The following is a 57,671-nucleotide window of genomic DNA, read 5'->3' on the forward strand; positions in this document are numbered from 1 at the left end:
CCCGCACCAGCCCACCGCAGCCCTCCGCCCAGCCCGCCCGGCGGCGCCCGCAGCCGCCCGCCCCGCCCCCCCCCCCCGCCCCCCCCCCCCCCCCCCCGCCGGCGCCCCCCCCCCCCCCCCCCCCCCCCCCCCCCCCCCCCCCACCCCGTGTGACGCGTGGCTCGCACGGATCCGGACACCATGTGATGGCCGCGGGTGACGCCTCCCCGGCGCGAAGCGGCCCGAGAGGGAGTACGCAAAGGTGGTAGCACCTAAAAAGGGAAAGAATGCGAGCGCTCCGAGTAGGCCCGGGCGCTCGCTGGCCCTGATTCTGATCGCCATCGTGGCGCTCACCGGAGGCATGTTCGCCTCCGGACACACGACTCCGCGTCTCGGTATCGACCTGGCCGGCGGCACCAGTATCACTCTCCGGGCGGTCCCGGAAGCGGGCCAGGAGTCCGCGATCAACAAGACCAACATGGACACCGCGGTCGACATCATGGAGCGCCGTGTCAATGGTCTGGGTGTCTCCGAGGCCGAGGTCCAGACCCAGGGCGACCGGAACATCATCGTCAACATCCCCAAGGGGACGAATTCCGAGGAAGCCCGCCAGCAGGTCGGCACCACCGCCAAGCTGTACTTCCGCCCGGTCGTAGCCACCGAGCTCTCCGGTGCGAACGCGACGGGCAGCCCGTCGCCGAGCGCCACCGGCGACCCCTCGGACAAGGCGAGCGACAAGGCCACCGACAAGGCCACCGACGGGCAGGACAAGGCGACCGACAAGGACGGCGCGAGCTCCACGCCCTCCGACTCCGCCTCGGCGAGCGCCACCGGCCAGGGCCGCGCCGCGTCCGACGCCCTCAAGGCCGACCCCAGCCCGTCCGCCAAGACCTCCGACGGCGCCTCCCCGTCCCCGAGCGGCAGCCCCTCCGGCGACGAAGCCAACGCCAAGCTCCAGCAGCAGTACGCGGCGCTGGACTGCACGAAGGCGGCCGACCGCGCCAAGGCCGGCGAGGGCTCCAAGCCGGGCGACTCGATCGTGGCCTGCGGCCAGAACTCGCAGGGCCAGTGGCAGAAGTACGTCCTCGGCCCCGCGTCGGTCGACGGCACCGACATCGACAAGTCCGAGGCCGTCCTCAACACCCAGACCGGCGCCGGCTGGACCGTGACGATGAAGTTCACGGACGACGGCGGCAAGAAGTTCGCGGACATCACCGGCAAGCTGGCGAAGAACCAGTCCCCGCAGAACCAGTTCGCCATCGTCCTGGACAACGAGGTCGTCTCCGACCCGTACGTCAGCCAGGCGCTCACCGGCGGCAGCGCGGAGATCTCCGGCAACTTCGACCAGGAAGAGGCCCAGGGCCTCGCCAACATGCTCTCCTACGGTGCGCTGCCGCTGACCTTCAAGGAGGACAGCGTCACCACCGTCACCGCCGCGCTCGGCGGTGAGCAGCTCAAGGCCGGTCTGATCGCGGGTGCCATCGGCCTCGTCCTGGTCGTCCTCTACCTGCTGGTCTACTACCGCGGCCTGTCGTTCATCGCCGTCACCTCGCTGCTGGTCTCCGCGGGCCTGACGTACGTGATCATGTCGCTGCTCGGCCCGACCATCGGCTTCGCGCTGAACCTGCCGGCCGTCTGCGGAGCCATCGTCGCCATCGGCATCACGGCGGACTCGTTCATCGTCTACTTCGAACGGGTCCGTGACGAGATCAGGGAGGGCCGCACGCTGCGTCCCGCCGTCGAGCGGGCCTGGCCGCGCGCCCGGCGCACCATCCTGGTCTCCGACTTCGTGTCGTTCCTCGCCGCCGCGGTGCTCTTCATCGTCACCGTCGGCAAGGTGCAGGGCTTCGCGTTCACGCTGGGTCTGACCACCCTCCTCGACGTGGTGGTGGTGTTCCTCTTCACCAAGCCGCTGCTCACGCTGATGGCCCGCCGCAAGTTCTTCGCCAGTGGCCACAAGTGGTCCGGCCTCGACCCGAAGAGCCTGGGCGCCAAGCCGCCGCTGCGCCGCACCCGCCGTACGTCCCGTCCCGCCGGCCCCGTCGACCCGAAGGAGGCGTGAGATGGGAAAGCTCGGCAACCTCGGCGCCCGACTGCACCACGGCGAGGTCGGCTACGACTTCGTCAAGAACCGCAAGCTCTGGTACGGCATCTCGATCCTCATCACCATCACGGCCATCGTCGGCCTGGCGGTGCGGGGCCTGCACATGGGCATCGAGTTCCAGGGCGGCGCGGTCTTCACCACCCCGAAGAACATGAGCGCCTCGGTCTCCCAGGCGGAGACCTACGCGGAGGACGCCTCCGGGCACGACGCGATCGTCCAGAAGCTCGGCGACGGCAGCCTCCGCATCCAGATCGCGGGCACCGACACCGGGGCGTCGGACCAGATCAAGCAGCAGCTCGCCAAGGACCTGGACACCCCCGCCGAGAAGATCAACGCCGATCTGGTCGGCCCCAGCTGGGGTGACCAGATCGCCAACAAGGCCTGGCAGGGCCTGGGGATCTTCATGGTCCTGGTGGTGATCTACCTGGCGATCGCGTTCGAGTGGCGGATGGCACTCGCCGCGTTCGTCGCGCTGATCCACGACATCACCATCACCGTCGGCATCTACGCCCTCGTCGGCTTCGAGGTCACACCGGGCACGGTGATCGGTCTGCTGACCATTCTCGGCTACTCGCTCTACGACACCGTCGTCGTCTTCGACAGTCTCAAGGAGCAGACGAGGGACATCACCAAACAGACCCGCTGGACCTACGGCGAGATCGCCAACCGCTCGATCAACAGCACCCTGGTCCGCTCCATCAACACCACGGTGGTCGCGCTGCTGCCGGTGGGCGGTCTGCTGTTCATCGGCGGCGGTGTCCTCGGCGCCGGCATGCTCAACGACATCTCGCTGTCGCTGTTCGTCGGTCTCGCCGCGGGCGCCTACTCGTCGATCTTCATCGCCACGCCGCTCGTCGCCGACCTCAAGGAGGCCGAGCCGCAGATGAAGGCCCTCAAGAAGCGCGTCCTGGCCAAGCGCGCCCAGGCCGCCGCCAAGGGCGAGCCCGCGCAGTCCGCCGACGACGGGGAGTCCTACGAGGACGAGGAACCCGACGACGCGGCCGCCGCGGTCGTCGGCCCCCGCAGCCGGCCCGCCTCTCGCGGCCGGGGCCGCGGCCGTCCTTCGGGGAAGCGCCGATGACCGGCACGACCGACATCACGGAGCTGCTGCTCAGCCGCATCCGGGACGTGGCCGACTACCCGGAGCCGGGCGTGGTGTTCAAGGACATCACCCCGCTCCTGGCCGACCCCGCGGCCTTCACGGTCCTGACCGACGCGCTCGCCGAGGTCGCCGGGCAGACCGGCGCCACCAAGGTCGTCGGCCTGGAGGCCCGCGGCTTCATCCTGGGCGCCCCGGTGGCCCTGCGGGCGGGCCTCGGCTTCATCCCCGTACGCAAGGCGGGCAAGCTCCCCGGAGCCACCCTCGGCCAGGCGTACGACCTGGAGTACGGCTCCGCCGAGATCGAGGTGCACGCCGAGGACCTGGACGCGGGCGACCGCGTGCTGGTCGTCGACGACGTCCTCGCCACCGGCGGCACCGCCGAGGCGTCCCTGGAGCTGATCCGCCGGGCCGGCGCCCAGGTCGCCGGCCTCGCCGTCCTCATGGAGCTGGGCTTCCTCGGCGGCCGGGCCCGCCTGGAGCCGGCCCTGGCGGGGGCGCCGCTTAAGGCGCTGCTCACCGTCTGACCGCGCACACCGCGCACCTGGGGCGGGCCCGGAGGAATCCGGCGCCCGCCCCAGGCGTTTCCCGGGTTGACGGCCCTCACATTGGCCTGAAGGCGATCCCCGGGGGCAGGATCGCTACCATGGGATCTCCGGAGCCTGACCGGGGGACCCGGATCGCGCACGAGGAGTCCTCTTGCCAGACGAGGCCCAGCCACTGACCGCCGCAAAGCCCGAGTCCGCCTCGGCGTCCGCGGCGAAGCCCGCGCCCAGCGCGCCCCAGGCGAAGAACGACACGCGTGGGCCGATCAGGCACGCCTCGTCCGGGCCGGTCGACAAGCCCGCCGAGCGGCAGCCGCACCCGAAGCCGCTGCCGCCGGAGCGCCCGCAGAACGCGCCGGTGGTCCGCGCCCCCGCGGGCCAGACCGCCCGCTCCGGTTCCTCCAACCGCGTCCGCGCCCGCCTGGCCCGGCTCGGCGTCCAGCGCGCCAACCCGTACAACCCGGTCCTGGAGCCCCTGCTGCGCATAGTGCGCGGCAACGACCCCAAGATCGAGACGGCCACCCTGCGCCAGATCGAGCGCGCCTACCAGGTCGCCGAACGCTGGCACCGGGGGCAGAAGCGCAAGAGCGGCGACCCGTACATCACGCACCCGCTCGCCGTCACCACCATCCTCGCCGAGCTGGGCATGGACCCGGCCACGCTGATGGCCGGCCTGCTGCACGACACCGTCGAGGACACCGAGTACGGCCTGGAGGACCTGCGCCGTGACTTCGGCGACGTGGTCACCCTGCTCGTCGACGGCGTCACCAAGCTGGACAAGGTCAAGTTCGGCGAGGCCGCGCAGGCCGAGACCGTGCGCAAGATGGTCGTCGCCATGGCCAAGGACCCGCGCGTCCTGGTCATCAAGCTCGCCGACCGCCTGCACAACATGCGCACCATGCGCTACCTCAAGCGCGAGAAGCAGGAGAAGAAGGCGCGCGAGACCCTGGAGATCTACGCGCCGCTCGCCCACCGGCTGGGCATGAACACCATCAAGTGGGAGCTGGAGGACCTCGCCTTCGCGATCCTCTACCCCAAGATGTACGACGAGATCGTCCGCCTGGTCGCCGAGCGCGCCCCCAAGCGCGACGAGTACCTCGCCGTCGTCACCGACGAGGTCCAGCAGGACCTGCGCGCGGCCCGCATCAAGGCGACCGTCACCGGCCGCCCCAAGCACTACTACAGCGTCTACCAGAAGATGATCGTCCGCGGCCGTGACTTCGCGGAGATCTACGACCTGGTGGGCATCCGCGTCCTGGTGGACACCGTCCGCGACTGCTACGCGGCGCTGGGCACGGTCCACGCCCGCTGGAACCCGGTTCCGGGGCGGTTCAAGGACTACATCGCGATGCCCAAGTTCAACATGTACCAGTCGCTGCACACGACGGTCATCGGCCCCGGCGGCAAGCCCGTCGAGCTGCAGATCCGCACCTTCGACATGCACCGCCGCGCGGAGTACGGCATCGCCGCGCACTGGAAGTACAAGCAGGAGGCCGTCGCCGGCGCCTCCAAGGTGCGCAGCGACGCGCCCAAGTCGTCCGGCAAGGGCAAGGACGACCACCTCAACGACATGGCGTGGCTGCGCCAGCTCCTCGACTGGCAGAAGGAGACCGAGGACCCGGGCGAGTTCCTGGAGTCCCTGCGCTTCGACCTCTCCCGCAACGAGGTCTTCGTCTTCACCCCCAAGGGCGACGTCATAGCGCTCCCGGCGAGCGCCACCCCCGTGGACTTCGCCTACGCCGTCCACACCGAGGTCGGTCACCGCACCATAGGGGCACGGGTCAACGGCCGGCTCGTCCCGCTGGAGTCCACCCTGGACAACGGCGACCTGGTGGAGGTCTTCACCTCCAAGGCGGCCGGCGCGGGCCCCTCCCGGGACTGGCTCGGCTTCGTGAAGTCGCCGCGTGCCCGCAACAAGATCCGCGCCTGGTTCTCCAAGGAGCGCCGCGACGAGGCGATCGAGCAGGGCAAGGACGCCATCGTCCGCGCCATGCGCAAGCAGAACCTGCCGATCCAGCGGATCCTGACCGGCGACTCCCTGGTCACCCTCGCCCACGAGATGCGCTACTCGGACATCTCCGCGCTGTACGCGGCGATCGGCGAGGGCCATGTCTCCGCGCAGAACATCGTGCAGAAGCTCGTCCAGGCGCTCGGGGGCGAGGAAGCCGCGACCGAGGAGATCGACGAGTCGATCCCGCCGGCCCACGGTCGCGGCCGCAAGCGCCGGACCAGCGCCGACCCGGGCGTCGTCGTCAAGGGCGTCGAGGACGTGTGGGTCAAGCTGGCCCGCTGCTGTACGCCCGTACCCGGCGACCCCATCATCGGCTTCGTCACCCGGGGCAGCGGCGTCTCGGTCCACCGCAGTGACTGTGTGAACGTGGACTCGCTCTCCCGCGAGCCCGAGCGCATCCTCGAGGTCGAGTGGGCGCCCACCCAGTCCTCCGTCTTCCTGGTCGCCATCCAGGTCGAGGCCCTGGACCGCTCCCGGCTGCTGTCGGACGTCACACGCGTGCTGTCCGACCAGCACGTCAACATCCTCTCCGCGGCGGTCCAGACCTCCCGCGACCGGGTGGCCACCTCCCGCTTCACCTTCGAGATGGGCGACCCGAAGCACCTCGGGCACGTCCTGAAGGCCGTACGCGGCGTGGAGGGCGTCTACGACGTGTACAGGGTGACGTCGGCGCGCAGGCCGTCCTAGCGGCCCGTACAGGCCCGTACGACACAGACGAGAGGGGCTCCCGTACGCACCGTACGGGAGCCCCTCTCGTCTGCGCGGGTGTGTCAGCCGCCGAACTCGTGCAGGCCCTTCAGCGCCTGGTCCAGCAGCGCCTGCCGGCCCTCCAGCTCACGCTCCAGCTTGTCGGCCTTGGCGTTGTTGCCCTGGGCACGCGCCTGGTCGATCTGGGAGCGCAGCTTGTCGACGGCGGCCTGCAGCTGTCCGGTCAGCCCCTCGGCACGCGCGCGTGCCTCCGGGTTGGTCCGGCGCCACTCGGTCTCCTCGGCGTCCTGGAGCGCCCGCTCGACCGCGTGCATCCGCCCCTCGACCTTCGGGCGGGCGTCGCGCGGGACGTGGCCGATGGCCTCCCAGCGCTCGTTGACCGAGCGGAAGGCGGCCCGGGCCGCCTTCAGGTCCTTGACCGGGACGAGCTTCTCGGCCTCCTCGACCAGCTCCTCCTTGAGCTTCAGGTTCTCCGCCTGCTCGGCGTCCCGCTCGGCGAAGACCGAGCCGCGGGCGGCGAAGAAGACGTCCTGGGCGCCGCGGAAGCGGTTCCACAGGTCGTCCTCGTGCTCGCGCTGCGCACGGCCGGCGGCCTTCCACTCGGACATGAGGTCGCGGTAGCGCGCGGCCGTCGGCCCCCAGTCCGTGGAGTTCGACAGCGCCTCGGCCTCGGAGACCAGCCGTTCCTTGGTCTGCCGGGCCTCCTCGCGCTGCGCGTCGAGCTGGGCGAAGTGCTGCTTGCGGCGCTTGGAGAACGCCGAGCGCGCGTGCGAGAAGCGGTGCCACAGCTCGTCGTCGGACTTGCGGTCCAGGCGCGGCAGGCCCTTCCAGGTGTCCACCAGGGCGCGCAGCCGTTCACCGGCCACCCGCCACTGGTCGGAGCGCGCCAGTTCCTCCGCCTCGGCGACCAGCGCCTCCTTGGCGCCGCGCGCCTCGTCGGACTGCTTCGCCCGCTGGGCCTTGCGCTCCTCGCGCCGTGTCTCCACGAGGCCGACGAGCTTGTCCAGCCGGGCCCGCAGCGCGTCCAGGTCGCCGACCGCGTGGTGCGCGTCCACCTGCTCGCGCAGGTGGTCGACGGCGGTCTGGGCGTCCTTCGCCGACAGGTCGGTGGTCTTCACCCGCTTTTCGAGGAGGCCGATCTCGACAACCAGGCCTTCGTACTTGCGTTCGAAATAGGCCAGCGCCTCCTCGGGGGAGCCCGCCTGCCAGGATCCGACGACCTGCTCGCCGTCGGCCGTACGCACGTACACGGTGCCCGTCTCGTCGACGCGGCCCCACGGGTCGCTGCTCACAGCGCCTCCTCCACATGATGCCGACGGAGGGATTCGCTTCCCCCGGGCATCGTCCACAGTTTCGTCACGGCCAAGATAGGCGACCGGCGGGTGGCCTGTCCGCATCCCGCGCGACCGAACTTTCGCTGATGAGGGTCAGGATTTCGAGACGGTGGCCTTGTCGATCACGACCGTCGCGTTGGGCGCTCCGTCACCCGCGCCGGTGCTCTCGCCGGCCGCCGCGATCTTCTTGAGCACGGTCATGCCGTCCTCGGAGATCGTGCCGAACGGCGTGTAGCTGGGCGGCAGCGGACTGTCCTGGTACACGAGGAAGAACTGGCTGCCGCCGGAGTTCGGCTGCCCGGTGTTCGCCATCGCGATCGTGCCCGCCGGGTACGTGTTCTTCTTGAGGCTCTTGTCCTTCAGGTTCTCGTCCGGGATGTTGTAGCCCGGACCACCGTTGCCCTGGCCCGTCGGGTCGCCGCACTGGAGCACGAAGATCCCGTTGGTGGTGAGGCGGTGGCACGGGGTGTGGTCGAAGAACCCCTTCCCCGCGAGGAAGTTGAACGAGTTGACGGTGTGCGGCGCCGCCGACGTCTTCAGGTCGATCCCTATGTCACCGCAGGTCGTCGACAGCTTCATCGCGTACTTCGCCGACTTGTCGATGGTCATCGCAGGTTCCTTCTTCCAGGTCTGCGTCTTGACCTTGCCCTCGGCGGGCTTGTCGCACGGGTCCTCGGCCTTCTTGCTCGCCGAAGGGCTCGGCGTCACCTCCGCGTTGGCGTTCGTCTTGTCGTCGTCGTCCTTGAGGACCACTCCGGTCGTGTACAGCGCGACGCTGCCGATCAGAATCACGCCGAGCACCGACGCGATCGCCGCGTTGCGGGTGCGCGCCTTGCGCCGCGCGGAGGTACGTCGCTGCTGCTGCCGCAAGAACTTCTCCCGGGCGAGCTGACGCCGCCGCTGCTCCTGGCTGACCACCGGTTTCTCTCCTCATGCGTCTTCGTGTGCCGACCGGTACGCGTGGGTGCGATGAGCCGACCGTGGGCGTGTAGCCCCGTACCGTATATGGGTTCGCTGAGGAAACGGCACCGCCGGTAGGCTCTGACCATGGGCGCGGCCCGTTCGCAAGCCCACCCGTACCGACACAAACGAAGGACGATCGTGCTCATTGCCGGGTTCCCCGCCGGGGCCTGGGGGACGAACTGTTATCTCGTCGCCCCCGCCGCCGGTGAGGAGTGCGTGATCATCGACCCGGGCCATCAGGCGGCCCCCGGAGTCGAGGAAGCGATCAGGAAGCATCGGCTCAAGCCCGTCGCCGTCGTCCTCACCCACGGCCACATCGACCACGTCGCCTCGGTCGTCCCGGTGTGCGGCGCGCACGACGTGCCCGCCTGGATCCACCCCGAGGACCGGTACATGATGAGCGACCCCGAGAAGGGCATCGGCCGCACCATCGGCATGCCGCTCATGGGCGAGCTGACGGTCGGGGAGCCGGACGACGTCAAGGAGCTGACCGACGGCGCCGAGCTGGAGCTGGCGGGCCTGGAGCTGACCGTCGCGCACGCACCGGGCCATACGAAGGGGTCGGTGACCTTCGGCCTGCCCGAGTCGGCGGACATCCCGCCGGTCCTGTTCTCGGGCGACCTGCTGTTCTCCGGCTCCATCGGACGCACCGACCTCCCCGGTGGCTCCATGGACGACATGCTCGAGTCCCTGGCCCGCGTGGTCCTGCCGCTCGACGACGCCACCGTGGTGCTGCCCGGTCACAACGAATACACGACCATCGGCCAGGAGCGCGCCACCAACCCGTATCTGCGGCAGGTGGCGGCCGGCCAGGGCGCCTTCGACGCGCCCCGACGAGGAATGTGACGAGATACCTCCCGTGAGCACCTTCAAGGCCCCCAAGGGCACGTACGACCTGCTGCCCCCCGACTCCGCCAAGTTCCTGGCGGTCCGCGAGGCGATCGCGGCCCCGCTGCGCAACTCCGGCTACGGCTACATCGAGACGCCCGGCTTCGAGAACGTCGAGCTGTTCGCGCGCGGGGTCGGCGAGTCCACCGACATCGTGACCAAGGAGATGTACGTCTTCGAGACCAAGGGCGGCGACCGGCTCGCCCTGCGCCCGGAGACGACCGCCCCCGTGCTGCGCGCGGTCCTGGAGGCCAACCTGCACAAGGCGGGCAACCTCCCGGTCAAGGTCTGGTACTCGGGCTCGCAGTACCGCTACGAGCGCCCCCAGAAGGGCCGTTACCGTCACTTCTCCCAGGTCGGCGCCGAGGCGATCGGTGCCGAGGACCCGGCCCTGGACGCCGAGCTGATCATCCTGGCCGACCAGTCGTACCGCGCGCTGGGCCTGCGGAACTTCCGCATCCTGCTCAACAGCCTGGGCGACCAGGAGTGCCGCCCCGTCTACCGGGCCGCGCTCCAGGACTTCCTGCGCGGCCTCGACCTGGACGAGGACACCCTGCGCCGGGCCGAGATCAACCCGCTGCGCGTGCTGGACGACAAGCGCCCCGACGTCCAGAAGCAGCTCACCGACGCCCCGCTGCTGCGCGACTACCTGTGCGACGCCTGCAAGGCGTACCACGAGGAGGTGCGCGACCTGATCACGGCGGCGGGCGTCGTCTTCGAGGACGACCCGAAGCTGGTGCGCGGCCTGGACTACTACACGCGCACCACGTTCGAGTTCGTCCACGACGGGCTCGGCTCCCAGTCCGCGGTGGGCGGCGGCGGACGGTACGACGGACTCTCCGAGATGATCGGCGGCCCGTCCCTGCCGTCCGTGGGCTGGGCCCTCGGCGTCGACCGCACCGTCCTCGCCCTGGAGGCGGAGGGCATCGAACTGGACATTCCGTCCGCCACCTCCGTCTACGCGGTGCCGCTGGGCGAGGAGGCCCGCCGGATCCTCTTCGCCAAGGTCACCGAGCTGCGCAAGAACGGCGTAGCCGCCGACTTCTCCTACGGCGGCAAGGGCCTCAAGGCCGCGATGAAGGCGGCCAACCGCTCGGGCGCCCGCTACGCCCTGGTCCTGGGCGAGCGCGACCTGGCCGACGGCGTCGTCCAGCTCAAGGACATGGAGTCCGGCGAGCAGACCGCGATCGGCGTCAACGAGATCGTGGCCGAGCTGGAGTCCAGGCTCGGCTAGCGCGCCGGTACGTCCGGTCACCCCAGGGGCGCGCGTGTTCGTCCGCGCGTGCCCCCGGGGAACGGGTGTTGGCCGGAACGAGCCGCTCCGGGGTGATCGCCGGACCGTTCATATGTTCATCGAACGGTGGCCATACAGGGTGGTGCGGCACAATGGCCCTGCCCGAAGCAGGTCCGACTCACCAGTGACGGAATCGGCGTGATGAGCAAGACGACAGTGAAGGACGTCTCCACCGTGGCGGAGCCCGCGCCGGAACCCGCATCCGGAACACCGCGCACCGAGGGCGGCAGCCGCGCCTTCGCGCTGCTGCTGGTGATCACCGGCGCGGCCGGACTGCTCGCCGCGTGGGTCATCACGCTCGACAAGTTCAAGCTGCTCGAGGCCAAGGTCGCCGGGACGACCTTCACCCCCGGGTGCAGTCTCAACCCCGTCGTCTCCTGCGGCAGCGTCATGGAGAGCGACCAGGCGGCCGTCTTCGGCTTCCCCAACCCGATGCTCGGCCTGGTGACCTACGGCATCGTCGTCGCCGTCGGCGTCAGCCTGCTCGCCCGCGCCCGCTTCCCGCGCTGGTACTGGCTCACCTTCAACGCCGGCACGCTCTTCGGAGTGGGCTTCTGCACCTGGCTGCAGTTCCAGTCCCTGTACCGGATCAACGCGCTGTGCCTGTGGTGCTGCCTCGCCTGGGTCGCCACGATCCTGATGTTCTGGTACGTGACGTCGTTCAACGTCCGCAAGGGCTTCCTGCCCGCGCCGGCCTGGCTGCGCGGCTTCTTCGGCGAGTTCACCTGGGTCCTGCCCGTGCTGCACGTAGGCATCATCGGCATGATGATCCTTACGCGCTGGTGGGACTTCTGGACCAGCTGACCTGCCCCGGCGCAATGTCAGTGCCGTGATTTAGGGTTCAGAGCGTGGAGCCCGACCTGTTCACCGCCGCAGCAGAAGAACGCCAGGAGAAGGACCCGACCGGCAGCCCCCTCGCCGTGCGGATGCGTCCGCGCACCCTCGACGAGGTCGTCGGCCAGCAGCACCTGCTCAAGCCCGGATCCCCCTTGCGCCGCCTGGTCGGCGAGGGCGGCTCCGGCCCCGCCGGTCCCTCCTCCGTCATCCTCTGGGGCCCGCCGGGCACCGGCAAGACCACCCTGGCGTACGTCGTCTCCAAGGCCACCAACAAGCGCTTCGTGGAGCTGTCCGCGATCACCGCGGGCGTCAAGGAGGTCCGCGCGGTCATCGACGGCGCCCGCCGCGCGGTCGGCGGGTACGGCAAGGAGACCGTCCTCTTCCTCGACGAGATCCACCGCTTCAGCAAGGCCCAGCAGGACTCCCTGCTCCCGGCCGTCGAGAACCGCTGGGTCACCCTGATCGCCGCCACCACCGAGAACCCGTACTTCTCGGTGATCTCCCCGCTGCTCTCCCGCTCCCTGCTGCTCACCCTGGAACCCCTCACCGACGACGACGTGCGGGGCCTGATCCGCCGAGCCCTGACCGACGAGCGCGGTCTCAAGGAGGCGGTGGGGCTGCCCGAGGACACCGAGCAGCACCTCCTGCGCATCGCGGGCGGCGACGCCCGCCGCGCCCTGACCGCCCTGGAGGCCGCCGCCGGGGCCGCGCTCGACAAGGGCGAGTCCGAGGTCTCCCTGACCACCCTGGAGGAGACGGTCGACCGGGCCGCGGTGAAGTACGACCGCGACGGCGACCAGCACTACGACGTCGCCAGCGCCCTGATCAAGTCCATCCGCGGCTCCGACGTGGACGCCGCGCTGCACTACCTGGCCCGGATGATCGAGGCCGGCGAGGACCCCCGCTTCATCGCCCGCCGCCTGATGATCTCCGCCAGCGAGGACATCGGCCTGGCCGACCCGAACGCACTGCCGGTCGCCGTCGCCGCCGCCCAGGCCGTCGCCATGATCGGCTTCCCGGAGGCCGCCCTCACCCTCAGCCACGCCACCATCGCCCTGGCCCTCGCCCCCAAGTCCAACGCCGCGACCACCGCCATCGGCGCCGCCCTGGACGACGTACGCAAGGGGCACGCCGGACCGGTCCCCGCGCATCTGCGGGACAGCCACTACAAGGGCGCGGGCAAGCTCGGCCACGGGCAGGGGTACGTGTACCCGCACGACCTGCCGGAGGGCATCGCCGCCCAGCAGTACGCCCCGGACGAACTGAAGGACCGGACGTACTACGAGCCCACCCGGCACGGCGCCGAGGCCCGCTACGCGGACGCCGTGGAGTGGACCCGCGGACACCTCGGTCGCAAGCGGTCCTGAGCAGCCTGTAGAATCACCCGAAGCGCTGAGTCCCGTGCCGTCAGAACGGGACAACCAGCCGGAACCCCTCGGGGTTCCAGGAGCGTCGCGCACCGTCGATAGGTGTCGCGGGCAGCCCACCACCACCCGGAGTCCCGGGAGCGGCCGGTGGGCCACTCGCGTGCTGCACGTATGTGCCCAGACCAGGGAGCGGCTGCCCGGCAGGTCCCGCGAGGGACCGGACGGGTTTCCCCGGCTGCGGATTGCGACCTCCCTCAACCCTGACAAGCCGGAAAACCAGGAAAGAGACACAGACAGTGGCGAACCAGTCCCGCCCCAAGGTCAAGAAGTCGCGTGCCCTCGGCATCGCGCTGACCCCGAAGGCCGTCAAGTACTTCGAGGCCCGCCCCTACCCGCCGGGCGAGCACGGCCGCGGCCGCAAGCAGAACTCGGACTACAAGGTCCGTCTGCTGGAGAAGCAGCGTCTGCGCGCGCAGTACGACCTCAGCGAGCGCCAGCTCGTCCGCGCCTACGAGCGTGCCTCCAAGACCAACATGAAGACCGGCGAGGCCCTGGTCATCGAGCTCGAGCGCCGTCTCGACGCGCTGGTCCTGCGTTCGGGCATCGCCCGCACGATCTACCAGGCTCGCCAGATGGTCGTCCACGGCCACATCCAGGTCAACGGCCAGAAGGTCGACAAGCCGTCCTTCCGCGTCCGCCCGGACGACGTCGTGCAGGTCCGCGACCGCTCCAAGGAGAAGACGCTCTTCACCATCGCCCGCGAGGGTGGCTTCGCCCCCGACGGCGAGACCCCGCGCTACCTCCAGGTGAACCTCAAGGCCCTGGCGTTCCGCCTGGACCGTGAGCCGAACCGCAAGGAGATCCCGGTGATCTGCGACGAGCAGCTCGTCGTCGAGTACTACGCCCGCTGATCCCAGCCCCGGCGCAGTACCACCAGCGGTACCTCGGCCCGCCGTCTCCCCACCCCTACGGGTGGGCGGGGCGGCGGGCTTCGCCGTCCGCACCCGGCGCGGCCCGAGGCCCCGCCCCGCGCGGTGCCGGCAGCGAGGCCGGCACCCCGGGCCTGCGCAGCGCCCGCGACACCGCCTCCGGGCGGCCGAGCCGCGCCCCGTGCCCGACGCACTCCTCGTACCGCTCGTCGCCCAACTGCTCCCGGGCGGCCGTCTCGCACAGCTCGTGCGGCGCGTTGTAGTGGGCCGAGCCGAACAACCGCAGCCCCACCGACGGCCACATCCGGCCCGCGGCGCCCTGGAGCACCGCGGCCTCCGCCGGGTCGCCCTCCGCCACCGTGACCAGCGCCAGCAGCTCCACCGCCAGCACCGAGCCCAGCTGGTCCCGGAATCCGTGGGCGCCGCTCAGACAGTCCGCCAGCAGCTCGCGGGCGCGCACCGGGTCGCCCTCGCTCCAGGCCGCGTACGCCAGCACGTACAGGGCGTAGCCCCGGGCCCAGCGCTCGCCGTGGTCCTCGCACACCCGGCGCACGTCCTCGCACAGCCGCACCGCGTCCTCCAGGTCGCCCTGGAACGCCCGGGTCATCGCCAGCTCCACCTGGCCCATCAGGACGTTGCTGTTGAGTTCGCCGATCTCCTGGTAGCGCTCCAGCGCCGAGCGCAGCAGCCGCTCCGCGCGCGGCATGTCGTCGGTCACCAGCGCCAGACAGCCGGTGCGGTGCTCCGCGTACGCCACCGCCGTGGGGTTCGCCGACCGCTCCGCCTCCTCGCGGCACTCCTGGAGCGCCGCCAGCGCGGGCACCGTGTCGCCCTGGAGGATCGCCACGTACGCGAGCACCCACAGCGCCTTCAGCCGGGACTGCTCGCCCGCCGTGGGCTCCGCGTCGAGCCGCACCGCCTGCTCCAGCCAGCGCCGGCCCTCCGACAGCCGCCCGCAGCCCACCCAGTGGAACCACAGCGCACCGGCCAGGTACTGGCCCAGGTGCGCCGCGTCCGGCTCGGTCAGGCAGTGCTCCAGGGCGCTGCGCAGATTCGGCAGCTCCGCGTCCACCCGCGCCGCGACCTCGCCCTGGCGCGGCGAGAACCACTCCAGCTCGCACCAGGTCGCCAGGCCCACGTACCAGTCCCGGTGCCGCCGCCGCAGCCGGGCCGCGTCGCCCATCGCCTCCAGCCAGCCGCTGCCGTACGCCCGGACCGTGTCGAGCATCCGGTAGCGCACCCCCGCCGGGGTCTCCTCGCGGGCCAGCACGGACTGCGCGAGCAGCGCCGAGAGCACGTCGAGGACGTCCCCGGCGGGCAGCCCGTCGCCGCTGCACACGTACTCGGCGGCCTCCAGGTCGAACGCCCCGGTGAACACCGACAGCCGCGCCCACAGCAGGCGTTCCTGAGGCGTGCACAGCTCATGGCTCCAGCCGATCGCCGTGCGCAGCGTCCGGTGCCGGGGGAGGGCGCTGCGGTCGCCGCCGGTCAGCAGCCGGAAGCGGTCGTCCAGCCGTTGCAGCACCTGCCCCGGCGACAGGGCGCCGAGCCGCCCCGCCGCCAGCTCGATCGCCAGCGGGATCCCGTCCAGGCGCCGGCACAGCTCACGCATCTCGCCCCGGTCCCCGTGGTCGCCGCCCGCCGGCCGGCGCGGCACGTTCCGCTGCCGGACCCGGACCGTCAGCAGTTCCAGGGCCTCCTCAGCGCCCAGCGGCGCCAGCGGAACCAGCAGCTCCCCGGCGACGCCCAGCGGCCGGCGCCCCACCGCCAGCACCCGCAGCCCCGGGGCGCGGCCCAGCAGGTCGGTCACCAGCGCGGCACAGGCGTCGACCACGTGCTCGACCCCGTCCAGGAGCAGCAGCAGGTCCCGCTCGGCGAGGTACGTGAACAGGGTCTCGCGCGGCAGCCTTGTCGTGTGGTCGGTGAGGCCGAGCGCCTCCACGACCGCGTAGTCGACGAACTCCGCGTCCCGCACCGGTGCCAGCTCGACCCGCCACACCCCGTCCCGCGGTGTGCGCCCGGCGCCCGCCCGCGCGGCGAGCCGTGACTTGCCGACCCCGCCGGCGCCGGTGACGGTCACCAGCCGCCCGGCGTCCAGCGCCCGGCCCAGCTGCGCGAGTTCCCTCCCTCGCCCCACGAAACTGTCGAGTTCCAGCGGGAGATTGCCGTGCGGGACGCCGTCGCGCCGATGGTCTCGCATAAGACACGGAGCGTACTGAACCGTATTCACTCCGTACAATCGCTTCGCGCAACTCGACCGGATCGCGCCGCGCGCGGACGGAATCCGGTACGGAGCGCCGCGTGCGGCGCGATAGGCTCGGTGCACGACTTTCCCGATGTTCAGGCACGTCTTTCAGGGAGCGGGTGCACACAGTGTCCGGTGGCGAGGTGGCCGGGATCCTGGTGGCGGTCTTCTGGGCGATCCTGGTCTCCTTCCTCGCCGTCGCGCTGGCGAGGCTGGCCCAGACGCTCAGGGCGACCACCAAGCTGGTGGCGGACGTGACCGACCAGGCCGTCCCGCTGCTGTCCGACGCCTCGTCGGCGGTGCGCTCCGCGCAGACCCAGATCGACCGGGTCGACGCGATCGCCTCCGACGTCCAGGAGGTCACGTCGAACGCCTCCGCGCTGTCCACCACCGTGGCCTCCACCTTCGGCGGCCCGCTGGTCAAGGTCGCGGCGTTCGGATACGGCGTGCGCCGGGCACTCGGCGGTCGCAAGGACGACCTGCCCGCCGGGCCGGCCAGGGAGCGGCGCACCGTGATCGTGGGCCGTACGATTCCGGCCGCGCGGCGGACGAAGCGGAAGAAGGACTGATCCAGCGATGTTCCGCCGTACCTTCTGGTTCGGCACCGGCATGGCCGCCGGTGTCTGGGCCACCACCAAGGTCAACCGGAAGCTCAAGCAGCTGACCCCCGACAGCCTCGCCGCGACCGCGGCCAACAAGGCGCTCGACGCGGGCACCCGGCTCAAGGACCGCGCGGTCGGCTTCGCCCTCGACGTCCGCGACAACATGGCCCAGCGGGAGGCCGAACTGGACGACGCGCTCGGGCTGAACGCCCCCGTCGACCGCGAACTCCCCGCACCCCGGCGCCGCAACGCCATCGAGAACAACCCGACGTACGTCGACAGGACGACGTACTCGTACAACCGGAATGAGGACCACTGATGGAGTCGGCCGAGATTCGTCGCCGCTGGTTGAGCTTCTTCGAGGAGCGCGGTCACACCGTGGTCCCTTCGGCGTCGCTCATCGCGGACGACCCGACTCTGCTGCTGGTCCCGGCCGGCATGGTGCCGTTCAAGCCCTACTTCCTCGGTGAGGTCAAGCCGCCCTTCGACCGCGCCACGAGCGTGCAGAAGTGCGTGCGCACGCCCGACATCGAAGAGGTCGGCAAGACCACCCGGCACGGCACGTTCTTCCAGATGTGCGGCAACTTCTCCTTCGGCGACTACTTCAAGGAAGGCGCCATCAAGTACGCCTGGGAGCTGCTCACCAGCCCCCAGGACAAGGGCGGTTACGGCCTCGACCCCGAGCGCCTGTGGATCACCGTCTACAAGGACGACGACGAGGCCGAGCGCATCTGGCACGACGTCGTGGGCGTGCCGGCCGAGCGCATCCAGCGCCTCGGCAAGAAGGACAACTACTGGTCCATGGGCGTCCCCGGCCCCTGCGGCCCCTGCTCCGAGATCAACTACGACCGCGGTCCCGAGTTCGGCGTCGAGGGCGGCCCCGCCGTCAACGACGAGCGGTACGTGGAGATCTGGAACCTCGTCTTCATGCAGTACGAGCGGGGCGAGGGGATCGGCAAGGAGGAGTTCGAGATCCTCGGCGAGCTGCCGAGCAAGAACATCGACACGGGCCTCGGCCTGGAGCGCCTCGCCATGATTCTGCAGGGCGTGCAGAACATGTACGAGATCGACACCTCCATGGCGGTCATCAACAAGGCCACCGAACTGACGGGCGTGGCCTACGGCGACGCCCACGACTCGGACGTCTCCCTGCGCGTGGTCACCGACCACATGCGCACGTCCGTGATGCTCATCGGTGACGGCGTCACTCCCGGCAACGAGGGCCGCGGCTACGTGCTGCGCCGCATCATGCGCCGCGCCATCCGCAACATGCGGCTGCTCGGCGCCACCGGCCCGGTCGTCAGGGATCTGATCGACGTCGTGATCGCCATGATGGGGCAGCAGTACCCCGAGCTGATCACCGACCGGGAGCGGATCGAGAAGGTCGCGCTCGCCGAGGAGAACGCCTTCCTCAAGACGCTGAAGGCCGGCACCAACATCCTCGACACCGCCGTGAGCGACACCAAGGCCGGCGGTGGCACGGTGCTCGCCGGCGACAAGGCCTTCCTGCTCCACGACACCTGGGGCTTCCCGATCGACCTCACCCTGGAGATGGCCGCCGAGCAGGGCCTCTCCGTGGACGAGGACGGCTTCCGCCGCCTGATGAAGGAGCAGCGGGAGCGCGCCAAGGCCGACGCCCAGGCCAAGAAGACCGGGCACGCCGGCGCCGGCGCCTACCGGGCCATCGCCGACCAGGCCGGAGCCACCGACTTCGTCGGCTACAGCCACACCGAGAGCGAGTCCACGATCGTCGGCATCCTCGTCGACGGCGCCTCCTCCCCGGCCGCCACCGAGGGCGACGAGGTCGAGGTCGTGCTGGACCGCACCCCGTTCTACGCCGAGGGCGGCGGCCAGATCGGCGACACCGGCCGGATCCGGGTCGACACCGGCGCCGTCATCGAGGTCCGGGACTGCCAGAAGCCGGTCCCGGGCGTGTACGTCCACAAGGGCGTCGTCCAGGTCGGCGAGGTCACCGTCGGTGCCAAGGCCCACGCCTCCATCGACGACCGGCGCCGTCACGCCATCGCCCGCGCGCACTCGGCCACCCACCTGACCCACCAGGCCCTGCGCGACGCCCTCGGCCCGACGGCCGCCCAGGCCGGTTCCGAGAACCAGCCCGGCCGCTTCCGCTTCGACTTCGGCTCGCCCTCCGCCGTGCCGACGGCGGTGATGACCGACGTCGAGCAGAAGATCAACGAGGTGCTCTCGCGCGATCTCGACGTGCAGGCCGAGGTCATGGGGATCGACGAGGCCAAGAAGCAGGGCGCCATCGCCGAGTTCGGCGAGAAGTACGGCGAGCGGGTGCGGGTCGTCACCATCGGCGACTTCTCCAAGGAGCTGTGCGGCGGCACCCACGTGCACAACACCGCCCAGCTCGGCCTGGTCAAGCTGCTCGGCGAGTCGTCCATCGGCTCGGGCGTGCGCCGCATCGAGGCCCTGGTCGGCGTGGACGCCTACAACTTCCTCGCCCGTGAGCACACGGTCGTCGCCCAGCTCCAGGAGCTGATCAAGGGCCGTCCGGAGGAACTGCCGGAGAAGGTCTCCGCGATGCTCGGCAAGCTCAAGGACGCCGAGAAGGAGATCGAGAAGTTCCGCGCGGAGAAGGTCCTCCAGGCCGCCGCCGGACTCGCCGAGTCCGCCAAGGACGTACGCGGCGTGGCCCTGGTGACCGGGCAGGTCCCGGACGGCACCACCGCCGACGACCTGCGCAAGCTGGTCCTCGACGTGCGCGGTCGCATCCAGGGCGGCCGGGCCGCGGTCGTGGCCCTGTTCACGACCGTCAACGGCAAGCCGCTGACGGTCATCGCCACCAACGACGCCGCCCGCGAGCGCGGCCTCAAGGCGGGCGACCTGGTGCGCACCGCCGCCAAGACCCTCGGCGGCGGCGGTGGCGGCAAGCCGGACGTCGCCCAGGGCGGCGGCCAGAACCCGGCCGCCATCGGCGACGCAGTGGACGCCGTGGAGCGCCTCGTGGCGGACACCGCCAAGTGAACGGTCCGGAGCACCCTCAGCCGGGGGACCAGGCGGAGGGCCCGGCCATGCGCCGCGGCCGCCGCCTGGCCGTCGACGTCGGGGACGCCCGGATCGGGGTCGCCTCCTGCGACCCCGACGGGATCCTCGCCACACCGGTGGAGACCGTCCCCGGACGCGATGTGCCCGCCGCGCACCGCAGGCTCAGACTGCTGGTGGAGGAGTACGAGCCGATCGAGGTCGTCGTCGGGCTCCCGCGCTCCCTCAAGGGGGGCGAGGGCCCGGCCGCGGCCAAGGTGCGGCGCTTCACGCAGGAACTGGCCCGGGGCATCGCGCCGGTGCCGGTCAGGCTCGTCGACGAGCGCATGACCACGGTGACCGCGAGTCAGGGGCTGCGCGCCTCGGGCGTGAAGTCCAAGAAGGGCCGGTCGGTCATCGACCAGGCCGCCGCCGTGATCATCCTCCAGCAGGCGCTGGAATCCGAACGGGTGTCAGGCAGGCCACCCGGCGAGGGCGTCGAAGTGGTCATCTGATCGCGGTACGGTAACGTTCCGCGCGATGCGGAGGCATTCGAACAGCCACCGCACAGCAAGAGGCGGAACGGAAGCAGGCCCTCCATCACAGGCCCCGCCCCCCGTCCCCTCGCGGCTCTAGGGGATCGATGACTGACTATGGCCGGGGCCCAGGCTCCGAACCGTGGCATCCGGAGGACCCGTTGTACGGGGACGGCGGATGGGGAGGACAGCAGGCCCACGCGGGCGGGCAGTCCCCCTACGGCGGCCAGCCACAGTATCCGGAGCAGCAGCAGGCCCAGCAGCAGTACGGCGACTGGAGCAACGGCGGCCAGTCCGCGTACGGCAACCAGCCGCAGTACGACGAGTACGGGCGGCAGCACCCCGAGCCGCAGTACGACCAGTACGGTCAGCCGCGGTACGACCAGCGGCAGTACGACCAGCAGCAGTACGAGCAGCAGTACGCGCCCCAGGGGCACCCGCAGCAGGGATACGACAACGGCAACTGGGACACCGGCGCGCATCCCCACGCGCAGTACCCGGCCGACCCGTCGGATCCCTACGGCCGGCCTCCCGCCGGCTACCCGGCCGAACAGCCCGACTTCTACGGCACGCCGGAGGCGTACCCGCCGCCGGAGCCGCCCGGCCGCCGGCGCACCGACCCCGAGCCGCAGCGCACCGACTGGGACCCCGGACCCGACGAGGGCGAACACGCGTTCTTCGCCGGCCGGGAGGCCGACGGCGACGACGACCCGGCGGACGACGGCCGCGGCGACCGCAGGAGCCGTGGCGGCAAGCCGAAGAAACGTCGCAGCGGATGTGCCTGCCTGGTGGTCTGTCTGGTGCTGGGCGGCGGTGTGGCGGGCGTCGGGTATTTCGGCTACCAGTTCTACCAGGACCGTTTCGGCGCCGCCCCGAACTTCGCGGGCGACGGCAACGGCGAGGAAGTCACCGTCACCATCCCCAAGGGCGCGGGCGGCTCCACGATCGGCCAGGAGCTGAAGAAGCAGGGCGTGGTGAAGAGCGTCGACGCCTTCATCGCCGCCCAGCAGAGCAATCCCCGGGGCAAGAGCATCCAGGACGGCGTGTACACGCTGCAGAAGGAGATGTCCGCCGAGAGCGCGGTCGAACTCCTGCTCAGCCCCGGCAGCCGCAGCAACCTGATCATCGCCGAGGGCAGGCGCAACGTCGACGTCTACAAGACGATCGACAAGCGTCTCGGGGTGAAGGAAGGCACCACCGCCAAGGTCGCCAAGACCGAGGCGGACAGCCTGGGCCTGCCCGACTGGGCGCTGAACCACAAGAACGTCAAGGACCCCCTGGAGGGCTTCCTCTACCCGTCCAGCTACTCGGCGGCCAAGGGCCAGAAGCCCGAGGACGTGCTGAAGCAGATGGTGTCCCGGGCCAACGAGCAGTACCAGCGGATCGGCCTGGAGGAGAAGGCGGAGGGCCTGGGGCTCAAGAATCCGTGGGAGCTGCTCACGGTCGCCAGCCTCCTGCAGGCGGAGGGCAAGACCCACGACGACTTCCGCAAGATGTCCGAGGTCATCTACAACCGGCTCAAACCCACCAACACCGAGACGAACCAGAAGCTCCAGTTCGACTCGTCCTTCAACTACCTCAAGGGCCAGAGCAACATCAACATCAGCGAGTCCGAGATCAACAGCAACACGGACCCGTACAACACCTACACCAACAAGGGATTGCCGCCCGGCCCCATCGGCAATCCCGGCGAAGAGGCCCTGCAAGCCGCCCTGAACCCCACGAAGGACGGCTGGATCTACTTCGTGGCCACGGACGGCGTGGCCAAGACCGAGTTCGCCAAGACGCACGACGAGTTCTTGAAGCTGAAGGAAAAGTTCGATGCCAGCTCCGGCAACTGACCGTCGCCGCGCCGCCGTTCTCGGCTCCCCGATCGCCCACTCGCTCTCGCCGGTACTGCACCGCACCGCCTACGCGGAGCTGGGGCTCGCGGACTGGACGTACGAGAGCTTCGACGTCGACGAGGCCGCGCTGCCCGGCTTCCTCGACCAGATGGGGCCCGAGTGGGCGGGGCTGTCGCTGACGATGCCGCTCAAGCGGGCGGTGATCCCGCTGCTCGACGGCATCAGCGACACGGCGGCCTCCGTGGACGCGGTCAACACCGTCGTCCTCACCGACGACGGCCGCAGGACCGGCGACAACACCGACATCCCCGGCATGGTCGCCGCCCTGCGCGAGCACGGCATCGAGAAGGTCGAGAGCGCGGCGGTCCTGGGCGCCGGCGCCACCGCCTCCTCCGCGCTCGCCGCACTGGCCAGGATCTGCACCGGCGAGATCACCGTCTACGTCCGCAGCGCGGCGCGCGCCGCCGAGATGCGCGGCTGGGCGGAACGCCTCGACGTCGGTGTGCGCGTCGCGGACTGGGCGGACGCCGAGGAGGCGCTGCGCGCCCCGCTGGTCGTGGCCACCACCCCGGCCGGCACCACCGACGCCCTCGCCGCGGCCGTCCCCGAGATGCCGGCCACCCTCTTCGACGTGCTCTACGACCCCTGGCCCACCGCCCTGGCCGCCCGCTGGTCGCTGTCCGGCGGCGCCGTCGTCAGTGGCCTCGACCTGCTCGTCCACCAGGCGGTCCTCCAGGTGGAGCGGATGACGGGCCGCGCCCCCGCCCCCCTCGCCGCGATGCGAAAAGCGGGAGAACGCGCGCTCGCGGACCGTTAGGATCCGTCCGGTTCCGCAGGGGGCGGAACGGGAGGGGAAGAACGAACCATGGACACCGGTGTGCCGCTGGCCTCCGTCAAGACCCAGATCTTCGACGCCGTACTGGGCTTCCTGCCCGACTGGGTGCAGATCACGGTGCTCGCACTGATCGTGCTCGCCGTCGTCGCGAGCTGGGTGATCAAACTCAAGCGCAGGATCGACCGGCGCCGCGCGCCGAGCCCGGCGCACCCCGTCACCGCGCCGGAACCGTACGCCCAGGGCAGCGGCGCCGACCACCTGGGGCCGTACGCGCCGCCGCAGCGGCGGGAGAGCGGTGCCGACTTCCTCGGCTCCTACGCCCCGGCACGGGGGCAGGGGGACGGCACCGCCTGACCGGCCCGCGTCCGGTCCATGGACCGGCGGGCGGTCCGGGCCGCCGGACGTGGGAGGATCGAAGGTGGCGGACCGGGGCCGCGCACCCGGTCGAGCCGTCGCCTACGCGGAGAAGGCGCGTAAGCAGGCATACCGGGGCGCGAGCACTGAGGAGCACCGTTGAGCAGGTTGCGCTGGCTGACCGCGGGGGAGTCCCACGGGCCCGCACTCGTCGCGACGCTGGAGGGACTGCCCGCCGGCGTGCCGATCACCACGGACATGGTGGCGGACCATCTGGCGCGGCGTCGGCTCGGCTATGGACGCGGTGCCCGGATGAAGTTCGAGCGCGACGAGGTCACCTTCCTCGGCGGCGTCCGGCACGGCCTGACGATGGGTTCGCCGGTCGCCGTGATGGTGGGCAACACCGAGTGGCCCAAGTGGGAACAGGTCATGGCGGCCGACCCGGTCGACCCTGAGGTGCTGGCCGGCCTGGCGCGCAACGCCCCGCTGACCCGGCCCCGCCCCGGCCACGCCGACCTCGCGGGCATGCAGAAGTACGGCTTCGACGAGGCCCGCCCGATCCTGGAGCGTGCCTCCGCGCGGGAGACGGCCGCCCGTGTGGCGCTCGGCGCCGTGGCGCGGTCGTACCTCAAGGAGACCACCGGCGTCGAGATCGTCAGCCACGTCGTCGAGCTGGCCGCGGCGAAGGCGCCCCACGGCGTGTACCCGACGCCGGCCGACGTCGAGAAGCTGGACGCCGACCCGGTGCGCTGCCTGGACGCGGACGCCTCGAAGGCGATGGTCGCCGAGATCGACCAGGCCCACAAGGACGGCGACACCCTCGGCGGCGTCGTCGAGATCCTCGCCTACGGCGTGCCGGTGGGCCTCGGCTCCCACGTCCACTGGGACCGCAAGCTCGACGCCCGGCTCGCGGGCGCGCTCATGGGCATCCAGGCCATCAAGGGCGTCGAGATCGGCGACGGCTTCGAGCTGGCCCGCGTGCCCGGCTCCCAGGCCCACGACGAGATCGTGAACACGCCCGAGGGCCTGCGCCGCGTCTCCGGCCGCTCCGGCGGTACCGAGGGCGGACTCACCACCGGTGAGCTGCTGCGGGTGCGCGCCGCGATGAAGCCGATCGCGACCGTGCCGCGCGCCCTGAAGACCGTGGACGTGACCACCGGCGAGGCCACGCAGGCGCACCACCAGCGCTCCGACGTGTCCGCCGTGCCGGCCGCCGGAATCGTCGCCGAGGCCATGGTGGCCCTCGTGCTCGCTGACGCCGTCGCGGAGAAGTTCGGCGGCGACTCGGTCGCCGAGACCCGCCGCAACGTGACCTCGTACCTCGACGCCCTGGCCATCCGGTGAGCGGGGCCCCGCTGGTCGTCCTCGTCGGCCCGATGGGCGTGGGCAAGTCCACCGTCGGACAGCTGCTGGCCGAGCGGCTCGGCGTGGGCTACCGGGACACCGACGAGGACATCGTCTCCGCCCAGGGGCGCAGCATCGCCGAGATCTTCGTGGACGAGGGCGAGCCCGTCTTCCGGGAGCTGGAGAAGAACGCCGTGCGCACGGCGCTCACCGGGCACGACGGCGTGCTCGCCCTGGGCGGCGGCGCGATCCTGGACGCGGACACGCGTGCCCTGCTCGCCGGGCAGCGGGTCGTCTACCTCTCCATGGCCGTCGACGAGGCCGTCAAACGGACCGGCCTCAACGCCGCGCGTCCCCTGCTGGCGGTCAACCCGCGCAAGCAGTGGCGCGAACTGATGGAGGCCCGTCGGCACCTGTACGAGGAGGCGGCCACGGTGGTCGTGGCCACCGACGGCCGCACGCCCGAGGAAGTCACCCAAGCCGCGCTGGACGCACTGGAGTTGAAGGAAGCATGAGCGAGGCAGTCACCCGGATCCGGATCGACGGCACCGCGGGGTCCGACCCCTACGAGGTCTTGGTGGGCCGTCAGCTCCTGGGCGAGCTGGGCGGCCTGATCGGCGACCGGGCCAAGCGGGTCGCGGTGATCCACCCCGAGGCGCTCGCCGAGACCGGCGACGCCCTGCGCGCCGACCTCGCCGAGCAGGGCTACGAGGCGGTCGCCATCCAGGTGCCCAACGCCGAGGAGGCCAAGACCGCGGAGGTCGCCGCCTACTGCTGGAAGGCGCTCGGCCAGTCCGGGTTCACCCGCACCGACGTCATCATCGGTGTCGGCGGCGGCGCCAGCACCGACCTCGCCGGGTTCGTGGCCGCGACCTGGCTGCGCGGGGTCCGCTGGATCGCGGTCCCCACCACCGTGCTGGCCATGGTGGACGCGGCCGTCGGCGGCAAGACCGGCATCAACACCGCCGAGGGCAAGAACCTCGTCGGCTCCTTCCACCCGCCGGCCGGCGTCCTGTGCGACCTGGCCGCCCTGGACTCGCTGCCGGTCAACGACTACGTCTCCGGTCTTGCCGAGGTCATCAAGGCCGGCTTCATCGCCGACCCGGTGATCCTGGACCTGATCGAGTCCGACCCGCAGGCCGCGCGCACCCCGGCCGGACCGCACACCGCCGAGCTGATCGTGCGGTCCATCAAGGTCAAGGCCGAGGTCGTCTCCTCCGACCTGAAGGAGGCCGGCCTCCGGGAGATCCTCAACTACGGTCACACGCTCGGCCACGCCATCGAGAAGAACGAGCGCTACAAGTGGCGGCACGGCGCCGCCGTCGCGGTCGGCATGCACTTCGCCGCCGAACTGGGGCGCCTCGCGGGCCGCCTGGACGACGCCACCGCCGACCGGCACCGCACGATCCTCGAAGCGGTCGGCCTGCCGCTGCACTACCGCCACGACCAGTGGCCCAAGCTCGTCGAGAACATGAGGGTCGACAAGAAGTCGCGCGGCGACCTGCTCCGCTTCATCGTCCTGGACGGACTCGCCAAGCCCACCGTGCTGGAGGGCCCCGACCCGGCCGTCCTGCTCGCCGCCTACGGCGAGGTGGGTGAGTAGTACCCCGGTGCACCATCCGTCCGATTCGCCGCCCGCGACGGGCACTTAGTGCCGCCCCCGGCCGTTCACCAAAGGACGGCCGGGGGCGGTACCGTTCGGTAGCACGCGGGGCCCCCGTCCCGCTGTCAGCGCTCATCACCTGTACGAGACGGAGTGGCACCGGATGCAGCACCCCGTGGGTTCGCCGCTGCCGCCGCCCCACCAGCCGGGGCACGGACCGGTCGCCGGCTGGTCCCCGGCCGCACACCACCCGGGCCCGCACCAGGGACCCGCGCCCGTGCCGCCGCCTCAGGCGCCGGAGTACCCGATGCGGGCCCCCGGTCCCGCGGCCCCGCCGCAGACGGCGGCGCCGCACCCGGCCCCCGGACCGGCAGCGGGTGGGCACCAGCCGGCCCCGGCCCCGCCCGTGCCGGACACCACCGGCCACGTACGGCTGCCGCCCGGCGGCCCCGTCGCCGTGCCCAGCGTGCCCCCCGCGACGGCCGCCGCACCCGACTCCACCACGACCACCCTGGCGGTACTGCTCATCGGCCCCGCCGGTGCCGGCAAGACCAGCGTCGCCAAGTACTGGGCGGACCACCGCCGGGTCCCCACCGCGCACATCAGCCTCGACGACGTCCGCGAATGGGTCCGCTCCGGCTTCGCCGACCCCCAGACCGGGTGGAACGAGCACTCGGAGGCGCAGTACCGCCTCGCCCGCCGCACCTGTGGCTTCTCCGCGCGCAACTTCCTCGCCAACGGCATCTCCTGCATCCTCGACGACGCGGTCTTCCCGGACCGCCCGGTCGTCGGCCTCGGCGGCTGGAAGCGGCACGTGGGTCCCGGCCTGCTCCCGGTCGTCCTGCTGCCGGGCCTGGACATCGTCCTGGAACGCAACGCCGAACGCAGCGGCAACAGGCGCCTCACCGACGAGGAGGTCGCCCGCATCCACGGCCGCATGGCCGGCTGGTACGGCTCCGGCCTCCCCATCATCGACAACTCCCAACTCGACGTCCCCGAAACCGCCCAGGTCCTGAACGAGGTCCTGTCCCGCTCGATAGCGAGCCCGCCGGCCTGGTAGGCGCCGCGCCCCGAAGGGGCGCGGGGAACCGCGCGAGAAGCCCCACCGGCCCGCAGCCGCCACACGACAGCACCCACACCCCCCTAGGCGCACCCCCGCATCCCCACTCGGCCTCTCCCAGGCGGCGCCCCCGCAGCGGAGCCCATACGCTCGGGGCATGTCAGAGGTGTACGCGGCCCGCCGGACGCGCCTACGGGAACGCTGCAACGCGGGCGGCAGCGCGGCGGCGCTCGTCTCCCGGCCCGCCAACGTGCGCTATCTCGCGGGCGCCGCCCCGCACGGCGCCGTGCTGCTCCTCGGCAAGACCGAGGACCTGCTGGTCTGCTCCGGCCCGCTGGACGACCGGCCGGCCCAGGCCAGGCCGGACGAGTCGCTCCCGGTGCGGGCGCTGCCGGGACCCGGCGGCGACGCCGCCGTCGCGGCGACCGGCTTCGCCGCGACCCAGGGCGCCGAGTCCCTCGCCACCGAGGACCACCACCTCACCGTCGTCCGGCACCGCGCCATGCGCTCCGTCGCACCCCTGCTGCGCCTGACCGACCTGGGCCAGGCGGTCGAACAGCTCCGGGTGGTCAAGGACGAGGAGGAGATCTCCTGCCTGCGCATCGGCGCCGAGATCGCCGACCAGGCCCTCGGTGAACTCCTGGAGTCCATCCTGGTCGGCCGCACCGAACGGCATCTCGCCCTGGAGCTGGAGCGCCGCCTGGTCGACCACGGCGCCGACGGCCCCGCCTTCCCCACCTCCGTGGGCACCGGACCGAACTCGGGGCGCCGCGGCCACCGCCCCACCGACCGGCGCGTGGAGGAGGGTGACTTCCTCTCGGTCTGCCTGGGTGCGACCTACCGCGGCTACCGCTGCGAGATCGGGCGTACGTTCGTCATCGGCACCTCGCCGGCCGACTGGCAGATCGAGTTGTACGACCTCGTCTTCTCCGCCCAGCGGGCCGGACGGGAGGCGCTCGCACCCGGTGCCGCCTGCCGTGACGTGGACCGGGCCGCCCGCCAGGCGCTGGACTCGGCGGGGTACGGTGAACACCTCCCGGCGCTCACCGGTCACGGCGTCGGACTCGAAATCGACGAGGACCCGCAGTTGGCTCCTGCGGCCATGGGTAAACTGGACGCTTGTGTGCCGGTCACCGTCGAACCCGGGGTCCACCTCCCGGGCCGGGGCGGGGTCCGGATCGATGACACGCTCGTCGTGCGCCCCGAGGCGGACGGCGGACCCGAGCTACTCACCATCACGACCAAGGAGCTGCTCGCGCTCTAGCCTCGCGCTCGTGCGTACGCTCCGGGGTCGTCCACGTCAGTCCAGTCCAGGAGATTCCGCAACCGTGGCTTCCACGAACGACCTCAAGAACGGCATGGTGCTCAAGCTCGAAGGCGGCCAGCTCTGGTCCGTCGTCGAGTTCCAGCACGTCAAGCCCGGCAAGGGCCCGGCCTTCGTGCGCACCAAGCTCAAGAACGTGCTTTCCGGCAAGGTCGTCGACAAGACCTTCAACGCCGGCGTCAAGGTCGAGACGGCCACTGTCGACAAGCGTGACATGCAGTTCTCGTACATGGACGGCGACTACTTCGTCTTCATGGACATGGAGACCTACGACCAGCTGCACGTCGACCGCAAGGCCGTCGGCGACGCCGCCAACTTCCTGGTGGAGGGCTTCACCGCCACCGTCGCGCAGCACGAGGGCGAGGTGCTCTTCGTCGAGCTGCCCGCCGCCGTCGAGCTGACCATCCAGGAGACCGAGCCGGGCGTCCAGGGCGACCGCTCCACCGGCGGCACCAAGCCCGCCATCCTGGAGACCGGTCACCAGATCAACGTCCCGCTCTTCATCACCACCGGTGAGAAGATCAAGGTCGACACCCGTTCCAGTGACTACCTCGGCCGGGTGAACAGCTAACCGTGGCTGCTCGCAACACGGCCCGCAAGCGCGCGTTCCAGATCCTCTTCGAGGGCGATCAGCGCGGCGCCGACGTCCTGACGGTGCTCGCCGACTGGGTCCGGCACTCCCGGTCCGACACCCGGCAGCCGCCGGTGAGCGAGTTCACGATGGAGCTGGTCGAGGGCTACGCCGCCCACGCCGAGCGCATCGACGAGCTGATCGCGCAGTACGCGGTCGGCTGGACGCTCGACCGGATGCCCGTCGTCGACCGCAACATCCTGCGCCTGGGCGCGTACGAGCTGGTCTGGGTCGACGCGACTCCGGACGCCGTCGTCCTGGACGAGATGGTGCAGCTGGCGAAGGAGTTCTCTACGGACGACTCGCCCGCGTTCGTCAACGGCCTGCTCGGCCGGCTGAAGGACCTGAAGCCCTCGCTGCGCCGTGACTCCGCAGGTGGCGCGTAGGACGCGGCGCCGTAGGGGTGCTGGGAGGGGCGGCTGCGGGTAGTCCGTGGCTGATCACGCCCACGCGGCGGTGGCCGCAGGGTCGACCCAGCCCCGCGCCCCTGGGTGTGCTGAGCTTCCGGACGTGAAAACGCCGCCGGGGTGGCCAGGACCATTCGGTTCCGGCCACCCCGGCGGCACGTTTCTGCTGAGGTGTGTGGGGCTCAGAGTTCGTCGTGGGACGCCACCGCGCGGCGCGCGTCCGCGTCCAGGACGCCCCAGCTGATCAGCTGCTCGGTCAGGACCGAGGGCGACTGGTCGTAGATGACGGCGAGTGTGCGCAGGTCGTCCTGGCGGATGGAGAGCACCTTGCCGTTGTAGTCACCGCGCTGCGACTGGATCGTGGCCGCGTACCGCTGGAGGGGGCCCGCCTTCTCGGCCGGCACCGTGGCCAGCCGCTCCAGGTCCAGGACCAGCTTCGGCGGCGGCTCGGCGGCACCGCCCGGGGTGGTGCCCGGCAGCAGCTCCTGTACGGGAACGCCGTAGAAGTCCGCCAACTCGGCGAGGCGCTGCACGGTCACGGCACGGTCGCCGCGCTCGTACGAGCCGACCACGACGGCCTTCCAGCGGCCCTGGGACTTCTCCTCGACACCGTGGAGGGAAAGGCCCTGCTGGGTGCGGATGGCCCGGAGCTTGGCCCCGAGCTGTTTGGCGTATTCGCTGGACATATGGCTCCCCGGACAAGGTGTCGACGCGGCAGGCTCTGTCTGCCGGCTCGCGCGGCTGGTAACTCACTGTGAGGTTACGCAGCGTTACTCTGCTGCGTCAAGCCGAATGGGCCGCACCGACTCTTCCGTGGTATCCGCCATCCATTGCTCCGAGCGGGTGACACGGATGCGGCAGAAGAGTGACAGGGGGGTGTCGGGGGTGCCGCCTACGCGGTCATGTGTGCCTGCTACCGTAGGTGGCGCATATCCGACGTCCTTTAAGATCCGTCCCGTGAGGCGGAGAAGGGGGTCCGTTTCCCATGGACAAGCAGGACACGCAGGACGCGCAGCCGTACGCACGGCCCGTCCTGGAGGGACCCGACATCGCACGGGTCCTGACCCGCATCGCCCACGAGATCGTCGAGCGCGCCAAGGGCGCCGACGACGTGGTGCTCCTCGGCATCCCGACCAGAGGCGTCTTCCTCGCCCGGCGGCTCGCCGACAAGCTGGAGCACATCACCGAACGCAAGATGCCGGTCGGCTCGCTCGACATCACCATGTACCGCGACGACCTGCGCATGCACCCGCCGCGCGCCCTGGCCCGCACCGACATCCCCGGTGACGGCATCGACGGCCGCCTGGTCGTCCTCGTCGACGACGTGCTCTTCTCCGGCCGCACCATCCGGGCCGCCCTCGACGCGCTGGGCGACATCGGCCGCCCGCGCGCGGTGCAGCTCGCGGTCCTCGTCGACCGGGGCCACCGCGAACTGCCCATCCGCGCCGACTACGTCGGCAAGAACCTCCCGACGTCGCTGCGGGAGACGGTCAAGGTCCAGCTCGCCGAGGAGGACGGTCGCGACACCGTGCTGCTCGGTGCCAAGCCGGCCGCCCCGGGCGCCCACCCCTAGCGCTGCGCGTACGCACCCCCGTGCCGTACGCCCCGTCGGCGCGCCCCCGCGCGTGCCTGGCCGCCCGAATTATCCCGCTCTTCCGCTTGACTCGCCCTACGGAGCCTGACAGATGCAGCGTCATCTCATCTCGGCCGCCGACCTCACCCGCGACGACGCCGTCCTGATCCTCGACACCGCCGAGGAGATGGCCCGGGTCGCGGACCGGCCGATCAAGAAACTGCCGACCCTGCGCGGCCGGACCGTCGTCAACCTCTTCTTCGAGGACTCCACCCGGACCCGGATCTCCTTCGAGGCCGCCGAGAAGCGCCTGTCCGCGGACGTCATCAACTTCACCGCCAAGGGGTCCAGCGTCTCCAAGGGCGAGTCCCTCAAGGACACCGCCCAGACCCTGGAGGCCATGGGCGTCGACGCGGTCGTCATCCGGCACGGCGCCTCCGGCGCCCCGTACCGGCTGGCCACCTCCGGCTGGATCGACGCGGCCGTGGTCAACGCCGGCGACGGCACCCACCAGCACCCCACCCAGGCCCTCCTCGACGCCTTCACGATGCGCCGCCGCCTGGTCGGCCGCGACGCCGGCCTCGGCAAGGACCTGAACGGCCGCCGGATCACCCTGGTCGGCGACATCCTGCACAGCAGGGTCGCCCGCTCCAACGTCGACCTGCTGCACACCCTCGGCGCCGAGGTCACCCTCGTCGCCCCGCCCACCCTGCTGCCGGTCGGCGTCGAGACCTGGCCCTGCGAGGTCTCCTACGACCTCGACTCGACGCTCCCCAAGTCCGACGCGGTGATGCTGCTGCGCGTGCAGCGCGAGCGCATGAACGCCGCGTTCTTCCCGACCGAGCGCGAGTACTCCCGCCGCTACGGCCTCGACGGCGAACGCATGGCGAAGATGCCCGACCACGCCATCGTGATGCACCCCGGCCCGATGGTCCGCGGCATGGAGATCACCGCCGACGTCGCCGACTCCGACCGCTGCACCGTCGTCGAGCAGGTCGCCAACGGCGTCTCCATCCGGATGGCCGTCCTGTACCTGCTGCTGGGCGGCAACGAGCCCGCCGTCACCCACGCCCGCACCACCGAGGAGAAGTAAGACACATGAGCAAGATCCTGATCCGCGGTGCGAAGGTGCTCGGCGGCGAGCCGCAGGACGTGCTGATCGACGGCGCGACGATCGCCGAGGTCGGTACGGGGCTGAGCGCCGAGGGCGCCGAGGTCGTCGAAGCCGGCGGGAAGGTGCTGCTGCCCGGCCTGGTCGACCTCCACACCCACCTGCGCGAGCCCGGGCGCGAGGACTCCGAGACCGTCCTGACCGGCACCCGGGCGGCGGCCAGTGGCGGCTACACCAACGTCTTCGCCATGGCCAACACCTTCCCGGTCGCCGACACCGCAGGCGTCGTCGAGCAGGTCTGGCGGCTCGGCCAGGAATCCGGCTACTGCGACGTGCAGCCCATCGGCGCCGTGACCGTCGGCCTGGAGGGCGCCAAGCTCGCCGAGCTGGGCGCCATGCACGAGTCCGCGGCCGGCGTCACCGTCTTCTCCGACGACGGCAAGTGCGTCCACGACGCCGTGATCATGCGCCGCGCCCTGGAGTACGTGAAGGCCTTCAACGGCGTCGTCGCCCAGCACGCCCAGGAGCCCCGCCTCACCGAGGGCGCGCAGATGAACGAGGGCGTCGTCTCCGCCGAGCTGGGCCTCGGCGGCTGGCCGGCGGTGGCCGAGGAGTCGGTCATCGCGCGGGACGTGCTGCTCGCCGAGCACGTCGGCTCCCGCGTCCACATCTGCCACCTGTCGACCGCCGGGTCCGTCGAGATCGTCCGCTGGGCCAAGTCCCGAGGCATCGACGTCACCGCCGAGGTCACCCCGCACCACCTGCTCCTCACCGACGAGCTGGTCCGGTCGTACAACCCGGTCTACAAGGTCAACCCGCCGCTGCGCACCGAGCGTGACGTCCTGGCGCTGCGCGAGGCGCTCGCCGACGGCACGATCGACATCGTCGCCACCGACCACGCCCCGCACCCGCACGAGGACAAGGACTGCGAGTGGGCCGCCGCCGCCATGGGGATGGTGGGCCTGGAGACCGCGCTGTCGGTGGTCCAGGAGACCATGGTGGACACGGGCCTGCTGGACTGGGCCGGCGTCGCCGACCGGATGTCCGTCAAGCCCGCGCAGATCGGACAGGCCACCGGACACGGCCGTCCCGTCTCGGCTGGTGAGCCCGCCAACCTCACTCTCGTCGACACGGAATACCGTGGCCAGGTGGACCCCGCGGGCTTCGCCTCGCGCAGCCGCAACACCCCGTACGAGGGTCGTGAGCTGCCGGGCCGTGTGACGCACACGTGGCTGCGGGGCAAGGCCACGCTCGTCGACGGGAAGCTCACGTGACACCTGTAATCCTGCTGGCCGCCGAGAAGGAATCGGCGCAAGTGACCGACTGGGCCGCCCGCATCGGCTGGGTCGTCGGCCTCGGACTGTTCGTCGCGCTCGTCTACTGGCTGATGCGCGAGGGCTGGAAGTGGCGTGGCACCCTCCAGGGCGACCTGCCCGAGCTGCCCAGCGCGCCGGACGACCCCGGCCCGGCGAGACTGGTACTGAGCGGCCGCTACCACGGCTCCACCACCGCCGGGCAGTGGCTGGACCGCATCGTGGCGCACGGCCTGGGCACCCGCAGCCGGGTCGAGCTCACCCTGACGGAGACGGGACTGGACGTCGTACGCCCCGGCGCGGCCGACTTCTTCGTCCCCGTCGCCGCACTGCGCGAGGCCCGGCTCGACAAGGGCATCGCGGGCAAGGTCCTCACCGAGGGCGGACTGCTCGTCGTCACCTGGGCGCACGGCGACAAGCTGATCGACTCCGGCTTCCGCTCCGACCACGCGGCCGAGCACAACGAGTGGGTCGAAACACTGAACGACATGATCAACAAGACGGAAACGGAAGGCGCACGATGACGACCTCCACCAGGGGAGTTGACAGGACTCCCGCCGTACTCGTCCTGGAGGACGGCCGGACCTTCCGCGGCCGCGCCTACGGGGCCGTGGGGGCCACCTTCGGCGAAGCCGTGTTCTCCACCGGAATGACCGGCTACCAGGAGACCCTCACCGACCCGTCGTACCACCGCCAGGTCGTCGTCATGACCGCCCCGCACGTCGGGAACACCGGGGTCAACGACGAGGACATGGAGTCGAAGAAGATCTGGGTCGCCGGCTACGTCGTCCGCGACCCCGCGCGTGTGCCCTCCAACTGGCGCTCCACCCGTTCCCTCGACGAGGAGCTGGCCGCCCAGGGAGTCGTCGGCATCTCCGGCATCGACACCCGCGCCCTCACCCGCCACCTGCGCGAACGCGGCGCCATGCGGGTCGGCATCTTCTCCGGCCACGCGCTGCCCGACGAGGGCACCATGCTCGCCGAGGTCCGCCAGGCCCCCGAGATGAGCGGCGCCGACCTCTCCGCCGAGGTCGCCACCACCGAGGCGTACGTCGTCCCCGCGATCGGCGAGAAGAAGTACACCGTCGCCGCCATCGACCTCGGCATCAAGGGCATGACCCCGCACCGCATGGCCGAGCGCGGCATCGAGGTGCACGTGCTGCCCGCCACGGCCACCGTCGAGGACGTCTACGCCGTCGAGCCGGACGGCGTCTTCTTCTCCAACGGACCCGGCGACCCGGCCACCGCCGACCACCCGGTCTCCGTCATGCGGGGCGTCCTGGAGCGCGGCACCCCCCTCTTCGGCATCTGCTTCGGCAACCAGATCCTGGGCCGCGCGCTCGGCTTCGGCACCTTCAAGCTGAAGTACGGCCACCGCGGCATCAACCAGCCGGTGCAGGACCGTACGACCGGCAAGGTCGAGGTCACCGCGCACAACCACGGCTTCGCCGTCGACGCCCCGCTCGACCGGGTCTCCGACACCCCCTACGGCCGCGCCGAGGTCTCCCACGTCTGCCTCAACGACAACGTGGTGGAGGGCCTCCAGCTCCTCGACCGGCCGGCCTTCAGCGTCCAGTACCACCCCGAGGCGGCCGCCGGCCCGCACGACGCCGCCTACCTGTTCGACCGCTTCACGTCTTTGATGAGCACCGCTTTGATGGAGGGCCAGCGTGCCTAAGCGCACCGATATCCAGTCCGTCCTGGTCATCGGCTCCGGCCCGATCGTCATCGGCCAGGCCGCCGAGTTCGACTACTCCGGCACCCAGGCGTGCCGCGTGCTCAAGGCCGAGGGTCTGCGCGTCATCCTGGTGAACTCCAACCCCGCGACGATCATGACCGACCCGGAGATCGCCGACGCCACCTACGTCGAGCCGATCACCCCCGAGTTCGTCGAGAAGATCATCGCCAAGGAGCGCCCCGACGCGCTCCTGCCGACGCTCGGCGGCCAGACCGCCCTCAACACCGCGATCTCCATGCACGACCAGGGCGTGCTGGAGAAGTACGGCGTCGAACTGATCGGCGCCAACGTCGAGGCGATCAACAAGGGCGAGGACCGCGACCTCTTCAAGGGCGTCGTCGAGGAGGTCCGCAAGAAGATCGGGCACGGCGAGTCCGCCCGCTCCTACATCTGCCACTCCATGGACGACGTCCTCAAGGGCGTCGACGCGCTCGGCGGCTACCCGGTCGTCGTCCGCCCGTCCTTCACCATGGGCGGCGCCGGCTCCGGCTTCGCCCACGACGAGGAGGAACTGCGCCGCATCGCCGGTCAGGGCCTCACTCTCTCGCCGACCACCGAGGTGCTCCTGGAGGAGTCCATCCTCGGCTGGAAGGAGTACGAACTGGAGCTGATGCGCGACAAGCACGACAACGTGGTGGTCGTCTGCTCCATCGAGAACTTCGACCCCATGGGCGTGCACACCGGCGACTCGATCACCGTCGCGCCCGCGATGACCCTGACCGACCGCGAGTACCAGGTGCTGCGCGACGTCGGCATCGCGATCATCCGCGAGGTCGGCGTCGACACCGGCGGCTGCAACATCCAGTTCGCGGTGAACCCCGATGACGGTCGCGTGATCGTCATCGAGATGAACCCGCGCGTGTCGCGCTCCTCGGCGCTCGCCTCCAAGGCGACCGGCTTCCCGATCGCCAAGATCGCCGCCAAGCTGGCCGTCGGCTACACGCTCGACGAGATCCCGAACGACATCACGCGCGAGACCCCGGCCTCCTTCGAGCCGACCCTCGACTACGTGGTCGTCAAGGCCCCGCGCTTCGCCTTCGAGAAGTTCCCGCAGGCCGACTCCACCCTCACCACCACCATGAAGTCGGTCGGCGAGGCCATGGCCATCGGCCGCAACTTCACCGAGGCCTTCCAGAAGGCCCTGCGCTCGCTGGAGAAGAAGGGCAGCCAGTTCACCTTCGTCGGCGAGACGGGCGACAAGGCCGAGCTGCTGCGCGAGGCCGTCCGGCCCACCGACGGCCGCATCAACCTGGTCATGCAGGCCATCCGCGCGGGCGCCACGCCCGAGGAGGTCTTCGAGTACACGAAGATCGACCCCTGGTTCGTCGACCAGCTCTTCCTGATCAAGGAGACCGCCGACGAGCTGACCGCGGCGCCCGAGCTGACCGCCGACCTGCTCGCCGAGGCCAAGCGGCACGGCTTCTCCGACCAGCAGGTCGGCGAGATCCGCGGCCTGCGCGAGGACGTCGTCCGCGAGGTCCGGCACGCGCTCGGGATCCGCCCGGTCTACAAGACGGTCGACACCTGTGCGGCCGAGTTCGCCGCGCAGACGCCGTACTTCTACTCCTCCTACGACGAGGAGACCGAGGTCGCGCCGCGCGAGAAGCCGGCCGTCATCATCCTGGGCTCCGGCCCGAACCGCATCGGCCAGGGCATCGAGTTCGACTACTCCTGCGTCCACGCCTCCTTCGCGCTCAGCGACGCCGGGTACGAGACCGTGATGGTCAACTGCAACCCGGAGACCGTCTCCACCGACTACGACACCTCCGACCGGCTGTACTTCGAGCCGCTCACCCTGGAGGACGTCCTGGAGATCGTCCACGCGGAGCAGCAGGCCGGGCCGGTCGCCGGTGTCGTCGTCCAGCTCGGCGGCCAGACCCCGCTGGGCCTGTCGCAGGCGCTCAAGGACAACGGCGTGCCGGTCGTCGGCACCTCGCCCGAGGCCATCCACGCCGCGGAGGATCGCGGCGCCTTCGGCCGGGTCCTCGCGGAGGCCGGCCTGCCCGCCCCCAAGCACGGCACCGCCACCACCTTCGCCGAGGCCAAGGGCATCGCCGACGAGATCGGCTACCCGGTCCTGGTACGGCCCTCCTACGTCCTCGGCGGACGCGGCATGGAGATCGTCTACGACGAGACCCGCCTGGAGGCGTACATCGCCGAGTCGACCGAGATCAGCCCCTCGCGGCCGGTCCTCGTCGACCGGTTCCTGGACGACGCCATCGAGATCGACGTCGACGCGCTGTACGACGGCGAGGAGCTGTACCTGGGCGGCGTCATGGAGCACATCGAGGAGGCCGGCATCCACTCCGGCGACTCGGCGTGCGCCCTGCCCCCGATCACGCTCGGCGGCTTCGACATCAAGCGGCTGCGCGCCTCCACCGAGGGCATCGCCAAGGGCGTCGGCGTACGCGGCCTGATCAACATCCAGTTCGCGCTGGCCGGGGACATCCTGTACGTCCTGGAGGCCAACCCGCGCGCCTCCCGCACCGTCCCCTTCACCTCGAAGGCGACCGCGGTGCCGCTGGCCAAGGCCGCCGCCCGCATCTCGCTGGGCGCGACCATCGCCGAGCTGCGCGCCGAGGGCCTGCTCCCGGCCACCGGCGACGGCGGCGAGCTGCCGCTGGACGCGCCGATCTCCGTCAAGGAGGCCGTGATGCCGTGGTCCCGCTTCCGGGACATCCACGGCCGCGGCGTCGACACGGTGCTCGGCCCGGAGATGCGCTCCACCGGCGAGGTCATGGGCATCGACTCGGTCTTCGGCACGGCCTACGCCAAGTCGCAGGCCGGCGCCTACGGCCCGCTGCCCACCAAGGGCCGTGCCTTCATCTCGGTCGCCAACCGGGACAAGCGCTCGATGATCTTCCCGGCCCGCGAGCTGGTCGCCCACGGCTTCGAGCTGATGGCCACCTCCGGCACCGCCGAGGTCCTCAAGCGCAACGGCATCAACGCCACGGTGGTCCGCAAGCAGTCCGAGGGCCCCGGCCCCAACGGCGAGAAGACCATCGTCCAGCTCATCCACGACGGTGGCGTCGACCTCATCGTCAACACCCCGTACGGCACCGGCGGCCGCCTCGACGGCTACGACATCCGTACGGCCGCCGTGGCCCGCTCCGTGCCCTGCCTGACCACCGTCCAGGCACTGGCGGCGGCGGTCCAGGGCATCGACGCCCTCAACCACGGAGACGTGGGAGTGCGCTCGCTCCAGGAACACGCGGAATTCCTGACCGCGGCCCGCGACTAGCGGCCCCGAGGGGGACACCGGAAACGGTGTCCCCCTCTTCATGAGCCGACCGTCTCCGTCATGAGCCGACCGTCCGCAGAGGCGTCACGAGGACACATGTACACGATCTTCTTCAAGCTCTTCTTCTCCCGCATGGACCCGGAGCAGGCCCACCACCTGGCCTTCCGCTGGATCCGCCTGGCTGCCCGCGTCCCCGTGCTGCGCACCTTCGTCGCCGCCGCGCTCGCGCCCCGCCACAAGGAACTCCGCACCGAGGCCCTGGGCCTGCGCATGCACGGACCCTTCGGGCTCGCCGCCGGTTTCGACAAGAACGCCGTCGCCGTCGACGGCATGGCGATGCTCGGCTTCGACCACGTCGAGATCGGCACCGTGACCGGGGAGCCGCAGCCCGGCAACCCCAAGCAGCGGCTGTTCCGGCTGGTGGGCGACCGGGCGCTGATCAACCGGATGGGCTTCAACAACGACGGCTCGCTGGCCGTGGCCGCCCGCCTGGCCTCCCGCACGCCCGTCTTCCGGACCGTCGTCGGCGTCAACATCGGCAAGACCAAGGTCGTCCCGGAGGAGGAGGCCGTCGGCGACTACGTGAAGTCCGCCGAACGGCTCGCCCCGCACGCCGACTACCTGGTCGTCAACGTCTCCTCCCCGAACACGCCCGGGCTGCGCAACCTCCAGGCCACCGAGGCGCTGCGCCCGCTCCTGACGGCGGTCCGCGAGGCCGCCGACCGCGCGGTCACCGCACGGCGCGTCCCGCTCCTGGTGAAGATCGCGCCGGACCTCGCCGACGAGGACGTGGACGCGGTCGCCGACCTGGCCGTGGAGCTCGGCCTGGACGGCATCATCGCCACCAACACCACCATCGCGCGCGAGGGGCTGGGCCTGACCTCCTCACCCGCCCTCGTGCGGGAGACCGGCGGCCTGTCCGGCGCGCCCCTCAAGGCGCGCTCCCTGGAGGTCCTGCGCCGCCTGTACGCGCGCGTGGGCGACCGGATCACCCTGGTGGGCGTCGGCGGCGTGGAGAACGCCGAGGACGCCTGGGAGCGCATCCTGGCCGGCGCCACGCTGGTCCAGGGCTACAGCGCGTTCATCTACCAGGGCCCGTTCTGGGGCCGTGCCGTCCACAAGGGCCTCGCCGCGCGGCTGCGGCAGAGCCCCTACGCCACCCTCGCCGACGCGGTCGGCGCCGACGTGAGGAAGCCCCGATGACCCGCATGACGGCACTCGAGCCCTTTGGCGCCCGACTGCGCCGCGCGATGGACGAGCGCGGCCCGCTGTGCGTCGGCATCGACCCGCACGCCTCCCTGCTCGCCGAGTGGGGGCTGGGCGACGACGTGGCCGGTCTGGAGCGCTTCAGCCGCACCGTGGTCGAGGCGACGGCGGACCGGGTGGCCGTGCTCAAGCCGCAGAGCGCCTTCTTCGAGCGCTTCGGTTCACGCGGCGTCGCCGTCCTGGAGAAGTGCGTCGAGGAGGCGCGGGCGGCCGGGGCACTGGTCGTGATGGACGCCAAGCGCGGCGACATCGGCTCGACCATGGCCGCCTACGCGGAGTCCTTCCTGCACAAGGACGCGCCGCTGTTCTCGGACGCGCTGACGGTCTCGCCCTACCTCGGCTACGGCTCCCTGAGGCCGGCCGTCGACCTGGCGCGCGAGAGCGGCGCCGGCCTGTTCGTGCTGGCGCTGACCTCCAACCCGGAGGGCGGCGAGGTCCAGCACGCGGTGCGGTCCGACGGGCGGAGCGTGGGGGCGACGATGCTGGCGCATCTGGCCGCCGAGAACGCGGGGGAGGAGCCCCTCGGCTCCTTCGGCGCCGTGGTCGGCGCCACCCTCGGCGACCTGTCCTCGTACGACCTGGACGTCAACGGACCGCTTCTCGCGCCCGGCATCGGCGCCCAGGGGGCGACCCCGGCGGACCTGCCGCGGGTGTTCGGGGCGGCGGTGCGCAATGTGGTGCCGAATGTCAGCCGGGGTGTGCTTCGTCACGGTCCGGACGCGACCGCGCTGCGTACGGCCACGGACCGCTTCGCCGACGAGGTCAGGACCGCTTTGGCGGCGGCCTAGGACGTCCGGACCTTGGATACATCCTCAAATCCGAGGCATTATGTCCTAAATGTCTGGCCTGACGGAGGCTGACCAGGACTTTTCCGCTGTTCTCGCTGACTCTGGCGGACTTGACCGCTAGTCTCCGTCGAGAGTCGGCGGGCAAGCGTGTGTTGCTCGCGGCTCCCCAGGTGTGGGGCGACTAGGTTCCTCACCGGTCCGTATCCGACAGTTCGACATCCGAGGTGACGTAGGCGTGGCTCTTCCGCCCCTTACCCCTGAACAGCGCGCAGCCGCGCTCGAAAAGGCCGCCGCGGCTCGCCGGGAGCGGGCCGAGGTCAAGAATCGACTCAAGCACTCCGGCGCCTCCCTCCACGAGGTCATCAAGCAGGGTCAGGAGAACGACGTCATCGGCAAGATGAAGGTCTCCGCCCTCCTCGAGTCCCTGCCGGGCGTGGGCAAGGTCCGCGCCAAGCAGATCATGGAGCGTCTGGGCATCTCCGAGAGCCGCCGCGTGCGCGGTCTCGGGTCCAACCAGATCGCCTCCCTGGAGCGTGAGTTCGGCAGCACCGGCAGCTGAGTCCGGACCACTCCGGGATTGCTGGAATAATCGCTGGCATGGCTGCAACACCCCGGGGGACGTCCCCCGTACCCCCGGACGCACGTCCGCGGCTGACCGTGCTCTCCGGCCCCTCGGGGGTCGGCAAGAGCACGGTCGTCGCCCATATGCGCAAGGAACACCCCGAGGTATGGCTGTCGGTGTCGGCGACGACCCGCCGGCCCCGCCCGGGCGAGCAGCACGGTGTCCACTACTTCTTCGTCACCGACGAGGAGATGGACAAGCTGATCGCCAACGGGGAGCTGCTGGAGTGGGCCGAGTTCGCCGGCAACCGCTACGGCACGCCGCGCACGGCGGTACTGGAGCGCCTGGAGGCCGGTGAGCCGGTGCTCCTGGAGATCGACCTCCAGGGCGCCCGGCAGGTCCGCTCCTCCATGCCCGAGGCCCAGCTGGTGTTCCTCGCCCCGCCCTCCTGGGAGGAGCTGGTGCGCCGGCTCACCGGGCGCGGCACCGAACCGCCGGACGTGATCGAGCGCCGCCTCGACACGGCCAAGGTCGAGCTGGCGGCCGAGCCGGAGTTCGACCAGACACTGGTCAACACCTCCGTCGAGGACGTGGCGCGCGAGCTGCTAGCCTTGACGAACGTCGTGTGATCGTTACTGGTCACCCTGACTGAATCTTTCCCATCCATCGGAAGGTAGAGCGTGTCCTCTTCCATCTCCGCGCCCGAGGGCATCATCAACCCGCCGATCGACGAGCTCCTCGAGGCCACGGACTCGAAGTACAGCCTCGTGATCTACGCGGCCAAGCGGGCCCGCCAGATCAACGCGTACTACTCGCAGCTCGGTGAGGGCCTCCTCGAGTACGTCGGTCCGCTCGTCGACACCCACGTGCACGAGAAGCCGCTCTCGATCGCCCTGCGCGAGATCAACGCGGGGCTGCTGACCTCCGAGGCCATCGAGGGTCCGGCGCAGTAGTACCGGCGACATCGGCGGTAGTATTTTCAGCCTGAAGCTGACTTTTCCACAGGCCCGGCAGCCCGACTGTCGGGCCTGTGGTGTGTCATGGGTCGTAAGCGTTATCCGAGTCGGGGAGAGACGGTGGACAAGCCCAAGGTCGTTCTGGGGGTCAGTGGCGGCATCGCCGCGTACAAGGCCTGTGAGCTGCTGCGCAGGTTCACGGAGTCGGGGCACGAGGTCCGGGTCGTCCCCACCGCCTCCGCCCTGCACTTCGTCGGCGCCGCCACCTGGTCCGCCCTGTCCGGGAACCCCGTGTCGACCGAGGTGTGGGACGACGTCCACGAGGTCCCGCACGTGCGCATCGGGCAGCACGCCGACCTGGTCGTCGTCGCGCCCGCCACCGCCGACATGCTGGCCAAGGCGGCCCACGGCCTCGCCGACGACCTTCTCACCAACACACTCCTGACGGCCCGCTGCCCGGTCGTCTTCGCCCCCGCCATGCACACCGAGATGTGGGAGCACCCGGCCACCCAGGAGAACGTGGCGACACTGCGCCGCCGCGGCGCCGTCGTCGTCGAGCCGGCCGTCGGCCGCCTCACCGGCGTCGACACCGGCAAGGGCCGGCTGCCCGACCCCGGCGGGATCTTCGAGGTCTGCCGCCTGGTGCTCGCCCGCGGCACCCGGGAGCCGGACCTCACCGGACGCCACGTCGTGGTCAGCGCCGGCGGCACCCGGGAGCCCCTCGACCCGGTCCGGTTCCTGGGGAACCGCTCCTCCGGCAAGCAGGGCTACGCCCTCGCCCGCACCGCCGCCGCGCGCGGGGCCCGCGTCACCCTGCTCTCGGCGAACCCGTCGCTCCCGGACCCGGCCGGCGTGGACGTGGTCCCGGTGGGCACCGCGGTGGAGCTGCGCGAGGCGGTGCTGCGGGCCGCGGCGGACGCCGACGCCGTCGTCATGGCCGCGGCGGTCGCCGACTTCCGCCCGGCCGTCTACGCCACCGGGAAGATCAAGAAGAAGGACGGCCAGGAACCGGCGCCGATCGCCCTGGTGCGGAATCCGGACATCCTCGCCGAGGTCTCCGGCAGCCGGGCCCGCTCCGGGCAGGTGGTCGTCGGCTTCGCCGCCGAGACCGACGACGTCCTCGCCAACGGCAGGGCGAAGCTGAAGCGCAAGGGCTGCGACCTCCTCGTGGTCAACGAGGTGGGGGAGCGCAAGACCTTCGGCTCCGAGGAGAACGAGGCCGTCGTCCTCGGCGCCGACGGCAGCGAGACCCCGGTTCCGCACGGCCCCAAGGAGGCGCTGGCCGAGACCGTGTGGGACCTCGTGGCCGAACGACTCGCCTGAATGAGCCATTCGGCCGGGCGGTCCGCGCGAACCCCGCGCATTCGAGCGTGGCGGCCCTGGCCAAGGCCGCCTCGTTCTGGGCAGAATGCGCGTGCCGCAGGTCACAGCCCTTCCGAGAGCTGAGACGGGTGAGTCCGCGGCCGAGCGTGACCGATAAACTGTTCCTTGGACGTCGCCGGGTGCAGCTCCCCGTGCCGTCCGCCAATGATCAGCCAGCAGCCGCTGCAACCCCAGGGAGCGTTGTGTCCCGTCGCCTGTTCACCTCGGAGTCCGTGACCGAAGGTCACCCCGACAAGATCGCTGACCAGATCAGCGACACCATTCTCGACGCGCTTCTGCGCGAGGACCCGACCTCTCGGGTCGCCGTCGAAACCCTGATCACCACCGGTCTGGTGCACGTGGCCGGAGAGGTCACGACCAAGGCCTACGCGGACATCGCCACCCTCGTCCGCGGCAAGATCCTGGAGATCGGCTACGACTCCTCGAAGAAGGGCTTCGACGGCGCGTCCTGCGGCGTCTCGGTCTCGATCGGCGCCCAGTCCCCGGACATCGCGCAGGGTGTCGACACGGCCTACGAGAACCGGGTCGAGGGCGACGAGGACGAGCTGGACCGGCAGGGCGCCGGTGACCAGGGCCTGATGTTCGGCTACGCGTCCGACGAGACGCCGACCCTGATGCCGCTGCCGGTCTTCCTGGCGCACCGCCTGTCCAAGCGCCTCTCCGACGTCCGCAAGAACGGGACCATTCCGTACCTGCGCCCCGACGGCAAGACGCAGGTCACCATCGAGTACGACGGTGACAAGGCCGTCCGCCTCGACACGGTCGTGGTCTCCTCCCAGCACGCCAGCGACATCGACCTGGAGTCCCTGCTGGCTCCGGACATCAAGGAATTCGTCGTCGAGCCCGAGCTGAAGGCGCTGCTGGACGACGGCATCAAGCTGGACACGGAGAACTACCGGCTCCTGGTCAACCCCACCGGCCGCTTCGAGATCGGCGGCCCGATGGGTGACGCCGGCCTCACCGGCCGCAAGATCATCATCGACACGTACGGCGGCATGGCCCGCCACGGCGGCGGCGCCTTCTCCGGCAAGGACCCGTCCAAGGTCGACCGCTCCGCCGCCTACGCCATGCGCTGGGTCGCCAAGAACGTGGTCGCCGCGGGCCTCGCCGCCCGCTGCGAGGTCCAGGTGGCCTACGCCATCGGCAAGGCCGAGCCGGTCGGCCTCTTCGTGGAGACCTTCGGCACCGCCAAGATCGACGCTGAGAAGATCGAGAAGGCGATCGACGAGGTCTTCGACCTCCGTCCGGCCGCGATCATCCGCGACCTCGACCTGCTCCGCCCGATCTACGCCCAGACCGCGGCCTACGGCCACTTCGGCCGTGAGCTGGCGGACTTCACCTGGGAGCGCACCGACCGTGTGGACGCGCTGCGCAAGGCGGCGGGGCTCTAGGACGCCCGGAGCGCCACGCCAGGAGGCGTGCACGCGTCCTTCGCACGCCACGAGGCCCGGTGTCCCCGACGGGGGGCGTCGGGCCCCGGTGCGTTCCGGGTGCGGCGCCGGACCGGTACCGGGACGGTGTGATCGCGGGCGTCCACGGTTGTCAGTGGCCTTTGCGAGAATGCAGGCGTGAGCAGCGAGAACGGACCGGCCGAGGGCGGCGCGCAGGACGCGCCGCCCGAGCAGCTCGCGCTCATCCGGGAGACCGTGCGCCGGGCGAAGACGCCCCGGGCCAAGCCGCGGACCTGGCGCGGAGCCGCGCTCGCCGGTGAGCTGCCGGTCGCCAGGGTGCTCGTCGACAAGGGCGTGCTCCACCTCGACCGGTACTTCGACTACGCGGTGCCCGAGGAGCTGGACGCCGAGGCGCAGCCCGGTGTGCGGGTGCGGGTGCGCTTCGGGGCCGGGCGGCACCGGGTGCGGGACGGGCGGCGCGAGGGCGGCGGGCTCATCGACGGCTTCCTCGTCGAGCGGCGCGCCGAGTCCGACTACTCGGGGCCCCTCGCGGCGCTGGCCCAGGTCGTCTCGCCCGAGCGGATCCTCGACGAGGAGCTGCTGGGACTCGTGCGCGCCGTCGCCGACCGGTACGCGGGCAGCCTCGCCGACGTGCTCCAGCTCGCCGTACCCCCGCGCAACGCGCGCGCCGAGAAGCGGGCCTCGCCGGACCCGCTGCCCCCGCCGTCGGCGCCGGAGCCGGGGTCCTGGGCGCGGTACGAGCGAGGGGAGGCGTTCGTGGCGGCGCTCGCCTCGGGGAGCGCGCCCCGCGCGGTGTGGAACGCGCTGCCCGGCCCGCAGTGGAGCGAGGAGCTGGCGCGGGCGATGGCGGCCACGCTGGCCTCCGGCCGGGGCGCGCTCGCCGTCCTGCCGGACGGACGGGCGGTCGCCCGCGTCGACGCCGCGCTGACCGGCCTGCTGGGCGAGGGGCGGCACGCGGTGCTCACCGCCGACGCCGGACCCGAGAAGCGGTACGCGCAGTGGCTCGCGGTGCGCCGGGGGGCCGTACGGGCCGTCATCGGGACCCGGGCGGCCATGTTCGCGCCGGTGCGCGACCTCGGGCTGGTCGCCCTCTGGGACGACGGCGACGACAGCCACAGCGAGCCGCACGCCCCGCAGCCGCACGCGCGGGAGGTGCTGCTGCTGCGCGCCGCCCAGGACCGGTGCGCCTTCCTGCTGGGCGGCTGGAGCTGCACCGTGGAGGCCGCCCAGCTCGTGGAGACCGGCTGGGCCCGGCCGCTGGTCGCCGCCCGGGACCAGGTGCGGGCCGCGGCCCCGCTGGTGCGCACCGTGGGCGACGGCGACCTGGCCCGGGACGAGGCCGCCCGCGCCGCGCGGCTGCCGACGCTCGCCTGGCAGGCCGTCAGGGACGGACTGCGGCACGGACCGGTGCTGGTGCAGGTGCCGCGGCGGGGCTACGTGCCGCGGATGGCGTGCGCCGCGTGCCGGACGCCCGCGCGGTGCCGGCACTGCGCGGGGCCGCTGGAGGGGCAGGAGTCCGGGTCCGCGCTGCGGTGCGGCTGGTGCGGGCGCGAGGAGAGCGGCTGGCACTGCCCGGAGTGCGGCGCCTTCCGGTTGCGCGCGCAGGTGGTGGGGGCGCGGCGCACCGCCGAGGAGCTGGGTCGCGCCTTCCCCGCGGTGCCCGTGCGCACCTCCGGACGCGAGCATGTGCTGGACACCGTGGCGCAGGCCCCCGCGCTGGTCGTCAGCACCCCGGGCGCCGAGCCCGTCGCCGAGGGCGGCTACGCGGCGGCGCTGCTGCTCGACGGCTGGGCGATGCTCGGGCGGCCCGACCTGCGCGCGGGTGAGGACGCGCTGCGCCGCTGGCTGGCCGCCGCCGCGCTGGTGCGCCCGCAGAGCGCCGGCGGCACCGTCGTCGCCGTCGCCGAGCCGACCCTGAGGCCCGTGCAGGCACTGGTGCGCTGGGACCCCGTCGGTCACGCGGTGCGGGAGCTGGCCGAGCGGGCCGAGCTGGGCTTTCCGCCGGTGTCCAGGATGGCGGCCGTGGCCGGGCCGCCGGAGGCGGTGGCCGGTTTCCTGGGCGCCGCGGAGCTGCCGCCCGAGGCCGAGGTGCTGGGCCCGGTGCCGCTGCCGGTCACCTCGGCAGGGCGTCCGCGACGAGTGGGTGCCCCGCCGCCCGGGGAGCACTGGGAGCGGGCGCTGATCCGGGTGCCGCCGGGGCGCGGGGCGGCGCTGGCCGGTGCGCTGAAGGCCGCCCAGGCGGCGCGGACGGCACGGGGGAGCGACGCGGCGGTGTGGGTGCGTATCGATCCGCCGGACATCGGCTGAGGGGCGCGGGCCGCCCACGCGGGAGCCGGTGGGTGAAACGGCAGAACCGCCCTCCCGAAGGATCCGGGAGGGCGGTTCTGCCGGTGTCGTCAGCCGTTGCGCGGGCCGGGGAAGGCCGTCGGCCGGACCTCGTCGCGCCAGGCCGGGCTGCTCGACGTCGGCTGGGTCGGCATCGAACGGGCGGCCGGGACCGTGGGCACCGTGGGGAGGCCGGGACCCACGTTGACCGGCCGGGTGGCCGTCGGCTCCGGGGTGTGCTCGGGCGCCTCGGCGGCCGCCACCGGCTGGGCGGCGGCGCGGCGGGAGCCGTAGCGGCGGTGTACCGCCTGCTTGGTGACGCCGAGCGCGGAGCCCACCGCGTCCCACGAGAAGCCGAGCGAGCGGTCGAAGTCCACGGCGGCGGTGACCAGGGTCTCGACGCTGTCCCGCAGTTCCTGGGCGAGCCGGACCGTCGGGGCGGGGGCGCGTCCGTAGACGACGAAGCCCGTGGAGGGGCCGGAGCGGCGCGGGCGGTAGACGTTGCCCAGCTGGGCGGTGAGGGTGCGCAGTGCGTCCACCTGCCGGCGGACCCGCTCGATGTCCCGCACCAGCAAGTGCAGGCTGGCCCGAGCCTGGGCGTCGTGGGTTGCGTGGTCGGCCATGAACAAGCCTCTCGAACCGGCGTTGAAAGGAATCGGGCCGCGCGGGCGGCCCGGTGTGGTCAACTCTTCCTTGACCAACGCGTGGGGGCTCCGCGGGTCACGGGGTGGGGGCGTGGGGGCATATGCGTGCGCCTGTTTCGGTTGGCTGTGCGCCTCGGCCTTCGGCCCTCGGCTTCCATGACCCACCCGCGCACCACCCGTTTCCAGTCCGTTGAGAGGTTGACCTCTGCCGTCGTGGTGGCTCGCCGTCGGCGGCGTTCCGTTTCGTGCGGGCTCGTAGACTGGTGTGCTGCTCGTCAACGCCCCCGCCCGAGAGGCCCGTCCCACCCATGAAGCTCGTCTTCGCCGGTACCCCCGAGGTCGCCGTTCCCGCTCTGGACGCCCTGATCGCCTCCGGGCGTCACGAGGTGGCCGCCGTCGTCACGCGGCCCGACGCTCCGGCCGGGCGCGGGCGCCGGATGGTCGCCTCGCCCGTGGCCGAGCGGGCCGAGGAGGCGGGCATCGAGGTGCTCAAGCCGGCGAAGCCGCGCGACCCCGAGTTCCTGGAGCGGCTGCGCGCGATCGCGCCCGACTGCTGCCCCGTCGTCGCCTACGGGGCCCTGCTGCCCCGGGTCGCCCTCGACGTGCCCGCCCGCGGCTGGGTCAACCTGCACTTCTCCCTGCTGCCCGCCTGGCGCGGGGCCGCACCCGTGCAGCACGCGCTCATGGCGGGCGACGAGATCACCGGCGCCTCCACCTTCCTGATCGAGGAGGGCCTGGACTCCGGCCCCGTCTACGGGACGGTCACCGAGACCGTGCGGCCCACCGACACCAGCGGCGACCTGCTGACCCGGCTCGCGTTCGCCGGCGCCGGGCTGCTCGCGGCCACCATGGACGGCATCGAGGACGGCACCCTGGACGCCGTACCGCAGCCGGCCGACGGTGTGACCCTCGCTCCGAAGATCACCGTCGAGGACGCCCGGATCGACTGGGCCGCCCCGGCGCTGCGCGTGGACCGGGTGGTGCGCGGGTGCACCCCGGCGCCCGGTGCCTGGACCACCTTCCGGGGCGAGCGGCTCAAGCTCGTACAGGCGGTCCCGCTCCCCGACCGGAACGACCTCGCCCCGGGGCAGCTCGCCCCCGGCAAGAACAACGTGTACGTCGGCACCGGCTCGTACGCCGTCGAGCTGCTGTGGGTGCAGGCGCAGGGCAAGAAGCCGATGCGGGCCGCGGACTGGGCGCGGGGGGCGCGGATCACCGAGGGCGAGCTGCTGGGCGACTGACCACCGCCGCATCACCGTTCACCGGCCCGACGTAGGCTGGACAGCGCACTTCACCACACACCCGGAGCACCTTTTCGTGAGCGAGCAGCCTCGTCGTCCCCGCAAGCCCGGCAAGCCGTACCGCAGGCCGCAGAAGGACCCCGTCCGCCTGCTCGCCTTCGAGGCGCTCAGGGCGGTGGACGAGCGGGACGCCTATGCCAACCTGGTGCTGCCCCCGCTGCTGCGCAAGGCGCGGGAGAAGGAGGGCCCCGAGAAGTTCGACGCCCGGGACGCCGCCCTCGCGACCGAGCTGGTGTACGGGACGCTGCGCCGGCAGGGGACGTACGACGCGATCATCGCCGACTGCGTCGACCGGCCGCTGCGGGAGGTCGACCCGCCCGTCCTGGACGTCCTGAGCCTCGGCGTGCACCAGCTCCTGGGCACCCGGATCCCCAGCCACGCCGCCGTGTCCGCCTCCGTGGAGCTGGCGCGGGTCGTGCTCGGCGACGGGCGGGCCAAGTTCGTCAACGCCGTGCTGCGCAAGGTGGCGCGGGACGACCTCGACGGCTGGCTGGAGCGGGTCGCGCCGCCCTACGACGAGGACCCCGAGGACCACCTCGCCGTCGTGCACTCGCACCCCCGCTGGGTCGTCTCCGCGCTGTGGGACTCGCTCGGCGGCGGCCGGGCCGGCATCGAGGACCTGCTGGCCGCCGACAACGAGCGGCCCGAGGTGACCCTCGTCGCCCGCCCCGGCCGGGCCACCACCGACGAGCTGCTCGGCGAGGAGGCCGCCGTGCCGGGCCGCTGGTCGCCGTACGCGGTGCGGCTCAGCGAAGGCGGCGAGCCCGGGGCCGTCGAGGCCGTACGCGAGGGCCGCGCGGGTGTGCAGGACGAGGGCAGTCAGCTCGTCGCCCTCGCCCTCGCGGGCGCGCCCCTGGAGGGCCCCGACCGGCACTGGCTCGACGGGTGCGCCGGTCCCGGCGGCAAGGCCGCGCTGCTCGGTGCCCTGGCCGCCGAACGCGGCGCCTTCCTCCTCGCCTCGGAGAAGCAGCCGCACCGCGCGGGACTGGTGGCCAAGGCGCTGGACGGGAACCCGGGGCCGTACCAGGTGATCGCCGCCGACGGCACCCGTCCGGCGTGGCGGCCCGGCAGCTTCGACCGCGTCCTGGTCGACGTGCCCTGCACCGGCCTGGGCGCTCTCCGCCGCCGCCCCGAGGCGCGCTGGCGGCGCCGGCCCGAGGACCTGGAGGGTTTCGCCCCGCTCCAGCGCGGCCTGCTGCGCAACGCCCTGGACGCCGTACGGATCGGCGGCGTGGTCGCGTACGCGACCTGCTCACCCCACCTCGCCGAGACCCGCGCGGTCGTCTCGGACGTCCTCAAGCAGCACCCCGGCGCCGACCTCCTCGACGCCCGCCCCCTCCTCTCCGGCGTCCCCGCCCTCGGCGAGGGCCCCGACGTACAGCTCTGGCCCCACCTCCACGGCACGGACGCGATGTACCTGGCCCTGATCCGCAGAACCGCATAACGCACCGGGCCCCGAAGGGGCGCGGGGAACTGCGCGACCAGCCACGTCCGACCCGAACCCGACGAACAAACCGCACGCCCCCGGGGACCCGTGCCGCCCACCCCCGGAGGGCATGGCAGGCTTGGGGCCATGGCCGCGCAGATCAACCCCAGCATCCTCTCCGCCGACTTCGCCCGCCTCGCGGACGAGGCCGAGGCGGTCGCCGGAGCCGACTGGCTCCACGTCGACGTCATGGACAACCACTTCGTCCCGAACCTCACACTCGGCGTGCCGGTCGTGGAGTCGCTGGCCAAGGCGACCGAGACCCCCCTGGACTGCCACCTGATGATCGACGCCCCCGACCGCTGGGCGCCGCAGTACGTGGAGGCCGGTGCCGGTTCCGTCACCTTCCACGTCGAGGCGGCCGCCGCGCCGGTGCGGCTCGCCCGGGAGATCCGCGCCAAGGGCGCCCGCGCGTCCATGGCGCTGAAGCCCGCGACGCCGATCGAGCCGTACGAGGACCTGCTCCCCGAACTCGACATGCTGCTGATCATGACGGTTGAACCGGGCTTCGGCGGGCAGGCGTTCCTCGACATCATGCTCCCGAAGATCAGGCGCACCCGTGAGCTGATCAAGAAGCATGGTCTGGAGATGTGGCTCCAGGTCGACGGCGGCGTGTCGGCGTCGACGATCGAGCAGTGCGCCGACGCCGGCGCGGACGTCTTCGTCGCGGGTTCCGCCGTCTACGGGGCCTCCGACCCGGCCGAGGCGGTACGTGCACTGCGCACGCAGGCCGAGTCGGCGACCGCCGGGGCATCCTGGTCCTGCGACCACTGAGGAACAGAACGTGAACGGCTCCCATCAGGGCTGATCAAGTGCGCCGAATCTGCAAGGATGAACGGCGTATCCAGAGTGTGAACAGCAGTGAGGAGATCGCCGTGTCGGGTATGTCGGCGGGCCGTTCAGCCATGCGGATGGGACCCGCTGAGCTGGTCCAGGCGGCGGCCATGGCCCGCCGCTTCTACCTCGAGGGAAAGTCCAAGATCCAGATCGCGGAGGAGTTCGGCGTCAGCCGCTTCAAGGTGGCCAGGGTCCTGGAGACCGCCCTTGAGCGAGACCTTGTACGAATCGAGATCCGGGTGCCGGCCGAGCTGGACGCCGAGCGCTCGGACGCGCTGCGCGCCCGCTACGGGCTCAGGCACGCCGTCGTGGTGGAGTCCCCGGCCGACGCCGAGGAGACACCCGACCCCGAGAACCTGGGCGAGGTGGCCGCCGACCTGCTCGGCGAGCTGGTCACCGAGGGCGACGTGCTGGGCCTGGCCTGGGGCCGGTCCACTATCCACATGGCGGCGGCGCTCGACCGGCTGCCGCCGTGCACGGTGGTGCAGCTCACGGGCGTGTACGACGCCGGGACCGCCGAACGCGGCTCGGTCGAGGCCGTGCGGCGCGCCGCACAGGTGTCCGGCGGCGACGCGCACCCCATCTACGCGCCGATGCTCCTCCCGGACGCGGCCACCGCACAGGCGCTGCGCCACCAGACCGGGATCGCCCGGGCCTTCGAGTACTTCGACAAGGTCACGGTCGCCTGCGTCTCCATCGGCTCCTGGGAGCCCGGCATCTCCACGGTGCACGACATGCTCAGCGACGAGGAGCGCGCGCACTACGCCTCGCTCGGGGTCGCCGCCGAGATGTCCGCGCACCTCTTCGACGCCGAGGGGCGCCGGGTCGGGCGGGACCTGGGGGAGCGGTGCATCACGGTCAAGGCCGACCAGCTCCGCCGTATCCCCGAGGTCGTCGCGATCGCGGGCGGGCAGCGCAAGGCGGCGGCCATCGACGCGGTGCTGCGCTCCGGGCTTGTCACCAGCCTGGTGACGGACACGTCGGCCGCCGACCACCTGATGACGCTGGGCTCGGCACCGAAGTCGACGCTCAACCGGACGGACCCGGACGGGATCTGACGAGAGCTCAGAACGGGACGGACGATCAGAACGGGAGAGGGCACGACATGACCGAGGATCCCGCGGGGCGGCTCGTGGTCACGCTGGACCTCGACGGGGTCACGGACAAGGCGGGCCTGATGGACCGCTGCGCCCGTGACCTGGCCCTGCCCGACTGGTTCGGCCGGAACTGGGACGCGCTCGCCGACTCCCTCTCCGACCCGTCCGTCTGGCCGCCGGAGGCCCAGGAGCGGGGGCTGGTCCTCGTGGTGCGGGGCTGGCGGGCGTACGCCGAGGCGCGGCCGGACGAGTGGACCGTGGCCGAGGAGGTCTTCGCCGAAGCCACCGACCGCGGACCGGGACTCTTCGTCACGCTCGGTCCTGGAGGTTCCTCCAAGGAGGCCCCTGACCAGCCTGGATGATCTGCCCGGGGGTTGCCGACGCCGGGCCGTGGGAGAATGAAGTACGTGCTCTTTCCCCCTGGCTGACCTGTCCGGGGGCCACCTCTGATCGACTGGGATGTGCAGCACGTGCGTTTCCTGAATGACATCCAGCCCTCGTACGACCTGACGTACGACGACGTTTTCATGGTGCCGAGCCGTTCCGCCGTGGGCTCCCGGCAGGGCGTGGACCTCGGCTCCCCGGACGGCACGGGCACCACCATCCCGCTGGTCGTCGCCAACATGACCGCCATCGCCGGACGCCGGATGGCGGAGACGGTCGCCCGGCGCGGCGGCCTCGTGGTCATCCCGCAGGACATCCCGATCGAGGTCGTCACCGAGGTCGTCGCCTGGGTGAAGAGCCGCCACCACGTCCTGGACACCCCGATCGTGCTGGCCCCGCACCAGACCGTGGCCGACGCGCTGGCCCTGCTGCCCAAGCGCGCGCACAACGCGGGCGTCGTCGTCGACGGTGACCACAAGCCGGTCGGCGTGGTCACCGACACCGACCTGACCGGCGTGGACCGCTTCACCCAGCTCGAAGAGGTCATGTCCAAGGACCTGATCCTCATCGACGCGGACATGGACCCGCGCGAGGCCTTCAACACCCTCGACGCCGCCAACCGGCGCTACGCCCCCGCCGTCGACAAGGACGGCCGCCTCGCCGGCATCCTCACCCGCCGGGGCGCCCTGCGCGCCACGCTGTACACCCCGGCGACGGACGCGAACGGCAGGCTCCGTATCGCCGCCGCGGTCGGCATCAACGGCGACGTCGCGGGCAAGGCCAAGCAACTCCTCGACGCGGGCGTGGACACCCTCGTCATCGATACCGCCCACGGGCACCAGGAGTCGATGATCAGCGCCGTCAAGGTGGTCCGCGACCTGGACCCGCGGGTTCCGATCGTCGCGGGCAACATCGTCTCCGCCGAGGGCGTACGCGACCTGATCGAGGCCGGCGCCGACATCGTCAAGGTCGGTGTCGGACCGGGTGCCATGTGCACCACCCGCATGATGACCGGCGTCGGCCGGCCGCAGTTCTCCGCGGTCCTCGAATGCGCCGCCGAGGCGAGGAAGTACGGCAAGCACGTCTGGGCCGACGGCGGCATCCGGCACCCGCGCGACGTGGCCATGGCCCTCGCGGCCGGCGCCTCCAACGTGATGGTCGGCTCCTGGTTCGCGGGCACCTACGAGTCCCCGGGCGACCTCCAGCACGACGCCAACGGCCGTGCCTACAAGGAGTCGTTCGGCATGGCCTCCGCCCGCGCGGTGCGCAACCGCACCTCCGAGGAGTCGGCGTACGACCGGGCCCGCAAGGGGCTGTTCGAGGAGGGCATCTCCACCTCCCGCATGTTCCTCGACCCGGCCCGCCCCGGCGTCGAGGACCTGATCGACTCGATCATCGCGGGCGTCCGCTCGTCCTGCACCTACGCCGGTGCCGGCTCGCTGGAGGAGTTCGCCGAGAAGGCCATCGTCGGCATCCAGAGTGCCGCCGGCTACGCCGAGGGCAAGCCGCTGCACGCCAGCTGGGGCTGAGCACCGGCTCGCGTCCGAAAAGCGTCAGGGCGGCTTGACGTCAAGCCGCCCTGACGTGACGCTGGACGCATGACGACACCGCAGAGCATCGAGCCGCAGCACACCCTGCTGACCGCCGTGGCCCGCCTCGACGAGCTGCGCGTCCGCGAGTCCCTCGCGGGGATGGGCAGCGACGCGGAAGCCCTCGACCGTCCCCAGCTCCTGGAACTGCTCGCGCTGAGCGAGGTGGTGGCCCGCAAGGCCGCCTACGGACGTCAGCTCACCGTGCGGGCCGCCCGCGAGGCCGGCGCCTCCTGGTCGCAGATCGGGGCCGCCCTCGGCACCAGCAAGCAGGCCGCCTGGGAGGCGCACACGCGCTGGATCGACGCCCAGGAGGCCGCCCGCGACCGGCCCGGCGAGATCGGCCTAGACGCGGCGGAGGTGGCCGAGGCGCGGGCCGTCGCGGGCGATCCCGACCTCCACTGACCAGGGACGATCCACCCTCCGCCGGACCCGCCGCGCAACGCCCCACGGCCCTCGCGCAACGAACACGCGCCATGACCGGGTGAACGCAACGATCGTGCTGGGACGCGCAAGGTTGCTGCATTACCCGGGCCGCGCCCCGCTCGTAGTGTTCTGCGCTGTACGTGGCGTGGCGGGGACCCCGCTCGGTGGGTTCCCGTTCGTTCCGCACGATCGCGCCCACCGGTCCCCGCCGCTCCCAGGCCCCGCGCCGAGCCCGTCCGCCCACCGCGACGGCGCCGGCCGGCAGCGACAAAGGAGTCAACGCGTGCTCGACCAAGGCGCACCCCCGCACCACGACGCAACGGCCGCCCCATCGTCCCCGGGCCTGGCCGCGCGCCTCGTGCGCCGCAAGCCCGTCGAACGGCTGGTCGCCGAGGGCGGCCAGGGCGAGGGCGGCAGCCTCCGCCGCTCCCTCGGCCTCTGGCAGCTCACGATGATCAGCATCGGTGCCACCCTCGGCACCGGCATCTTCGTCGTCCTCGGCGAGGCCGTCCCCAAGGCCGGTCCCGCCGTCACGCTCTCCTTCGTCATCGCCGGCCTCACGGCGCTCTTCTCGGCCCTGTCCTACGCCGAACTGGCCGGCACCATCCCGGTCGCCGGATCCTCGTACTCGTACGCCTACGCCACGATGGGCGAGCTGGTCGCCTGGATCTGCGGCTGGTGCCTGGTCCTGGAGTACGGCGTGTCGGTGGCCGCCGTCGCCGTCGGCTGGGGCGAGTACCTGAACGAGCTGCTCGACGGCACCATCGGCGTCACCCTCCCCGCCGTCCTGTCGGCGCCACCCGGCGACGGCGGCATCTTCAACCTGCCCGCGCTGATCGTCGTACTGCTCGCCATGACGTTCCTGCTGGGCGGCGCCCGCGAGTCCGCCCGGGCCAACACGATCATGGTCGTCGTCAAGATCGCGGCCCTGGTGCTGTTCTGCGCGATCGGCGTCCAGGGCTTCCGCTCCGGCAACTACGAGCACTTCATGCCGCTCGGCATGGCCGGCGTCAGCGCGGCCGGCGCGACGCTCTTCTTCTCCTACATCGGCTTCGACGCCGCCTCCACGGCCGGTGAGGAGGCGAAGAACGCCCAGCGCGACCTGCCCCGAGCGATCATGCTCTCCCTGATCATCGTCACGGTGCTGTACGTCCTCGTCGCGGCCGTCGCCGTGGGCGCCAAGCCCTGGCGGAACTTCACCGACTCCGAGGCATCCCTCGCGCAGATCATGACCGACGTCACCGGACAGAGCTTCTGGGGCACCCTGCTGGCCTTCTGCGCGGTCGTCGCCATCGCCAGCGTCGTCCTGACCGTGCTCTACGGCCAGACCCGCGTCCTGTTCGCCATGTCCCGCGACGGACTGGTGCCCAAGGTCTTCTCCAAGGTGCACCCGAAGACCGGCGCGCCCCGCGCCAACACGCTGATCGTCTCCCTGTTCTGCGGCGTGCTGGCCGCCGCCATCCCGCTCGGGCAGCTCGCCGACGCCACCAGCATCGGCACCTTCTTCGCCTTCGCCCTGGTCAACGTGGCCGTCGTGGTGCTGCGCCGGACCCGCCCGGACATGCCCCGCACCTTCCGGGTACCGCTGTCGCCGCTCCTGCCCGCCCTGGGCTTCGGCTTCTGCGTCTGGATGATGGGCAGCCTGTCCACCGTCACCTGGGTGGTCTTCGGTGTCTGGATGGCGGCGGGGCTCGTGTTCTACTTCGTGTACGGCCACCGCCGCTCCCGACTCGCCACGCCGGACACGTCAGAGGTCCGGACGCACCAGAAGTGAAGTGAACCGCCCGCAGTGCTGAACGAACTCGACGAACGCATCGTGCACGCCCTCGCCGAGGACGCCCGCCGCTCCTACGCGGACATCGGGCAGTCGGTCGGCCTGTCCGCGCCCGCCGTCAAACGGCGGGTGGACCGGCTGCGCGCCACCGGGGCCATCACCGGCTTCACCGTACGGGTCGACCCCGCCGCGCTCGGCTGGGAGACCGAGGGGTTCGTCGAGATCCACTGCCGCCGCAACACCTCGCCGGAGACCATCCAGCGAGGCCTGGAGCGGTACCAGGAGGTCGTGGCCGCGTCCACCGTCACCGGAGACGCGGACGCGGTCGCCCAGGTCTTCGCCTCCGACATGCGGCACTTCGAACGGGTCCTGGAGCGGATCGCCGGGGAGCCGTTCGTGGAGCGGACCAAGTCCGTGCTGGTGCTCTCGCCGCTGCTGCGGCGCTTCTCGTCGGGGTCGCCCACGTAATCGGTGGGCAGGAGGCCCGGTGACGTCTAGCATCGGGGGCATGACCTGGCGACATTGATTCACCCGTAGCGCCTCCTCCCGAGGGCCGCCCCGGACGCCGCACCTCCGGTGTCCGATCCGCCCCCTCGGGAAGGCCTCATGACTCTCTCACCCGAGCGTGCCCCCG

51 protein-coding genes and 1 pseudogene (1 of these 52 running past the window's edge) are annotated in these 57,671 nt (G+C 71.6%); 47 read left to right on the forward strand and 5 right to left on the reverse strand.

All coding sequences use genetic code 11. The features are described from left to right. The first annotated feature begins 241 nt into the window (after window positions 1-241). The 4 genes from secD (at window position 242) to relA (ending at window position 6,425) form a co-directional block, all read left to right on the forward strand. Complete coding sequence (gene secD, locus ACGF3J_RS34055; protein ID WP_161329075.1) at window positions 242-2,041, forward strand: protein translocase subunit SecD; 1,800 nt, start codon at window positions 242-244, stop codon at window positions 2,039-2,041. Window position 2,042: 1 nt separating this feature from the next. Continuing rightward, the gene (gene secF / locus ACGF3J_RS34060; protein WP_161329074.1) at window positions 2,043-3,164 is read left to right on the forward strand and encodes a protein translocase subunit SecF; all 1,122 of its coding nucleotides are present in this window, start codon (window positions 2,043-2,045) and stop codon (window positions 3,162-3,164) included. Next, window positions 3,161-3,709 (forward strand): adenine phosphoribosyltransferase, encoded by a 549-nt coding sequence (locus ACGF3J_RS34065; protein WP_161329073.1) that lies wholly within the window; start codon window positions 3,161-3,163, stop codon window positions 3,707-3,709. The genes secF and ACGF3J_RS34065 overlap by 4 nt, the downstream gene beginning before the upstream one ends. Window positions 3,710-3,881: 172 nt before the next feature. After that, the gene (gene relA / locus ACGF3J_RS34070; protein WP_386932708.1) at window positions 3,882-6,425 is read left to right on the forward strand and encodes a GTP pyrophosphokinase; all 2,544 of its coding nucleotides are present in this window, start codon (window positions 3,882-3,884) and stop codon (window positions 6,423-6,425) included. An 83-nt stretch (window positions 6,426-6,508) separates the two neighbouring features. On the opposite strand, the gene ACGF3J_RS34075 is transcribed toward relA, so the two are convergent. After that, window positions 6,509-7,738: a DUF349 domain-containing protein gene (locus ACGF3J_RS34075; RefSeq protein ID WP_393855544.1), complete on the reverse strand. Its 1,230-nt coding sequence runs from the start codon at window positions 7,736-7,738 to the stop codon at window positions 6,509-6,511. A 135-nt stretch (window positions 7,739-7,873) separates the two neighbouring features. After that, entirely contained in the window at window positions 7,874-8,698 is an 825-nt protein-coding gene (locus tag ACGF3J_RS34080; protein ID WP_122617198.1) for a peptidylprolyl isomerase, read from the reverse strand. Window positions 8,699-8,881: 183 nt separating this feature from the next. Between ACGF3J_RS34080 and ACGF3J_RS34085 the strand changes: the two genes are divergently transcribed. The 5 genes from ACGF3J_RS34085 (at window position 8,882) to rpsD (ending at window position 14,040) form a co-directional block, all read left to right on the forward strand. Continuing rightward, complete coding sequence (locus tag ACGF3J_RS34085; protein WP_393855545.1) at window positions 8,882-9,589, forward strand: MBL fold metallo-hydrolase; 708 nt, start codon at window positions 8,882-8,884, stop codon at window positions 9,587-9,589. Between the two features lie 13 nt (window positions 9,590-9,602). After that, the gene (gene hisS / locus ACGF3J_RS34090; RefSeq protein ID WP_125490931.1) at window positions 9,603-10,865 is read left to right on the forward strand and encodes a histidine--tRNA ligase; all 1,263 of its coding nucleotides are present in this window, start codon (window positions 9,603-9,605) and stop codon (window positions 10,863-10,865) included. A gap of 201 nt (window positions 10,866-11,066) precedes the next feature. Beyond that, window positions 11,067-11,729, forward strand: a complete 663-nt coding sequence (locus tag ACGF3J_RS34095) for a vitamin K epoxide reductase family protein (RefSeq protein WP_386932701.1) — start codon at window positions 11,067-11,069, stop codon at window positions 11,727-11,729. A 44-nt stretch (window positions 11,730-11,773) separates the two neighbouring features. Further along, a complete protein-coding gene (locus tag ACGF3J_RS34100) occupies window positions 11,774-13,129 on the forward strand; it encodes a replication-associated recombination protein A (RefSeq protein ID WP_393855546.1) in 1,356 nt (451 codons plus the stop codon). A 296-nt stretch (window positions 13,130-13,425) separates the two neighbouring features. Continuing rightward, window positions 13,426-14,040, forward strand: a complete 615-nt coding sequence (rpsD, locus tag ACGF3J_RS34105) for a 30S ribosomal protein S4 (protein ID WP_007447552.1) — start codon at window positions 13,426-13,428, stop codon at window positions 14,038-14,040. Between the two features lie 36 nt (window positions 14,041-14,076). On the opposite strand, the pseudogene ACGF3J_RS34110 reads toward rpsD, so the two are convergent. Beyond that, window positions 14,077-16,258 (reverse strand): annotated as a pseudogene (locus ACGF3J_RS34110) (ATP-binding protein); the annotation flags it as partial. Window positions 16,259-16,422: 164 nt separating this feature from the next. Here ACGF3J_RS34110 and ACGF3J_RS34115 point away from each other — a divergent pair. The 14 genes from ACGF3J_RS34115 to nusB all read left to right on the forward strand — a co-directional run bounded on the left by ACGF3J_RS34115 (window position 16,423) and on the right by nusB (window position 29,810). Further along, complete coding sequence (locus tag ACGF3J_RS34115) at window positions 16,423-16,872, forward strand: DUF948 domain-containing protein (RefSeq protein ID WP_125490934.1); 450 nt, start codon at window positions 16,423-16,425, stop codon at window positions 16,870-16,872. A gap of 7 nt (window positions 16,873-16,879) precedes the next feature. After that, on the forward strand, window positions 16,880-17,224 hold the full coding sequence (locus ACGF3J_RS34120; RefSeq protein ID WP_125490935.1) for a hypothetical protein: 345 nt from the start codon (window positions 16,880-16,882) through the stop codon (window positions 17,222-17,224). Next, on the forward strand, window positions 17,224-19,896 hold the full coding sequence (gene alaS, locus ACGF3J_RS34125) for an alanine--tRNA ligase (RefSeq protein WP_386932698.1): 2,673 nt from the start codon (window positions 17,224-17,226) through the stop codon (window positions 19,894-19,896). The genes ACGF3J_RS34120 and alaS overlap by 1 nt, the downstream gene beginning before the upstream one ends. A gap of 47 nt (window positions 19,897-19,943) precedes the next feature. Further along, window positions 19,944-20,408, forward strand: coding sequence for a Holliday junction resolvase RuvX (gene ruvX, locus ACGF3J_RS34130; RefSeq protein ID WP_202557847.1), 465 nt, complete (start codon window positions 19,944-19,946; stop codon window positions 20,406-20,408). A 128-nt stretch (window positions 20,409-20,536) separates the two neighbouring features. Next, window positions 20,537-22,270: an endolytic transglycosylase MltG gene (gene mltG / locus ACGF3J_RS34135; protein WP_161327849.1), complete on the forward strand. Its 1,734-nt coding sequence runs from the start codon at window positions 20,537-20,539 to the stop codon at window positions 22,268-22,270. Further along, the gene (locus tag ACGF3J_RS34140) at window positions 22,251-23,090 is read left to right on the forward strand and encodes a shikimate dehydrogenase (protein WP_161327850.1); all 840 of its coding nucleotides are present in this window, start codon (window positions 22,251-22,253) and stop codon (window positions 23,088-23,090) included. Before mltG ends, ACGF3J_RS34140 begins: the two co-directional genes overlap by 20 nt. A gap of 48 nt (window positions 23,091-23,138) precedes the next feature. After that, window positions 23,139-23,462, forward strand: coding sequence for a hypothetical protein (locus tag ACGF3J_RS34145; RefSeq protein ID WP_161327851.1), 324 nt, complete (start codon window positions 23,139-23,141; stop codon window positions 23,460-23,462). A gap of 159 nt (window positions 23,463-23,621) precedes the next feature. Next, a complete protein-coding gene (gene aroC, locus ACGF3J_RS34150) occupies window positions 23,622-24,806 on the forward strand; it encodes a chorismate synthase (protein ID WP_122617187.1) in 1,185 nt (394 codons plus the stop codon). 32 nt (window positions 24,807-24,838) lie between these two features. Further along, window positions 24,839-25,321, forward strand: coding sequence for a shikimate kinase (locus tag ACGF3J_RS34155; protein ID WP_202557849.1), 483 nt, complete (start codon window positions 24,839-24,841; stop codon window positions 25,319-25,321). After that, on the forward strand, window positions 25,318-26,409 hold the full coding sequence (gene aroB / locus ACGF3J_RS34160) for a 3-dehydroquinate synthase (RefSeq protein ID WP_122617185.1): 1,092 nt from the start codon (window positions 25,318-25,320) through the stop codon (window positions 26,407-26,409). Before ACGF3J_RS34155 ends, aroB begins: the two co-directional genes overlap by 4 nt. Before the next feature lie 163 nt (window positions 26,410-26,572). Continuing rightward, the gene (locus tag ACGF3J_RS34165) at window positions 26,573-27,469 is read left to right on the forward strand and encodes a Pro-rich N-terminal domain-containing protein (RefSeq protein ID WP_161327853.1); all 897 of its coding nucleotides are present in this window, start codon (window positions 26,573-26,575) and stop codon (window positions 27,467-27,469) included. 157 nt (window positions 27,470-27,626) lie between these two features. Next, entirely contained in the window at window positions 27,627-28,733 is a 1,107-nt protein-coding gene (locus ACGF3J_RS34170; RefSeq protein WP_161327854.1) for an aminopeptidase P family protein, read from the forward strand. 64 nt (window positions 28,734-28,797) lie between these two features. Continuing rightward, on the forward strand, window positions 28,798-29,364 hold the full coding sequence (gene efp, locus ACGF3J_RS34175; RefSeq protein ID WP_055415926.1) for an elongation factor P: 567 nt from the start codon (window positions 28,798-28,800) through the stop codon (window positions 29,362-29,364). 2 nt (window positions 29,365-29,366) lie between these two features. After that, window positions 29,367-29,810: a transcription antitermination factor NusB gene (nusB, locus tag ACGF3J_RS34180; protein ID WP_161327855.1), complete on the forward strand. Its 444-nt coding sequence runs from the start codon at window positions 29,367-29,369 to the stop codon at window positions 29,808-29,810. 203 nt (window positions 29,811-30,013) lie between these two features. On the opposite strand, the gene bldD is transcribed toward nusB, so the two are convergent. Beyond that, window positions 30,014-30,517 (reverse strand): transcriptional regulator BldD, encoded by a 504-nt coding sequence (gene bldD / locus ACGF3J_RS34185; protein ID WP_003977337.1) that lies wholly within the window; start codon window positions 30,515-30,517, stop codon window positions 30,014-30,016. A 299-nt stretch (window positions 30,518-30,816) separates the two neighbouring features. On the opposite strand from bldD, the gene pyrR reads away from it, so the two are divergent. The 14 genes from pyrR to ACGF3J_RS34255 all read left to right on the forward strand — a co-directional run bounded on the left by pyrR (window position 30,817) and on the right by ACGF3J_RS34255 (window position 47,481). Next, window positions 30,817-31,404: a bifunctional pyr operon transcriptional regulator/uracil phosphoribosyltransferase PyrR gene (gene pyrR / locus ACGF3J_RS34190; protein WP_161327856.1), complete on the forward strand. Its 588-nt coding sequence runs from the start codon at window positions 30,817-30,819 to the stop codon at window positions 31,402-31,404. A 112-nt stretch (window positions 31,405-31,516) separates the two neighbouring features. Continuing rightward, on the forward strand, window positions 31,517-32,497 hold the full coding sequence (locus tag ACGF3J_RS34195; protein WP_161327857.1) for an aspartate carbamoyltransferase catalytic subunit: 981 nt from the start codon (window positions 31,517-31,519) through the stop codon (window positions 32,495-32,497). A 5-nt stretch (window positions 32,498-32,502) separates the two neighbouring features. Then, entirely contained in the window at window positions 32,503-33,789 is a 1,287-nt protein-coding gene (locus ACGF3J_RS34200; protein ID WP_161327858.1) for a dihydroorotase, read from the forward strand. Continuing rightward, on the forward strand, window positions 33,786-34,352 hold the full coding sequence (locus tag ACGF3J_RS34205) for a hypothetical protein (protein ID WP_161327859.1): 567 nt from the start codon (window positions 33,786-33,788) through the stop codon (window positions 34,350-34,352). The genes ACGF3J_RS34200 and ACGF3J_RS34205 overlap by 4 nt, the downstream gene beginning before the upstream one ends. After that, window positions 34,349-35,506, forward strand: coding sequence for a glutamine-hydrolyzing carbamoyl-phosphate synthase small subunit (gene carA, locus ACGF3J_RS34210; RefSeq protein ID WP_161327860.1), 1,158 nt, complete (start codon window positions 34,349-34,351; stop codon window positions 35,504-35,506). Before ACGF3J_RS34205 ends, carA begins: the two co-directional genes overlap by 4 nt. Further along, complete coding sequence (carB, locus tag ACGF3J_RS34215) at window positions 35,499-38,807, forward strand: carbamoyl-phosphate synthase large subunit (RefSeq protein ID WP_161327861.1); 3,309 nt, start codon at window positions 35,499-35,501, stop codon at window positions 38,805-38,807. The genes carA and carB overlap by 8 nt, the downstream gene beginning before the upstream one ends. A 96-nt stretch (window positions 38,808-38,903) precedes the next feature. Next, entirely contained in the window at window positions 38,904-40,010 is a 1,107-nt protein-coding gene (locus ACGF3J_RS34220; RefSeq protein WP_161327865.1) for a quinone-dependent dihydroorotate dehydrogenase, read from the forward strand. Between the two features lie 5 nt (window positions 40,011-40,015). Continuing rightward, window positions 40,016-40,861, forward strand: a complete 846-nt coding sequence (gene pyrF, locus ACGF3J_RS34225; RefSeq protein WP_161327866.1) for an orotidine-5'-phosphate decarboxylase — start codon at window positions 40,016-40,018, stop codon at window positions 40,859-40,861. Window positions 40,862-41,096: 235 nt separating this feature from the next. Next, on the forward strand, window positions 41,097-41,420 hold the full coding sequence (locus ACGF3J_RS34230; RefSeq protein ID WP_003977346.1) for an integration host factor: 324 nt from the start codon (window positions 41,097-41,099) through the stop codon (window positions 41,418-41,420). 38 nt (window positions 41,421-41,458) lie between these two features. Then, window positions 41,459-42,052, forward strand: a complete 594-nt coding sequence (gene gmk / locus ACGF3J_RS34235) for a guanylate kinase (protein ID WP_161327862.1) — start codon at window positions 41,459-41,461, stop codon at window positions 42,050-42,052. 51 nt (window positions 42,053-42,103) lie between these two features. Continuing rightward, window positions 42,104-42,376, forward strand: coding sequence for a DNA-directed RNA polymerase subunit omega (gene rpoZ, locus ACGF3J_RS34240; protein WP_003977348.1), 273 nt, complete (start codon window positions 42,104-42,106; stop codon window positions 42,374-42,376). Between the two features lie 123 nt (window positions 42,377-42,499). Continuing rightward, window positions 42,500-43,702, forward strand: coding sequence for a bifunctional phosphopantothenoylcysteine decarboxylase/phosphopantothenate--cysteine ligase CoaBC (coaBC, locus tag ACGF3J_RS34245; protein WP_161327863.1), 1,203 nt, complete (start codon window positions 42,500-42,502; stop codon window positions 43,700-43,702). A 242-nt stretch (window positions 43,703-43,944) separates the two neighbouring features. Continuing rightward, window positions 43,945-45,153 (forward strand): methionine adenosyltransferase, encoded by a 1,209-nt coding sequence (gene metK / locus ACGF3J_RS34250; protein ID WP_161327864.1) that lies wholly within the window; start codon window positions 43,945-43,947, stop codon window positions 45,151-45,153. A 177-nt stretch (window positions 45,154-45,330) separates the two neighbouring features. Further along, complete coding sequence (locus ACGF3J_RS34255) at window positions 45,331-47,481, forward strand: primosomal protein N' (protein ID WP_393855547.1); 2,151 nt, start codon at window positions 45,331-45,333, stop codon at window positions 47,479-47,481. 89 nt (window positions 47,482-47,570) lie between these two features. Here the strand turns inward: ACGF3J_RS34255 and ACGF3J_RS34260 are convergent, their stop codons facing one another. Then, complete coding sequence (locus ACGF3J_RS34260) at window positions 47,571-48,122, reverse strand: hypothetical protein (protein WP_161332828.1); 552 nt, start codon at window positions 48,120-48,122, stop codon at window positions 47,571-47,573. Window positions 48,123-48,451: 329 nt separating this feature from the next. On the opposite strand from ACGF3J_RS34260, the gene fmt reads away from it, so the two are divergent. From fmt to ACGF3J_RS34310, 10 genes are all read left to right on the forward strand, one after another. Then, the gene (gene fmt / locus ACGF3J_RS34265) at window positions 48,452-49,384 is read left to right on the forward strand and encodes a methionyl-tRNA formyltransferase (RefSeq protein WP_161332827.1); all 933 of its coding nucleotides are present in this window, start codon (window positions 48,452-48,454) and stop codon (window positions 49,382-49,384) included. Window positions 49,385-49,460: 76 nt separating this feature from the next. Continuing rightward, window positions 49,461-50,888: a transcription antitermination factor NusB gene (locus ACGF3J_RS34270; RefSeq protein WP_161332826.1), complete on the forward strand. Its 1,428-nt coding sequence runs from the start codon at window positions 49,461-49,463 to the stop codon at window positions 50,886-50,888. 129 nt (window positions 50,889-51,017) lie between these two features. Then, window positions 51,018-51,704 carry a ribulose-phosphate 3-epimerase gene (gene rpe, locus ACGF3J_RS34275; protein WP_161332825.1) on the forward strand — a complete coding sequence of 229 codons (687 nt, stop codon included), beginning with the start codon at window positions 51,018-51,020 and terminating at the stop codon, window positions 51,702-51,704. Between the two features lie 77 nt (window positions 51,705-51,781). After that, the gene (locus ACGF3J_RS34280) at window positions 51,782-52,825 is read left to right on the forward strand and encodes a sugar-binding transcriptional regulator (RefSeq protein WP_161332824.1); all 1,044 of its coding nucleotides are present in this window, start codon (window positions 51,782-51,784) and stop codon (window positions 52,823-52,825) included. Between the two features lie 47 nt (window positions 52,826-52,872). Next, window positions 52,873-53,226 (forward strand): barstar family protein, encoded by a 354-nt coding sequence (locus ACGF3J_RS34285; RefSeq protein WP_161332823.1) that lies wholly within the window; start codon window positions 52,873-52,875, stop codon window positions 53,224-53,226. Between the two features lie 108 nt (window positions 53,227-53,334). Next, window positions 53,335-54,777: a GuaB1 family IMP dehydrogenase-related protein gene (locus tag ACGF3J_RS34290; RefSeq protein ID WP_161332822.1), complete on the forward strand. Its 1,443-nt coding sequence runs from the start codon at window positions 53,335-53,337 to the stop codon at window positions 54,775-54,777. Between the two features lie 69 nt (window positions 54,778-54,846). Further along, window positions 54,847-55,242, forward strand: a complete 396-nt coding sequence (locus ACGF3J_RS34295; RefSeq protein ID WP_161332821.1) for a hypothetical protein — start codon at window positions 54,847-54,849, stop codon at window positions 55,240-55,242. Window positions 55,243-55,546: 304 nt separating this feature from the next. Then, the gene (locus ACGF3J_RS34300) at window positions 55,547-57,037 is read left to right on the forward strand and encodes an amino acid permease (RefSeq protein ID WP_161332820.1); all 1,491 of its coding nucleotides are present in this window, start codon (window positions 55,547-55,549) and stop codon (window positions 57,035-57,037) included. Window positions 57,038-57,052: 15 nt separating this feature from the next. Beyond that, complete coding sequence (locus tag ACGF3J_RS34305) at window positions 57,053-57,505, forward strand: Lrp/AsnC family transcriptional regulator (protein ID WP_125490424.1); 453 nt, start codon at window positions 57,053-57,055, stop codon at window positions 57,503-57,505. A 138-nt stretch (window positions 57,506-57,643) separates the two neighbouring features. After that, on the forward strand, window positions 57,644-57,671 hold the 5' portion of the coding sequence (locus ACGF3J_RS34310; RefSeq protein WP_161332819.1) for an MFS transporter. It continues 1,184 nt past the right edge of the window; only the first 28 of its 1,212 coding nucleotides appear in the window; it begins with the start codon at window positions 57,644-57,646; its stop codon lies beyond the right edge, outside the window.

Origin of the sequence: Streptomyces sp. NPDC048171 (assembly GCF_043202655.1) — a bacterium.
GTDB lineage: Bacteria > Actinomycetota > Actinomycetes > Streptomycetales > Streptomycetaceae > Streptomyces.

What these genes read in the sequence shown, in the direction of transcription:
- secF (WP_161329074.1), top strand. Translation starts at nt 2,043, where the DNA reads ATGGGAAAGCTCGGCAACCTCGGCGCCCGACTGCACCACGGCGAGGTC.
- ACGF3J_RS34065 (WP_161329073.1), top strand. Translation starts at nt 3,161, where the DNA reads ATGACCGGCACGACCGACATCACGGAGCTGCTGCTCAGCCGCATCCGG.
- ACGF3J_RS34095 (WP_386932701.1), top strand. Translation starts at nt 11,067, where the DNA reads ATGAGCAAGACGACAGTGAAGGACGTCTCCACCGTGGCGGAGCCCGCG.
- ACGF3J_RS34120 (WP_125490935.1), top strand. Translation starts at nt 16,880, where the DNA reads ATGTTCCGCCGTACCTTCTGGTTCGGCACCGGCATGGCCGCCGGTGTC.
- alaS (WP_386932698.1), top strand. Translation starts at nt 17,224, where the DNA reads ATGGAGTCGGCCGAGATTCGTCGCCGCTGGTTGAGCTTCTTCGAGGAG.
- ruvX (WP_202557847.1), top strand. Translation starts at nt 19,944, where the DNA reads ATGCGCCGCGGCCGCCGCCTGGCCGTCGACGTCGGGGACGCCCGGATC.
- mltG (WP_161327849.1), top strand. Translation starts at nt 20,537, where the DNA reads ATGACTGACTATGGCCGGGGCCCAGGCTCCGAACCGTGGCATCCGGAG.
- ACGF3J_RS34140 (WP_161327850.1), top strand. Translation starts at nt 22,251, where the DNA reads ATGCCAGCTCCGGCAACTGACCGTCGCCGCGCCGCCGTTCTCGGCTCC.
- ACGF3J_RS34145 (WP_161327851.1), top strand. Translation starts at nt 23,139, where the DNA reads ATGGACACCGGTGTGCCGCTGGCCTCCGTCAAGACCCAGATCTTCGAC.
- ACGF3J_RS34155 (WP_202557849.1), top strand. Translation starts at nt 24,839, where the DNA reads ATGGGCGTGGGCAAGTCCACCGTCGGACAGCTGCTGGCCGAGCGGCTC.
- aroB (WP_122617185.1), top strand. Translation starts at nt 25,318, where the DNA reads ATGAGCGAGGCAGTCACCCGGATCCGGATCGACGGCACCGCGGGGTCC.
- ACGF3J_RS34165 (WP_161327853.1), top strand. Translation starts at nt 26,573, where the DNA reads ATGCAGCACCCCGTGGGTTCGCCGCTGCCGCCGCCCCACCAGCCGGGG.
- ACGF3J_RS34170 (WP_161327854.1), top strand. Translation starts at nt 27,627, where the DNA reads ATGTCAGAGGTGTACGCGGCCCGCCGGACGCGCCTACGGGAACGCTGC.
- bldD (WP_003977337.1), bottom strand. Translation starts at nt 30,517, where the DNA reads ATGTCCAGCGAATACGCCAAACAGCTCGGGGCCAAGCTCCGGGCCATC.
- pyrR (WP_161327856.1), top strand. Translation starts at nt 30,817, where the DNA reads ATGGACAAGCAGGACACGCAGGACGCGCAGCCGTACGCACGGCCCGTC.
- ACGF3J_RS34195 (WP_161327857.1), top strand. Translation starts at nt 31,517, where the DNA reads ATGCAGCGTCATCTCATCTCGGCCGCCGACCTCACCCGCGACGACGCC.
- ACGF3J_RS34200 (WP_161327858.1), top strand. Translation starts at nt 32,503, where the DNA reads ATGAGCAAGATCCTGATCCGCGGTGCGAAGGTGCTCGGCGGCGAGCCG.
- carA (WP_161327860.1), top strand. Translation starts at nt 34,349, where the DNA reads ATGACGACCTCCACCAGGGGAGTTGACAGGACTCCCGCCGTACTCGTC.
- ACGF3J_RS34220 (WP_161327865.1), top strand. Translation starts at nt 38,904, where the DNA reads ATGTACACGATCTTCTTCAAGCTCTTCTTCTCCCGCATGGACCCGGAG.
- pyrF (WP_161327866.1), top strand. Translation starts at nt 40,016, where the DNA reads ATGACGGCACTCGAGCCCTTTGGCGCCCGACTGCGCCGCGCGATGGAC.
- gmk (WP_161327862.1), top strand. Translation starts at nt 41,459, where the DNA reads ATGGCTGCAACACCCCGGGGGACGTCCCCCGTACCCCCGGACGCACGT.
- ACGF3J_RS34260 (WP_161332828.1), bottom strand. Translation starts at nt 48,122, where the DNA reads ATGGCCGACCACGCAACCCACGACGCCCAGGCTCGGGCCAGCCTGCAC.
- fmt (WP_161332827.1), top strand. Translation starts at nt 48,452, where the DNA reads ATGAAGCTCGTCTTCGCCGGTACCCCCGAGGTCGCCGTTCCCGCTCTG.
- rpe (WP_161332825.1), top strand. Translation starts at nt 51,018, where the DNA reads ATGGCCGCGCAGATCAACCCCAGCATCCTCTCCGCCGACTTCGCCCGC.
- ACGF3J_RS34285 (WP_161332823.1), top strand. Translation starts at nt 52,873, where the DNA reads ATGACCGAGGATCCCGCGGGGCGGCTCGTGGTCACGCTGGACCTCGAC.
- ACGF3J_RS34295 (WP_161332821.1), top strand. Translation starts at nt 54,847, where the DNA reads ATGACGACACCGCAGAGCATCGAGCCGCAGCACACCCTGCTGACCGCC.